This is a genomic window from Fibrobacter sp., from assembly GCF_045601785.1.
Classification (GTDB): domain Bacteria; phylum Fibrobacterota; class Fibrobacteria; order Fibrobacterales; family Fibrobacteraceae; genus Fibrobacter.
The window spans coordinates 1-57,671 of record NZ_JAZSAF010000073.1 but is presented as its reverse complement, the minus strand read 5'-3'; the positions used below and the strand labels follow the sequence as shown (position 1 = coordinate 57,671).

Here is a 57,671-nt window from a genome sequence, read left to right as displayed (position 1 = left end):
AGCACGCTTTGTCCCGCATTCTGGATGTTTTTTGCATAGTCCTTGACATTGTCGTCGCGACATTCCTTAAGGACGATCGAATTCAGCCCAAGAAGTCCCGTCACCACCGTCCTGATTTCGCGGCTCATGCTCGTTAAAAATGCCATCTTGGAACGATTTGCGCGAATCGACCTTGCATGCCTTTTAAAGCCAAAGATCACCAGCAAGACAAATGCGACATAAAGGACGAAGATAACGGCAACATTGGCCCCAACCATCCTGTAGAGCGGCTGCCACAGGATGCTCTCTTCGACAAGGCGCACCACATACCACTTTCCCTGCACCAGCGACGAGAACACGCGATATGTCGTACCTCCAAACTTGAACGAGAACGGCTCCCCACCCGCTATAAAAATTTCGCGGACAAGCTTTTCTTCTTCCTTGCCCCAGTATTCCGACGACAAGTAATTGCGGCCATGCTGCGATATGTTCGTGTGGGCAATCACCAGACCATCCTTATCGATGATGAGCTGGATGTCTGTAGAGTTTCCACGCTTAACGCGTGCCACCAGATCCTTCAGGTAAAGGTCCAACGCAATCACGCTTTTCTTATCGGAAAGGCGTTGGCTGATCGAGACGACCTGTTCACCGCCACGCGGACTTGAATGTGTCGGGACTAGGGCAAGCTTTCCACGGGCCATAAAGGCATTCTGGTACCAGGGGCGCTTTGAAGGAACATAGCCTGCCGCGGGCGTCCACCGGCGACCGTTGAAGAACTCTCCCCTGAATATGCCAAACAGGTTGCAAAGGGCGAAATCGTCCATGCGCTTGTAATATTCGGATTCCGAAACAAGCAAGGACTCGATCTGTTCCTGCGGAGCGCCACGCTCCAAGAGCTTTTCGACCATGCGGGCGGTCACCTGCAATACGGATCCACCCCTGATCAGGAACGTGTTGACCTGCTCGGCATCCTTCTCGTTGGATTCCTTGCCCGAAAGCAGAGTTTCCTTTTTAATGGAGTCGATACAGTTATTTAGGACATAGGCCGTAATGGCGGCAAGGCATACGCCCGCCACTACAAGGACAATTCCACCAATTACCCTTAACTGCCTCTCGTTTTCGATACTTTTTAAAAGCACGCTTTAAATATAAGTTTTCTAAAAAAAAATTTCCTATTTTGGGAATATGAAGCTTAAAAAAGATGCACTGACCGATTTATTGCACAAGGCGGAGTCTCAAAAAGTATTCGATAGGGCAGTCGCAGGGTTCATTTTGCCCGACGGCACCCGCGAAATCCTTACCCTGAACACCCCCGAAGACACCGTTTTCGACATTGCCTCGCTCACCAAGGTGTGCCCCACGTCCACGCTCGCCTTGAGCTACATTCTCGAAGGCAAACTTTCGATCGACACCAAGGTCATCGACTACATTCCCGAACTACAGACAAACTACCGCGAAGACATCCGCGTTTTCCACCTGCTCACCCACAACCTCGACTACCGCGTCCCCATGAAGACTCTCCGGACGCTTTCACCCGAAGGCATCCTGGACGCCCTTTACACCTACCAGTTCGAAAAAAAGCCCGGTGCAGACTTCAACTATGGAAACCCCGCAAGCGTGTTGCTTGGAATTATCTTGCAGCGGCTCACCGGCAAGGACCTGCAACAGCAAGGCCGGGAGCGCTTCTTTATTCCGCTCGGCATGAACCGCTCCGGCTGGGATCCGCTTACCCGCAACTGGAACCCGATTCCAAAAGATGAAATTTCTCCGACCGAAATCTGCAGCTTCAGGGGCCGCGAAATCCAGGGAGAAATCCACGACGAAAGCGCCTGGGTGCTGCGCAAGCTGTTTCCGGTGGGTAGCGCCGGCATGTTCAGCTGCGTGCCCGACCTGCTGAACTTTGTGCAGATGATCCTAAGCGACGGCAAGGCAGGCGATGTCCAAGTCGCCCCGACAGGAATCCTGAAGATGGTCAGCGAGAACGCCTTCGAAGGCGAAGCGGCAAACAAGTATTCCAATGCAAAGGGTGCCTGCACCGCGCTCGGCTGGGAGCTGAACAGCGAAAAGTTCATGGGCACCCAGATTTCGCCACATACATTCGGAAAAACGGGCTTCACCGGCGCAAGCATCGTCGCAGACCCTAAACAGGGAGCCGCCGTGGTGCTGCTCAGCAACTTCACCTACCCGCACCGCGAAGCAAACGCAGACCGCATCCATCAATTCCGTGCCACGCTTTCGGACACTTTCTTCGGCGGCCTGAAAAACGCCTAGCTAGAAGTAGTATTCGTAGTTGATCATCACCGGCAAGAACGGAAACTGCGTAATCTCGGTCTTTTCGGGCGGATTCTTGCGCGTGTCGTAGAAGGTGTAGAACATGTTCTTGTGGTCGGTCAGGTTGATGATTGTCCAGCTAAAGCTCCACTTGCCCTCGCGGCCCACATCGATTGCCTTCACATCGATTCTGAAGTAATCTGTCTGCCTAGCCGCATTGCGGCTTCCCGGCAAAACGACGATGTCATCGGAATAACGCTGCCCCCCGAGTTCCTCGGCCATGTAGTAGCCCTTGTATTCGCTGATCGGCATGCCCGCCGAATACTTCATGATGACCGACGAGCGCATGTACATGTCCTTCTGCGTCGGGTGACGCGACAAGGCGTCATCGGGGCCGCGCCAGTTAAGCCCCAGATCCATCTTCAAGGCGTATGGCTGATGCCAGCTCGGGAAATACGGCTTGGTGCCGTCATCCGTCTTCATGACGCTAATGCTCTGGCTCCAGTTGATACCGCCAAACCACCAACCCTTATCTTTGCGCAGCGAAAGTTCGTAACCGAAAGAATAGCCTTCCGCAGTTCCAAACCCATCGGCCAGCACAAAGTCGTCCGAAGTCGTCTCGTCGTTACTGTCGAGGACTGCCACAAAGGTGTTCAGGTTGCTTTGCGTCTTGTAGTAGACTCCCACCGTGGCATCGTAATCTTCCACAATGCCGCGCTGGCTATATTCCGCAGCAATAAGCCAAGACGAAGCAGGATCGATGTGCTTGCCCTTGGTGGTCGTCGTTGCCGGGTAGTAGAATTCGTTCAGGGTTTCCTGGTCGGTGTAGACAAGGGAATTCAGGTACTGCAGGTAGTAGCCACCATAAAGTTCCACCGTCTTGTCGTCGTCGACATTGATGGTGAGCGATGCGCGGGGTTCTACGCCAAAATGTTCCGCAGCCGTCTGGTAATTGAAGCGCAGGCCATATTGCAGCAGGTAATCGGGCGCGAACTTCCAGGCATCCTGCAGGTAGCCCACATGGTGGAAGGGTTTCTGGATGTCCGTTATGCTGATAGTCGACATCTGTTCGCGGTAACGCTCGTAGTCGTATTCCAATTCATAGCCCACGGTGAGCGTGTGGTTCGGGATACCGCGAAAGTTCACCCATTGCTTGCCCGCGAAGGTATACAGGAACATCTCAATCGACATGAGGTCGCTTATCTTCATCGTCTGGTAGAATTCGCTGAAGGCAAGGGTCGCGTTGTAGTCCCAGTCGCCATTGATGCGGTGGGTAAAGCCGAGCGGAATGGCGACATTTCCCCAATCCATGTAAAGCGGATCAAAGCTCAGACGGTCCTTGCCCACATAGAAGCTAAACTTCATGCGGGTGTCATCGGTAAAGTTGTACATGAAGGTACCCTGCACGTCCGTAAATTCGTAATCTAGCGCAAGGTCGATAATATCGAGGGCATTCATCAAATCCAGCATGAAGCCGATGTAGGTCGTACGACCCGCCACCACCCAGCGGGCAGGGCCCTGGTGACCTTCGGTGTGAAGCTGGGCCGCAAAGGTGCTGATCTTGATGCTCGACTTGCTGAACCATTCGTCAACGGTATCCTGACCACCGGCGCGGCCGTCCATCTTGAGCACCGAACTCAGGCGGTTGCCATACTGCGCCGGGAAACCGCTCTTGTAGAATTGCACGTCATCGATGCCTTCGACCAGGAAGGTACTGAACAGCCCGAAGAAATGCACCGGAGAATAAACGACCGCGTTATCGAACAAGAACAGGTTCTGGTCTGCGGCTCCCCCGCGCACATAAATCTTGGAACTGAAATCGGAGCTGGCAACCACACCCGGGAGCGCCTGGATGCTCTTGATGACATCGGCCTCGGCAAGGCTGGGCATACGCTTGATGGACTTAGCCGACACTACAGATTCGCCGGGTTTGCGCTTGGGGCGACGGCGCAGCTGCACCACGACCTTCTTGAGCTCGGTCACCTTCTCGTTGCCACCCGCAGCAAGGAGAGCATCGACGTCGACGTCTTGCTTCGCGGAATCTTGTGCCAAAGTATCTTTTGCAAGCGAGTCGGGGCGTTGCGGGGCGTCCCCGCCCCCGCTAGAAGGGGTAGCGGATGCCGTGTCAGCGGCAGCAGCGAGGGGAAGGCCTTCCCCTTCTACTATAGAATCGGGTTCTGCAAAAGCCTCGCCCAGCGCCTGCGAAAAGCTGCGGTCTGCACCAATGTACTTGAGCTCGTAGCACTTTTCCTTTTCGGCGCCCGCCGTGTCCGAATTCGTGACGCACACATTCCAAAGGGTATCTTCGGGAAGCACAATGCTAAAGGGCGTGCCCACGGTGGTTTGCAGCGCCTCGCCCGATTCCAGGATTTCGACATTGAGTTTTTCGCCCGGGGCAAAAGAGGAATCCTGTACGATTCCGTTAAAAGTAATTCCTTGGGGTGCAAGCGAATCGGGCACAGGTTCTTGTGCCACGGCGACTACACTCAACATAGCCAGCAACAAAGCAAAAATTTCAATATAGCGTCTCAAAAAAATTCTCGCATTCAAATTAAAAATAGCAAATAGGAATCCCTATTTGCCATTGTAACACTATAAGGAGCAAAAAGTGTCACTTCTTTTTTAGAACCTACCCACGGTAATGCCCGAGTAGAATCCAGGCCAGAAACGACCTTTATGCTTTTCGCTGCCGAAGTCGTCGTGGTAGTTGTTCCAAGGTTTTGGCCAGAGTTTGTCCGCATAGCCCAGGGTTACAAGGTTCAGTGAGCCACCAACCGCAAGGCCAACACCCGGGAACAGCTTGTGCACAAAGCCTAGACGCAGGCGGTGGTGATAATTCCAATCTCTATCGCCACTGAACGAGAAATCATCGTAGGCATTCAGGAGCATGTATTCCAATTCAAAATGGTTACCGTACTTGCCGAACTGCGTACCGATTCCGTAGCCGCTTTCGTAGCGGTCTTCAAAATGCTTGAAGCCATTCCCCTTTTCGAAAGGGCGAGCCCATTCAAAAGCAGTGTAGAAATAGGCCGTCCCCAAGTGGAGCGAAAGACCCAGAGCACCCATTTCGTTAAGGGTGGTCGTTGCCGACCATACGCCGTTACCCACCACGCTAACAAAGCCCACCGGAGTCTTTTCACATTCCCAGCACACATTCACAAAGCCCACCTGACGGCCCTTGGACTTGGGCGCTACATTCACGTATCCCACCTGGGTTCCACCTTCCCAAGCAGCCACATTCACAAAGCCCACGCCTACATTGGAATTAACCGCCACGTTCGTAAAGCCGACTTGAACATCATTGTCTTTTGCCACATTTACAAAGCCCACTTGCACATCGGCGTCCTTGGCGGCATCCACAAAGCCCACCTGCACGCCAGAGCCCACGCTCGCATTCACAAAACCGATGTGAGTTTTACTGTATTCAGAGGCATTCACAAAGCCAAGCTGCAAATAGCGCATGGTATCGAGAGCGGCATTCACAAAACCAATCTGCGCCGCTTCGGAACTTTCCGACGCCCAGTTGATATAGGACAGCTGCAGGCCATCGACACTTTCGGCGTAGTTCACCAAACCTGAAATCTGGGCTCCGTCAATATTTTCGTTTGCGATATTCAAGAGGCCCGTCACCTGGATGCCACGCATATCCTTGTCGGCGCTGTTCACAAACAGGCTCACCTGCGAACCGACCATGTAGTCTTTCGTCTTGGTGGCAAAAAGGCCCAGCTGCACGCCCTTGCGCGGCTCCTTGTCGCGGTCGTAAAAGTCAAAAGTCGTGCGGGAAATGCCGTTGCGGTCCAAGGAATCCAGCGAGCACTTTGCCGCATCTCCATTTTCGCAAGTCCGTTTGCCACTTATTTCGCCGCGAAGAGCCGTCTTTTCGACAGTGACCGTATTGAACTGCTTTTTGGAGAGTCGCGCACGGTTGTTGTCATAAAGCGTAATAGACGCTTCCTTGAACTCGGCAGGGCGCTCCATGCGAACGCTATACTTGCCGGCAGGGAACCCAAGACTCATGGCGCGGCCGGACTTCTTGTAGAGTTCGGCGACCAGTTCGCCCTTTTCGTCGCGAATGAACAGGTGACCGTCCACGTCTTCGTCCAGTTCAAGGCCTGCGCTCGTACTGCGCAAATCCGTCATCACCACGTCGCCGGTACCCGCCAGGTTCATGTCGCGGCTGGGGTGCTGCGCACCACCCATTGTGGCTTCGGTCTTCTGCAAAGTTTCGTTGAAGGCGAACTGGTAGGCTTCGGAAAGCGTCACCTTGCCGTCGCCGCTTGCATCGCCTGCGCCGCGGAGGCCACTCACCAGCGAATGCGTGAAGAACGAACCCTTCAGCTTGTCACTTTCCTGGCTAGATTCATCTTGCGTGCTGCTCGTGATAAAGGCGTAGCCTTTCATGTCGCTGCTCTTGTCCACCATGAACGCAGGGACAGCGACACCGCCCTTCGCACGCGTAATGGCGCCCGAGCCGCACGCATCAATCACCGCAATCTTTACATCGGCATTGAGCGCATCAATGCGCTTGCGGAATTCCTTCCAGCTGTAAATTTCTTCGCCGAGGCGAAGTCCCTTCTCGTCGGCGTGTCCGCTGTAGTACACCAGCACTTCTTCGCGGGAGTTGTCCGCCACATTCGCCGATTTTCTGGATTCCCTAGCCGAAACAAGCTTCTTGTCGAGCATGTCCAGTTGCTTCTGCAGTTCCGAAACGCTCGGCTCCGTCACCCGGTACACATTCTGCTTTGCAACGCCTCCCATCTGCGAAAGCACATTGGCAAATGCACGGGCATCGCTTTCGGCATAGCGCAGTACCGGGCGGCCCTTGCCGCCGTTGTTCGCGCTCACCGCAAACACGTAACGGTTAATCGCGATTTCGCCGGAATTCGTAGCGGCATGCACATTGCTCGCTGCAGCCAAAATCGCCACCAGGCAAACCAGGCAAAGCACCGCCGAACCCGACAAAAAATCGCAGAATAGAATTTTACCCAAAAACTTTTTCATCTTCTCCCCCTTACTTTTCCAACTTGCGAAGCGTCAAGTGCTCCTGGCGCACCCCCTTCCTCTTGAACGCAGCGTCAATATCGCTTGCATCGATTGAAAATTCCTCGTCCGATGTGAGCAAGTAGAATGTTTCAAACTTCGGCGCATTGTCGAGCCTGTAGGCAAACGGAAGCGTCGTCATCTTGCCCGGGGCAAGTTCAATGGCGCGGTTCTCGTCGGCCATGTGCATTGTAACGGTACCGTTGCCGTCCAAGCTGAAAAGCATCCCGAAGCACTTTTCCGGCACCGAGTAGCGCAACTGGATTTCGTCGCCCTCGCGCGCCTCGTCCAAGTTCGACATCTGCACGGCGCTATCGGCAGTCTTCTTCCACACTTCGATGCGGACGCCCAGCCCCTTGATGCGCGTATCGGCAACTTCCGGAGCAGCACCTTCACCCGCCATAGCCACTTCCATCGTAGCATCGGGGCTATCGTAGGTCGAAACATTGCGGTTCAAGGCCACCATCAGGAAAACACCCACCGCAACCACCAAGGCGGCCGCCACCTTGAGCCACAAGGTACCAAATCCGACATGTTCCTCACCGTACGCCCCCGTGCGATCCACGGATTCTTCCAGCTTCGATTCCAGCCCCGCAAACGGATTGTCGCGGAGAATGCGGGCGTTCTCTTCGCGGAGCGCACGCACACGGGCGGCAAAGATTTCATCTTCCGCTTCGCGCTTCTGCAAGGCAGACATTTCTTCTTCGCTCAGTTCCCCGAGCAGGTAGCGCTCCACCTTCAAATCGGAAATTTTATTGACAGCAGTCATCTTTCAACCTCCAGATTTTTGACTTTCGCCTGCAGGGTACGCAAACGCTTACGCACGCCGCTCACCGAAAGTCCAACAGTCTCCGCAGTCTCTTCCAGGGTCATGCCATCCACATAGTGGAGGACCGCTATCGTCCTGGTCGATTCCTGCTCCTTGGAAAAAATCCTTGCCAAAATTCCACCGGCTTCACGTCCGCCGTCTTCTTCGGCACAGGCAATGCTCAAAAGCAAATCGCTCGTGTCGACATCGAGACCGCGGCGCTTCTTGTCGCGGATGCGGTTCAGGCAGAGCCTGGTCGCCGTATTCCACAGCAAGCTGGACGGCTGCGCCAAATCCAGCGAATCGAGACGCTCGTATATGCGCAAAAAAACATTCTGCAACATATCCTTCGCTTCGTCTTCATCCTTAAGCAAAAAGACACAACGGCGGTAAACCATCGGGGCATAAGCCTCGTAGAGTTTCGAAAAAGCCATGTGGTTAAGGAGATTTTTCCCGTTCATACCATTGTAACACCAACGGAAGTTGAAAGTGTCACCGCAAATTTAAAAAAATAGGGTCTACCCTCTTTTTCACAAGCCCCGGCATATTCTTTTTTAGTATTTTTTATGATATGACACAGGAAGACATTCTCAATAATCCGGAAAAGTACAACCTTTCCATTGAATCCGTAGGAACCGGCACCCTCAAATCCCCCATGAAGGGCGTCCCCTTTGTCTCGGAAAGCGACCGCGTGAGCTTAACGACTGACGTGAACCGCATCAAGGAATTTTACGACCGCGGACAGGAGGTTCCCTCCCTCGAAGCCGCCGGCCCCCGCGAAACCATCTTCCACGACCCCGCCTGGACGCGTGCAGGCATCGTGACCTGCGGCGGTCTCTGCCCGGGTCTCAACAACGTGATCAAGGGCCTTGTTCAGGTGCTTTGGTTCGACTACGGCGTCCGTAACATCTTCGGTATTCCCTATGGCTACCGTGGACTGAACCCCGCTTACGGTTATTCGCCGATTGTCCTGAACCCCGACGTGGTTGACGCCATCCAGGAAGACGGCGGCACCATTCTCGGCAGTTCCCGCGGCATGCAGGAACCCTCTGTCATGGTGGACACCCTGATGCGCCTCAACATCAACATGCTCTTCTGCATCGGTGGTGACGGTACGCTCCGCGGCGCCCACGCTATCGCCGAAGAAGTCAAGAAGCGCCACCAGCCCATTTCCATTATCGGCATCCCGAAGACGATCGACAACGACTTGAACCTGATCGATCGCACCTTCGGTTTCGAAACCGCCGTGCTCAGCGCCACCGACGTGATTACCAGCGCCCACAACGAAGCGAACGGCGCCTTCAACGGGCTTGGTCTCGTGAAGCTCATGGGCCGCGACTCCGGCTTTATCGCCGCATACGCAGCTCTTGCGACGACGGTCGTGAACATCTGCCTTGTTCCCGAAGTGCCCTTTACGCTCGACGGACTTTTCAAGGCTCTCGAAAGTCGCTACAACGGCGGCAAGACACACGCCGTGGTGGTCGTCGCTGAAGGCGCTGGTCAGGAACTATTCAAGGGGCAGCCCGAACGTAGGGATGCAAGCGGCAATATCCTGAAGAACGACATCGGCGAATTCCTGACAAGAAAGATCAAGGAACATTTCGACCAGGTCGGCAAGGAAATTAACATCAAGTACTTTGACCCAAGCTACATGGTTCGTAGCATTCCCGCTCAGGGCACCGACGCCATTTTCTGCTTCCAGCTTGCCGAAGCCGCCGTACACGCAGGCATGGCCGGCAAGACGGATATGGTCGTGGGTAGCATGAACAATGCCTTCTCCCACGTGCCTATCGAATACGCCGTCAACGAACGCAAGAAAATCAACCCCAACGGAGTCTTGTGGCACGCCGTGCTCGGAATTACCCGTCAGCAGGATTACTTCTCCGGAAAGGGCAAAGGGAAAAAGTAGATAGGGATGGGAGATGTGGGATGTGTAATGTGAAATGATTAATTACACATTTCATAAGTGTCATCCTGAGCGAAACGAAGTGAAGCCGAAGGATCTAGTTTTTGGATTAATAGAGAGGAAACAAGAAGCAATGTTAAAGCAAGAGGAAAAAGTACTGATTCGCACCGCACTGATGGAATACCGTTACCTGCTGTTCAAGACATACCACGGCCTTGACGACGAAAAGACAAGAATCGCCCAAGTCAACAAGCTTCTGCAAAACTGGAAGGTTTAGGTCCGAAGAGTATCAGGATGAAGTTTCTTCTCGCCTTAGCACTCCTTTTAGCATGGGGAATCGGATTTGCCAACGAAAACCTTCGTGTGGCTGATTCCTGCTATGCGGCCCGCGCAGAGCGAGCCAAGGGAGACAAGGCGGATCCCAAGAACGCAAAGCTCATGATTGACTCGTACCTGAAGGCCATGGCAGACTCTTCCGTCTGGGAGCGCGCCACCGAAGGCTATGTCAAGAGCCTGTTCTTCTCGTTCCGATTTGTCCACTTCGACAAGAAGCACCGCAAGGCAAAACTGGACAGCCTGAAAGCCATCAGCGAAACCGCCTACAAGCAGTTCCCCAAGAACAAGGAAATCGCCCATGTGTATGCGTCGGCCCTTTCGATGTGGGGCAACGAACGCGGGGCGCTCACCTCGGTGAAAGAAGGGGTAGCCACCACCGTGCGCGACGTCGCCACCTCCGTCGATGACTACCAGGTGCTAGGGCGCGCCCACTTTGTGCTGCCCTACGTGCCCATCGTGCTCTCCTGGCCAGACAAGAAACTCGCCGACAAGTACCTAAACCTCGCCCTTGAAAAGGACCCGAAGGACCTTTACAATTACTTCTTCCTCGCCGAGCTTCGCTTCGACCAGAAGCGCTACGCCGACGCCCTTGACATTATTGACCGAGGACTTTCGCGAGGAATCCGCACCAGCTACTTCCTCGAAGACAAGCGTGGCCGCTGGCAGCTCAAGGAGCTGCAGAAAAAAATCAACGCCAAGCTCGACAAGAAATAAAAGAAGCCGGGTCGAAACCCGGCATTGCTATAAAGGCAATGGGCGCGTTAGCGCCCTATTTTATTAACCCGCCTGGACAGCAGTCAAAGCGATCGTGTAGACGATGTCTTCAACGAGGGCACCGCGGCTAAGGTCGTTCACCGGCTTGGCCAAGCCCTGCAACATCGGGCCAATAGCAATCGTGCCATGGGCGCTGCGCTGCACGGCCTTGTAACCGATGTTACCGGCAGAGAGGCTCGGGAACACGAACACTGTTGCCTTGCCGGCGACGGTGCTGCCCGGCGCCTTCAGGGAACCGACGCTCGGCACGGTCGCCGCATCGTACTGAAGCGGGCCATCCACCAGCATTTCGGGGCGGGCTTCCTTCACAATCTTGGTGGCTTCGCGCACGAGGTCTGCATCCGGGCCCTTGCCGCTGTTCATGGTGCTGTAGCTGAGGAGCGCCACGCGACTCGGCAAACCAAAAGCCTTTGCGGTGTCGTCGCACTGCTGGGCAATGCCGGCGAGTTCTTCGGCGGTGGGGTTCAGGTTAATGGCGCAGTCACCGTAGATATAGGTCTTGTCCGGCATGCACATGAAGAACACGGAGCTCACGGACTTCACGCCCGGAGCGCACTTGATTACCTGAAGTGCCGGGCGGAGCGTATCGGCGGTAGAGTGGATAGCGCCAGAAACAAGGCCGTCCACTTCGCCCATCTTAAGCATCATGGTGCCGAGCATCACGTTGTCGGCGAGGGCTGCGCGGGCCTGGTCTTCGGTCATGCCCTTCGACTTGCGCAGTTCCACAAGCGTCGGCACGTACTTTTCGGCAAGTTCTGCAGACGGTTCAATAATTTCGATGCCAGCCGGGAGGGCGACACCCTGCTCCTTGGCGACGGCAAGGATTTCATCCTTCTTGCCGATGAGCACGGGTACTGCGATGCCGCGGTCAATCACGAGCTTTGCTGCCTGCACGGTACGCGGTTCGGAACCTTCGGGGAGCACGATGCGCTTCTTCGCCTTGGATGCCTTCAGGAGGAGGCCCGCACGGAACATGGCCTGGCTGGTCTTGCGTTCGGCAGGTTCGGCAGCCAAGTCCTTGGCGAGGCACTTGGGGCAGAAGAGAATGCGGTTCGGGCAGAACAGGTCGGCATCTTCGCCATCGGAATAAATCTTTGCGTCGAGGGCGGTTGCGAGCGTATCGTTATACTTCTGGGCCATCACGTCGCTCATGCCCTGGGCGCCTTCGACCACCACGGCGTCTACGGAATCAAAGTCCTGCGAAAGGAAGTCGGCTGCAATTTTTTCCATGAGCACGGCGGAATTGTGGGCCTTCAGTTCCTTCACGGCATCGGCCCCGTTCACGCAGGGCTTGTAGGTGACACTCTTCAGGCCAGCAGCGGCCACGGCATCAACGACTTCTTTGACTTTGGCTTCCATATTGGCGGAGGCAACCAGATAGACTCGATTCATAGAAATCTCCTATTTGTTTTTCTAAATCCACCTTAAAATTAGGATTTTGCCACTGGAAAGACCATTTTTTTGCCTGAAAATGGGCGAAAATCGCGCAAGACAACATTGTAAAGTAATATTTTCGTATGTTTTTTTTGAAAAAATCTATTTTTCTTATTGGTTGACATGTGTTTAGGAATTTATGGAGAGAGCGGATGAAGTGCAAAAACTTTTTCCGGGGTCTGTTTTTATGTCTGACCCTTTTTATAGCGAGCGCCTTTGCCCAGGACTATGTCGCCATAGCCCACGTTATTTATGATGGCAACAGCCTCTATTACGCCGACAACGAATCCAACCTGAAGTACAAGTCCCTGAGCAAGGAAGACGACGGCACATTCACCATCAAGTTCACCCAGGAACGCCTGAAGGCATCCGCCATCGACAAGCGCCAGCTGCGCTTCGGCTCATTCTGCGTCGAAGGTGGCGACTCCTGCAAAACCTACCTGAACCAGGGCGACGAACCGTTCCTCAACACCCTCTTCCCAGATTACAAGGAAGGAGAAGAAGACCAGCCCATCTACGAAATCTGGATTCAAATCAATCCCGACGGAACCCTCACGACCACCACGACCAAGCCCGTCATCGTAGAACCCGCCAAGAAGACAATCCGCTTCCTTGCGCCATGGAGCAACACGAGTGCCGCCATCATCCTGAACGAAAAGATGGACTACATGACGCCCGTGGGAAGCCCCTACTGCGGCTGGTTCGAATACCGCACGGCACTCACCCCGAAAGATGTCTACGTCTACTTCAAGCAAACCATCGGCGGACACTATATCGGCGCCGAAGGACTTTCCAAGGAAGAAATCCAGCCCGAGCAGGAAATACTCCTCGACTCCATCCTCGCCCTCTCCGACACCATCTGGATTTCTGCCACCATGTACAGCGAACCGGAACTTCATACCTCTTTCCCCGGCGAACTCGGCGACTGTCCCATCAAGAAGCTCCCCGTCATGATGTTCGACTGGCTGCACGGAGACGGTAACGACACCGAGAACAGGGAATCCCAGGTAGGCACCACCAGCCAGGACTTCGGTACAGGCGGATGCGCGGCCCTTACCAAGGGAATGGTCGAAGAAACCTTGGGCGCAAACGGCGTCCCCGTCCGCGCAGCAAACTTCCCGAGCAACTGCAAATACACCGAACACTTGGACAACTGGTTCCTGCCCGAAGAAATCCAAGGAAGCGACGGCAATACCTACACCAATGCCACCTGCCGCGATCTGGAACTCACCCTTACCGACGACGGCTTCTGGCTCGGCCAGAAGAACACCGAAAGTCCCGAAAGGGGCCTGTTCTTCCTGGACGACTTCCAGTTCCTGGATTCGGCACATAAAGTTCCAAACCCGATGTACGACCAGATTACGGGCGATTTCGGCACGCACAACTACGGCTTTACCATGAAGATCCAAGCCCAGTTCGAATATGTGAAGGGCCAATACTTCGAATTCCTGGGCGACGATGACGTGTGGGTGTTCATCAACAACAAGCTCGTGGTGGACATCGGCGGACAGCACCACGCCTCCGAAGGCCACATCAACCTGGACAAGCTCGGACTCACCGAAGGCGAAACCTACCCCTTCCACATCTTCTACGCCGAACGCCACAAGGTCGAATCGAACTTCAAGATGCGCACCTCGATGGACCTGAAGGCCGAAGGAAGCATGTTGCTGCAGGATATCCCGACTGGCGACCCGAAGCTCATCAAGAAGAACGTCTGGGAAATCGTACGCAGAAGGGCTCTCGCCTGCGACTTCTCGTCTAGCCCCGAGTTGCAGGACACTGTCGAAGGCCCGTCCAACTTCGTGCTGTTCGGCCGCAGCCTGGACAAGAACGGTGTAGCGCTCAAGACGCTCGACTCCGCTTACTACAGCGGCATCACCGTCCTGAACGACTTCACGTCCATCGAAATCGACATCAAGGCCATCAGCAGGGCCCAGGCGCTACCGCCAGGCAACTACTACATCCGCGTTCGCCTAAAAAGCAACCCCGACGAATACAAGGACATCCCCTTCACAATCGACCCCTACGAACTGCCGAACCTCGCCTTTGCAAGCATCAAGGATTCCACCTACTTCATCGTGGATTTCGACACCCAGGACACACTGAACTTCACCGAATTCTGGGCAGCCTTCGGCGATTCGCTCAACAGGAACGTCTCCAGCGACACGCTCCCCATCAACCTGGATAAAAACGAAAAGCTCTGGGCCGGGCGCTCCTACCCGATCAACATCATGTACGCCGAGGAATGGGCATCGATCTACAACGGCATCTCCGTGCATATCTCCACTTCGACGCCGAACCTGATCGCCTGCGATTCCATGGGCAATACAATCACCGAAGTCGTCCTGAAGGAAGGCCGCGCAAGCTTCTTTGTCAAGGCGACCGACGAAGTCGTAAACGGGGTGCTTACCGTAAGCACCGAGGCGGCAAAGAACAAGAAAGTCAGCTGGACGCAGATCAACATCGCCGTGCCTCCCGTACCGCAGATCGAGACCGCCTATATCTTCGACCGCACCGGTGACGGCCGCGCCGACAGCATCTGGATCAAACTCTCCAAGCCGATTGACGGACAAACGGTGATCGATTCTCTCAAGTTCGTATTTGGCGCAAGCTTCGACAACGCCTACCAGGCCGACAAGTACAGCATCGGCGACGCATCCGTATCGCTCACCGCCAAGGGCGACGGTTTCGGAAATGCCATCTTCACCGGAGGCGAGACTAGCGGATATACCGGAAAGATCAACATCTGGTACACCTACACCGACCCCGAAGACGGCAAGACTGCGATATTCCCCGTCGACGGTTCCCTGACCGACAAGGTGGGCCCCGTGATCATTGCCGCCGAAGTCAAGTACCTAAAGGACGGCAACACGCAGCTGCTGCTGAACTTCAGCGAAGGCATCAAGGATGAAAACGCAAGCACGGACCTCTTCCGCTTCCACTGCTGGAAGGACAACCGCCAGGATTCCCTGGTAAAGTTTGCAAGCGACTTTACAACCACGCCCGCAAACCAGTGGAAGCTTATCTTCCCGAAGGGAGCCGAGACAGACATCATTCCTTCCGTGGGCGACTCCGTGCGCTTTATGCCGCCGTCCCAGCTGGGAGCGGCCCTTGACCTGGTCGACGTCGGCCCGCACGAATTCAACCCGTGGGTCCGAATCACCGGCGAACAGAAGGTGACCGTGACAAGCCCGAAGGTCGTAAGCCTCGACCGCAATTCCGAAACATTTAACAACGCAAAGCAGATCATCCAGAGCAAGGACGCCACCGTGCCGAAGCTTGTTTCTGGGGCAACCACGCTTTCTGCCGACCAGGTCGCAGCCATCTACGGCACCCAGGGCCACTACCTGGGCGACCTCGACATGGCCGAACTCGTCGAGAACGAAATCGCCGAAATCGTGAAGGCCGTGCAGGCGACATCAAGCTATGTCGACAAGGACGAAGCCGAAGAGGCTGAAAAGCTCGGCACGACGCCCAGGACCTACACCATCGAAGAAATCATCGCGAAGGTCGACGCGGGCGAAATGACCATCAAGGAAGCAAAGAAGAAGTACGACCTTTCCCCGGTGATTGTCGACGCCTACGAGAACGGACTTTTGAACAGCGAGAACCTCGCCTACTATTCCCGCGGTACCGAAGCTGACATCCAGAAGATCGTAAGCTCTGTCGCCGACCAGACAGAACTTTCCTACAAGGCGATCTACTACTCAAGCCTCGGCCATTTCGTCAACATGCATTCGGGAACCATCACCTGCAACGACGACATCTTCAAGGAAGGCGGTAACAAGAACTGCCTTGAAAACGAAGGTAGGCTTTTCCTTGCATGGAACATGCGTTCCGAAAATGGAAGGCTCGCCGCAACGGGTGTCTACATCGCTCGCCTGCATGTCCGAATCAAGGTAAATACCAAGATCATTATCGACCGCACCCAGGATTTCCTGTGGGGCGTGCGCCGTGGACAGGTAAATGCCATAGATTTGGGAATTTAGGCCCCAGTAACACACAATTTACACATTTGTTAAGCATAATTAACGGCAATTTCACAGTTGCCGTGTTGCATTTTTTTACAAAAAAAGTTATTTCTACTACAGATATATCTAAATGCGCATAGGGTTTTGAACCCTCTAGGAGATTGGATGAGGTGTGGATTTGTAAAGAGAGCAACCTGGTTGCTCGGTTTGCTTGTACCTGCGGCAATGGCTGCCGATTATTACATAAAAGCGACTTATGACAACAATAGGGCGACCTATATCGCTGTAGAAACTACAAGGGGAACTCAGTGCAGGAACATCCAGAATGGACTTGCCTTTTCCACCGATGACATTACCCAGGAAGACTTCGCAATTTATAAAAGCAGCCCCTGCCAAGAAAGAAACCTGATTGCCACTATTTCTGGAGCAGAGCTCTATGCAGAATCCGATTCTGCAATAATCAACATTGACAGAAACGGAAATTGGAATTTCACAAACAAGCCCAAAGACGACCCGGAGGAGGGACCCAAGGACGATCCCAAGGATCCCGAAGATCCAAGAGACCCGGGCCAGGATGACCCCAAGGATCCGGAGGATCCCGGCAAGGACACTCCCAAGAACGGCCTGAAGTTCATCGCGTTCTTTACCCCATGGACCAACACCAATGCGAAAGTTTTCCTCTCCAACGGTGACAGCGCGGCGATGGTCCCTGTCGAAGAGAAGTATTGCGGGTGGTTCATTGCAGGCGTCAAAGCACCAAACGACAACTTCGGCGTCTACTTCAAGCAGACCATCGGCCCGAACTTCGTCGGCGCAGAAGGCCTTACCAAGACAGAGCCCACTTCCGCTACCGAAATCAGCCTCGATTCCGTCGCTGCGCTTTCCGACACCATCTGGGTCAAGGGAAACCAGGAAGGCGCCCCGGGCATCTACTCGGAACACCCCGCAGGCGTTCTGGGCGACTGCCCCATCAAGAAGCTCCCCGTCATGATGTTCGACTGGCTGCACGGCAGCAAGGGTGACGGCACCCGTGGCAACGGAAGTCCCGAATACGGCATCAGCGCGGACTTCGGCTCCGGCGGCTGCAGCGGAAACCCGATGCGTGGCATGGTGGCAACTGAGCTTGGCCCCAACGGAGTTCCCGTGAGTGCAGCGAACTTCCCCACGAACTGCAAGATTACTGAACATCTGGACTACTGGTTCATTCCGGAATCCCTCGCAGTCGATGCCCAGGGCAACACGCTCACCAACATGACCTGCCGCGACCTCTACATTTCTATGGACGACGAAGGCTTCTGGCTTGCCGAAGTCTCGAAGGACGCCATTTCCAAGGGCAACGAGGCGAACCAAGGCGGCATGTTCCTTTTGGACGACTTCCAGTATCTGGATTCCGCACAAAAGGTCCCGAACCCCTACTACGACCAGCTGCGCGGCGGTAGCGACAACAGGAACCACAACTTCGGGTTCACCATGAAGATCCAGGCGACCTTCGAGTATGTTCCCGGCCAGTACTTTGACTTCCTGGGCGACGACGACGTGTGGGTGTTCATCAACAACAAGCTGGTGGTGGACATCGGCGGCCAGCACGCCCAGGTGGCAGGCGCCGTCGATCTTGACACGCTCGGCCTTATTCCGGACAGTACCTACAACTTCCACATCTTCTACGCCGAACGCCATACGAGTTCCTCGAACTTCCGCATGCACACGTCTATCGACCTGAAGACCGAAGCAAGCATCCTGCTTAGGAGCCCATCGAGCAACAGCGACGTGATCGAAAGAGAAATCTACCAGAGGATCCGCAAGAGCAAGCTCGCCTGCGACTTCTCCGAAGCCGGCAAGGAGCTCACGCTTGAACGCGGCGCATCGACCTTCACGCTCTTCGGCGGAAACCTTCCTTCCACAGGTATCGAACTCGACTCCGCAGGGCTCTGGTTCGGCGGTATTGACATCGGCAAGAACTTCGATGCATTCAAGGTCGACAAGGAAGCCATCAAGGACGCCCATGGGCTTGCCCCCGGCGTCTACTACCTGCGTGTCTCCCTTGTCGCCGACAACAGCCAGCACAAGGACGTCTACTTCGTTGTCGGCGCCTACGAACTTCCGAACCTGACCTTCACCGATCCGAAGGGCAACATGCTCGGCGCAGAAATCGTGAGCGACACGCTGCAGCTCAACCTGACGAAGGACGTCACCATGTGGGTGGGACAGTCCTACAAGGTCTACGTGCAATACGCCGACCAATGGGCGATGAATTCCAACGACAAGATCTACCCCTCCACCAACGATCCCGCGCTGATCCCCTGCGACTCCCTCGGAAACCCGATTACCGAAGTCCAGCTCGTCAACGGGAAAGCGACCTTCTACGTGAAGGCAGTCGGCGAACTGTGGGGCGGCACGCTCTATGTCAAGGGCCAGGCATCCGGCAACACGGCCATCTGGAGTGCCATCAACTTCGCTCTCCCGCCGGTTCCGCAAATTCAGACCGCCTACATGTTTGACCGCGACGGCGACGGCCGCGGCGACAGCATCTGGGTTCACTTCAACGGAACGCTCGGCGGCAAGAACTCGCTGGATTCCGTGAAGTTCACCTTCGGTTCCGTATTCGACAAGGCGTACACTGCGAACTACGATGTCGGCGACTCCGTCGCAACGATTGTCGCAGACGGCAACGGCTTTGGAACAAGCATCTTTACCGGAGGCGAAGAGAAAGTTTACACGGGACAGCTCAAGGTATGGTACACTTACAAGGACAACGGAAAGACATCCGTGTTCCCCACCGAAGGACAGCTTGAAGACAGGATCGGTCCCGTCATCATGGCAGCCGAAGTTTCCTACATGAAGGACGGCAACACGCAGCTCACTATTTCGTTCAGCGAAGCGCTCCAGAGCAACAACGCCTCTTCCGACATGTTCAGCTTCCATGTCTGGAAAAACGGAATCATGAGCACCAACGTAAAGCAGGCAAGCGACATTTCGACAAGCAGCGCCACCCAGTGGAAGCTGATCTTCCCGAAGGGCGCGGACACCGACATCATTCCTGCCGTGGGCGACTCCGTGCGCTTCTCGCCGACATCTGCGATTTCTTCCGCACTGGACTTGGTAAACAACAAGCCGCACCAGGACAACCCGTGGGTCCGCATCACGGGCGAGCAGAAGGTGACCATCACAAGCCCGGGCGTGGTGACGCTTGAACCCGGTTCCGCCGTATTCGACAGCGCAAAGGCGATCATCCAGAGCCCCGAAGCAACCGTCACGAAAATCATCCAGGATCCTTCCATCTTGACCGCGGAACAAGCCGCAGCCGCCTACGGCACGCAGGGACACTTCCTGGGCGACCTGAACATGGCCGAACTTGTAGAAAACGAAATCGCAGATATCGTAAGGGCCGTTCAGAGCACACCTTCCTACGTCAACAAGGACGAAGCGAAGGAAGCCGAGAAGAACGGAACGACTCCCAGGAGCTACACCATCGAAGAAATCATCGCCATGGTCGATAACGGCGACATGAGCATCAAGGAAGCGAAGAAGAAATTCGGTATCGACCCGGTCATCGCCGAAGCCTACGAGAACGGAATCCTCGACTCGCGCAACATCGACAAGTTCCAGCGCGGCACCGAAGCCGACATCAAGCAGATTGTCGAAGCCGTCGCCGAGAACACGGAACTGCGCTACAAGGCGACCTACTACTCGAGCCTCGGCGAATTCGTGAACAGCAACTCCGACGTGATCACCTGCAACAGCGACATCTTCAAGGAAAACGGACAGGGCACCTGCCTAGACAACAACGGCAAGCTGTTCCTCGCCTGGAACATGCGCGCGAAGAACGGTCGCCTCGCATCGACCGGCGTCTACATCGCAAGGCTTGAATACCGCATCAAGGTCGGCAGCAAGACCGTGGTGGACCGTACGCAGGACTTCCTGTGGGGCGTGCGCCGCGGCAAGGTAAACGCACTGGACTTCGGGCTGTAACAGAACCGACTAAAACATCTCTCTCGAATCGCCGATTCGGTCATAAAAAAGAAAGCCGCACTCGTGTGCGGCTTCTTTATTTTCTTCGACAATCTCGCATCTCGCGGGTTAGGCCGCGACCGTGCCGAGCGTGGGTTCCCTGAAGGCCCCGGGCAGCACCGTCGCCGGCAAGGCTACCGTGTTCGTGTTCCCGAGCCTCTCTGCCGGTAACATCGGCTACAAGGCCGTGCAGCGCAGTTCCCATGGCACGATTGCCTTGACTGCTGTCCAGGCTAATTAAGACCGCGCGGCTCTATTGCATCTACAAGAATGTGATGTCGCCTCGCTCTCGCAACCACGCCTCGTCTAACGAGGCGCCTTTTCTTTTTCAAACAGTTTTTACTTTACGGAAATGGTTCTTGTGATTCCGCCGATAGATATCAGGTAGCGGCCCTTGTTCGGCAAGCTTATTTCAAAATCGGGCGTATTGATTCGCGAGTTTGCAAATCCTGCGACAGGGATATTTCTGCCCTGAATATCGAATACGTGGAACGGCGCACCTACGGCAGCGCCCGTGATCTGAACCTTTCTACCCTGAGTTGCAATCGTAAAGGAATTGACGCTCGGCTTGAACGCAACCGAGGTACGTCCGCCATCGTAGCCTTCGACACCGGCACCATTCAGGAGCGGATACGGATCGGTGCCGACCTTCTGGCCCCATACATGGCTGTCTACGCCTTCGGCGCTATAATTGTACAACGCCCAGGCAATAGAACCGTCAGCGAATTCTTCGGGCGAATTCTTGCTAACTGAACCTTCGCAAGTCGATTGGTTGCGGAAAAAGACATTAGCCATCACTTTGGGAAGCGCTTGGCAAACGTCGAAAGCATTTTCGCTCATATTGTAAGAATTGATGATGGAAAGACTTTCCGTTTTTGTTGAGAATCCACCACCCTGTATGGTTTTCTTATTGTATGAGTCGTAGATTTCAATCTGGCCTATATTGTACGAATTGATTATCGAAGTATTTTCATTAATACCAATTAAACCACTAGCATTGCACCTAGATGCCATACTGTGTGAATCAGACTGAGTTTGAATTTTTCCATCATTATGAGAAGTCGATATAGTCAGTTTGTAGCCACTTGCTTCAGCAATAAGGCCCGATGCAATGTCGGCGGTAATTGAAGCACGGTTATAAGAACCAGATACTTCCAGTGAATCGACAAAAGAGAGACCTAATAAACCTCCAGCCATATTATTGCAATATCCCCCAGAGCTCAAGTCGATATCTCCCGCGTTGTACGAATTCGATATTACCACATGCCTGGAAGCTATTCGACCAATTAATCCTCCGACCTCTCTTCCGGCGGAATATTCGTTATATTTGTTTCCAGTTATTCTTGCCGCATTGTAGCTTTTGTCTATAGTAAACGCAGTCGTTTTTTCCGCAGTTCCTATCAACCCGCCTGCATCGACCAATATATAATCCGCGATATCTATAGTTCCCTTGTTATTGGAATTGGATATGGCAATGGATGATTCGCTTCCGGCACGTGCCATCAAGCCACCCATAATGGCTTTGTCACGAATTGATGAGTTAGGATACATTTTCCCTGAATGATAAGAATGGTCAATAGAGATTTTCACGGAATCATTATTTCCGCCTACAAGCCCGCCAATTTCGCGTCCAACAATGGTCATGTTAACATACGAGTGAGTTATAGACAAATTCGTCTTTTCTACGACTGCACCAACAAAGCCTCCTACACGTTCCTTTCCTTCAATGTAAGAATCAATAACGCCCACACTGTCAATAGAAACAACCTTATTTTCTGCGCTTTGTACTTTGCCAAACAAACCGACGTCGTTTCCAGCAGAATTCTTCAGGTAAAGTCCGCTAATCGTATGTCCCTTGCCGTTGAACTTTCCCATGAAGGGCTTGGCAGCCGTTCCAATCGGTACCCAGTACAGCAAATGGTCGGCATCCTTACGGAGTGAATCGGTTGCAGTCAACACGTTTTTGTTCACGACAATGTCGGCAGTGAGTTCGCCACAGGCATCCTGTTCTATTTCATAGCCGTCCTTGCCGCTAACAAGGTAGGAGAATCCGTAGAGTTCGTTTGCACTGCCAATCTGATAGCATCCGTTGACCTTTTGGGGAACCTTCGCCTCGAACCATTTTGCATACATCGTGACACTGTCCCATTGTAGTATCGTAAGCGGTTCCGTAAACATGGCAAACGGAATAAAGAAGGTGTCTTGAGCGTCTTTTTCCAACATCCAGCCCTGGAAAATATGGCCGTCCCAATGTGTCGAATCTTTCCAAAGATAACAGAAATCGAAAGTTGAACAGACTCTGTCGAAGTATACGCCGGGGCCACCATTCATGTCTGCAACAACACGGTAAGTGTTATAATCGAATTCCGCTTCCAATGAAAGGTTCATATCGGGCATTTCAAACACGTACACGCTGTCTTCTGTTTTAATTTCAGTTCTTGAAGAACCGCTGCGGTCGTACCATTTTTTCCAATGGTAACGTTCTACCGGCATAGGCGTCATTTTAACGGAATCGCCAACGGCCGCCGCAAGCAGGAACTTGGTCTGCTCCGGATCGGTTACAATGGCATAACCATGAACAATATTCTGAAGTCCGAATCCCGTTTCAAGCCATGAAATCTTGCGGACGTTTTCGGATTTTGCATATTCGGCATTGAATGTTACGTCGCCCTTGATGTCTGCCACGCAACTGTCAGGAACGCAATACCTGATTGAAGAACCTTCACCTTTTAAAGAGGCGCTCGCCCAAGTATATCCGCTAGGCGCAGAACACTTGACGCTAACAGAATCCTTAACTCCAGACGCGGTGCAAGAACCGCCTTCGGCTCCTGTATAATTGTATGTGATGGTATATGCATTGGCTAGCGTTACAAGCGTAGCAATAGTGAAGAATAACCCCTTAAACATCATTTCCTCCTTTTCACTCAAATATAAAATCCCATTTACAAAAAATCAAGGCCGCTCAGTTGAGCGGTCTTGTTGAATTGCTGATTCCGGCTCGGAGGCCGGAATGACGAATGGGTTACACGAACTTGTAGAGGTCGGTAATGTCTTCGTTGTTCTTGTCGTAGAACCAGAACTGGTTAATGTGGGCGTGTTCGTCTTCCACCAGGCTGATGCTCATGCCATGCTTGTATTCCAAGTAGTTGAACATGCGGTTGTGGTCCTTGCAGAGCACGTCGATCACCTGGGCGCTTACCACGAGAGTGACTTCGCGGAGCTTACCCTTGGCCTTGGCGCGAGCCATCCAGCGGTCGATCATGCCGAGGGTGGATTCGAGCGTTGCAATGCGGCCATCGCCGTCGCACACCGGGCAGCGTTCGGTCTTTTCGGTCATCAGGTTCACGCGGACGCGCTTACGGGTGACTTCCATGAGGCCAAACTGGCTGATGGGAGCGGGGCTGATCGGGGCCTTGTCGCGGCGGATTGCCTTGCGGAATTCCTGGTAGACCTTTTCGTTGTCTTCTTCGGATTCCATATCGATAAAGTCGATAATGATAAGGCCGCCCACGTCACGCAGACGCAGCTGCTTTGCGATTTCGTAGCAGGCGTCGATGTTCGTTTCGAGGATGATCTTGCCCTGGTCCTTGCCGTGCACCTTGGGTCCCGTGTTCACGTCGATAGAGACCAACGCTTCGGTCTGTTCGATCACGAGGTTACCACCACGCGGGAGCGGTACCTGGCGCTGCAGGGAACGTGCGTAGTCGTTTTCGATCTTGAAGTATTCGAACAGGCTTTCGTTAGAGCTCCAGAGCTTCACCTTGTCGAGCTTGTCCGGCGAGAGCACCTTGAGGTATTCGCGCAGGGCAAAGTATTCGTCGCGGTTGTCGATATACACGTAGTCGGTGTTATCGCTGAAGTATTCGCGCACAGTCTGTTCAATCGAATCGGATTCTTCGTAGATGCAGGTTTCGGCAGGCTGGTTTTCGAAGTTGTACTTCGTCTGTTCCCACTTGCTTTCGAGTTCGCGCATCTGCTTGTTGATTTCGAATTCGGATTCGTTCAGACCGTTGGTACGAACAATGTAGCCCACGTCGCGACCCTTGAGGCGGCGGACCACCTTCTTGAATTCGCGGCGCTTGGCCGGGTCGCGTTCACGCTTGGACACCCCAATGAAGTTGGTGCCCGGCATGCACACGAGGAAACGACCTGCAAAGCTCAGGTGCGTGGTCAGACGGGCACCCTTGGTGCTAATCGGTTCCTTGACCACCTGAACCATGATTTCCTGGCCTTCTTGCAGAATTTCGTCAATGGAGACTTCCTTGGAAGAACCGCCCTCGTCATCGTCGTCGCCATATTCGCGGCGGAGGAGTTCGTTTCTGTCCATGGCGTCTTCTTGATGCAAAAAGCCTGCCTTTTCAAGGCCAATATCAATGAACGCAGCCTTGAGTGCCGGAAGCACCTTCTGGACTACGCCCTTATAAATATTGCCCAGAACTCGATTAGAAGATACACCCTCGACGACAAGTTCAACGAGTTCGCCGTCTTCCATGATGGCGATACGTTTTTCGTAAGGGGTCTTACTAATCAAAATTCCGCGCTTGCACTTATTTGCCATTAAAACTCCTAAAAGTAGACAAAACTTGATGGATAAATCCCTAAGAAGCATTCCAAAAGTATGGAGCGCTTCCGAACCCGTGGGTTTCTTTTACGGAAAGTACCGCATTTCCACGCCACAAAGTCTAGGGAATCTAAATATAACAACAAGAAACTCCAACCTTGAAAAACTATAGGAAAAAAGACGGAAAAAAAAGCAAAAGCCCGCTTTCGCGGGCCCTGCCGAGTCCTAGAATCCCATGGTCCGGCCGGCATGGGCGTCTTTCGCCTGCAATTCCTTGCGGAGTTCCGCCTCGATGCGGCTTGCGCTGCGCACACTTTCGGGCAGGTAGCGCAGGCGCCCGTTCACCGCGTTGAAGTCGCCAGGGGTAAGCATCGGCAGTTCCGTCACGGAATCGGGGCACTGCACCGACGGGAAGAACACATTCCACAGGTGGCGAACCCCTTCGGGTTTCAGGTAGCCAAAGCCAAGCTTCAGCGCAAAGCGGCGGCGACTCGCCGAATCCAGCGAATCGTTGAAGTTCGTCGCGGCGATGAAGATACCCTTGAAGTTCTCCATACGGGTGAGGATCTCGTTTACCTTCGAAACCTCGTGCCCCTGCATGGCACCGGAGCGGTCACGCAGGAAACTGTCGGCTTCGTCGAAGAAGAGAATCGACTTGGTGCGTTCCGCCTCCTCGAACGCAGCGGCAATCTGCGCTTCTGTCTGACCCACGAACATGCCAAGAAGATCGCTCGCCTTGCGGACAATCAGGTTCCTGCCCAAGGTACGCGCCAAGTGACGCACGAACTCCGTCTTGCCCGTTCCCGGAGGACCATAGAGCAAGATGTTCAGGGAATTCGGGGCAGAATCTTCGTCGAGCCTCTTCCACACCGTATCGTAGGCCTGCACCACCTCCATGATCTCGTCGACAGAGCCTTCGATGTTGAGCCCCGTCAGCGAATACGAAGGCGCATGGCACTCCACATCGCGAAGCGTCCCGTTCTGGATTCCGAGAAGCTTCGTATGAGCCTTCAGAATCCGTGCCATCGTCGGGTACGCCTGGGTCGCAATCCCGCTTGCGAGCAGTTCACGGGTATGCTGGGCCGCAAGCGTAAAGCCGCCCGCCATTGCAGGGTATTCAACCACGAGCTTCAGCTTTTCTTCGGGCGTAAGCATCGTCTCGGCAGATTGCGACTTGAGCACGGAATTGAGCATGTTCAGGCGTTCGTCCTTCGAAAGTCCCTTGAACGCAATCGAGAAATCGAAGCGGCGGCGGGTACTCCCTTCCGTAAAGTGCAAGGAGTTGGTAATCCAGATAATCGGCGTGCGCATCTGTTCAAAGAAATGGTTCAGGCTTCCCTTCTCAAAGCCGTTAAGCACCAGGTCCGCCTCGTCGATCATGATGATACCGGGCTCCTGTTCGCACTGCCAGTTGGCAAGCATCGCAGCGCGGATGCGGTAATACATGAGGCTCTGCGCGCGCGACTCCATGCGGCGACCCGGATCGGCATTGTCGGCATCAATGCTCACTTCCCACAGCGGGAGCCCCGCCTCTTTTGCAATCGCCTTTGCAAGTTCGGTCTTGCCCGAACCTTCGATTCCGTAGAACAGGATGTTCAGCGGATGCTTGCGGTCGTGATTCTTGATCATGTCGAGCGCAAGCAATACGTCTGGATTGTTCCCCTGCAGCTGCGCAAACGGGACCGTTCCCGGCTCGGCAAGGCGGAACGCCTTGAGGCCGGTACTGTCACCATAACCATTCAGGTACGACTGTACTTCCGGAGGAATGTCCAGATCGTCGTCACACAGGTTCAGCATGCGCAGCGTGCCGTTCTGGCCCAAAAGGCTGGAGACATAGTCCTGTTCCAATCCGGTTGCGCGGGCCAGTTCGCGCAACATGCTCTGCGTAATATTTGGCGAACCGAAATGGCGGCGGCGCCTTCCAAAGAATTCGCCATCCGAATCGATCTGCAACTCTTCGCGATTGTGCAGCCACATGTACACGAGCATTTCCGTTTCGGCATCGTTCAGGCGGTAGGTTTCCTTGACCTTCTGCACGCGCTTGTAGACCCGATCCCTTTCCGACACTCCCCGCGAAAGCATTTCCAAGGCATACTTCTCGAAATTCTCGCAGATGACTCCCTGCACGCGCTTGTACAGGAACGGAGCCATCGAAGATGGCTCGACATCGGCAATTGTTTTGAGCAGGTTTTCTGTCACCTGGTCGCTTGCGCCCAGCTTGATTTCCTTTCGGTAACGGCAGATCTGGCGAAGGAACCGACTGTCGCAAAATTCGGTATCCATCTCGACTTCATCCGATTCGTTGAGCGAGCCATCTTCATCGAATATGTCATCGAGGAAATCGTCATCAATGGCATCACAATCCCTGCAATTGTTGAATTCGACCGACTGCTTTTTCTTTTTTACGGCGGGGCGTTTCGGCTTGATATAGCCACCGAGCGTTTCGATAAACCCATCCACGATGGCGCTGCGGTACGGTTCGTTTACCAGGCGAATCGCAATTTCCTTGTTAAGGCTTTCGGGACTCTCACGGATAATGCGCACCCAATACTCCAGGATCTTGAGATCCGCAAAGTCCAGCCTATCCGACCTGCCCGACGTTCTCTTTCCCGAGTTCTTGAGATTCTGAAAAATCTTCTTGAAATATTGGTTCTTCTGCATGCTTGCTTACCTTCCTAATAAATCCAATTTCTACCCTATATTATCGTAAGTAAAAGGGTATCGGTAAAATCGTTTTCGCAAAAAAATTGGACCCCGGTAGAAGCGAGCCCTTGGCAATGATGTAAAAAAAAGCGAATAGTCTCCACATCTACTATATCGCTTCAATCATTCAAACTGTAAATCAAAAAAATAATTTTTTATAGATTGCCCGCAGGCCTATACCCGAGCAGCTTCATGCTGTAAAGGGCCGTTCCCTTGCTAATGCTACGGACCCCCGTGGCATAGCCAAAAATTTTTCTCAGCGGCACATCTGCCTTCAAAAAATGCGTCTTGCCATCGCCACCGATTTCCTTCACCTTGCCGTCGCGGGACTGGATGTCGCCGGTGACAAGCCCGGCGAAGTTCACGGGACATTCCAGCGAAAGTTCCATCACCGGTTCGTAGAGAGTCACGTCGGCGGGCCTGATCAGCTTGACCACCGCATCGACGCAAGCCTTCTTGATCATGGGCGGCAAGGCGCCTTCGGTCCAGGTGAACTCATGGACCTCAAAACGCACACCCACCAGCGGCCCCTTGCCGAGGACGCCGATTTCGGTGGACTCGAGGAGCGCGGAGCGCACCCCCGCCAAAATTTCGCGGGGGGCCGTCTCCAAAAATTCAGCGGAAAGGCGAATGTCGTGGGCATCCCCGTCGAGCGGCGTCGCCGAGACCTTGATCGAAATCTTGTGGGGGCCCAGCTGGAAGGTGTTTTCGACGGGACCCACGGCTCGGCAGAGACGTTCCTGCCAGCGCACCTCGGGAGCCCCCGCACATACATCGCAGCCGAACTCGCGTTTCAGCCTGGAAAGCAGCACGTCCAACTGCACTTCGCCCACCGTATGCAAGTACCAGAAGCCGCCATCGTCCTTTTGAACGCGGAAACTCGGGTCCATGCGGCAAAGCGTATTCAGGCTCTTTTCCACGTGGTGGTAGTCCTCGGAACCCAGGCATTCCACGCGGGTCTGCAACAGCGGCTGGTACCTGTCGCGTACAGAAGACCGTTCCGCGTCATCTTCGCCGGGGACGCTTCCATCCAGGTAGATTGTCTGCCCAAGCTCCGTCTCGAAAGGGCTGCGCATCGCATAAATGTCCCCCGAGCGGATTTCATCCACGGGCTGCAGCAAGTTCGCCTTGAGCCTCGAGAATTCAAAACCGGCGGGCCATTCCTTCCGCTCCATGTCGGTATGGCTACGGAACAGCGAAATTTCGCCCACGCCCTTGAAATGCCTCAGGCGAATCACTTGGCCAAGCTCATTGCGGCCAAACTCGGGGACATCGGGCAAGAAGAACGAAAGCGCCGTCGTAAGGCTACGGACCCCGAAGCCCTCCATGGCGGAACCCGCATAGCAGAGCGCATAGTCGTCATCTTTCGCCAGTTCCTTGAGGCCACGCAGCAGCGCTTTCGGCGGAACCGGCTTACCGTCAAGCGCAAGTTTCAGAACCTCGTCATCAAAGTTGCTCGCAAACTCGACCGCCTCGGCATAATACTTCTTCAGTTTTTCCGTCGACTCGCTCACCTCGCCGTCCTGCGGCCAGGATTCGTCGACCACCTCTTCGCCCGTTTCCGAATGAACAAGGCGACTCCTGCTCAGCACATCGAGAACGCCCTCGAGCTTGCCTCCCCTGTATTCCGGAAGCGACATCAGTACCGGGCGCACCCCTAGAACCTCTTCGACGTTGATCAGTGTCTCGTCGAGCGAATAATCGGGATTGTCCAGCTTGTTGATGAACAGAATGGTGCGGACTCCCGCTTCGCGAAGTTTCCTGAAGGCGGCAACCGTCTGCGTCTCGACGCCACTAGCGGCACTCACCACCAACACGGCACCTTCAACCGCCGTAAGCGCTGTATCCACCTCGGCGCCAAAATCCACATGCCCCGGCGTATCAATAAAATTGAACCAGGTATTCTTCCATTCGAAATGCGCAACACCACTTTCGATGGTGATTCCCCTGTCCTTCTCTTCGGGCAGGTAGTCCATCGTCGCAAGACCTTCTTCGACCTTGCCCGGCCTGCGCACCTCGCCTGCCGCAAAAAGGATACGCTCGGAAAGCGTCGTCTTTCCGGCGTCCACGTGGGCAAGGATTGCGATATTTCGAATGGGCTGCGACATGGTTTCCAATTACTTCTGCAAGTCCTTCAGCTGCGACTCAAGGGCACCGACTCGAAGAGCCAAGTCGGCACAAAGTTTTTCCAACCGCTCCAGGCGGGAATCGTGCTCGTTGTCCTTTACACGCTGACGCTTCAGCTCCGAGTCCTGTTCCACATTCTTGGAATCGACAGAATTCAATCGAAAGTCGTGCTCGGCATCCTTTGCAATCTGCGCCTTCAGCTTGAATTCCTGTTCGCGTTCCCTGCTGTAAAGGGCATCTATGCGGACGTCGTGTTCGTCGTCCTTTTCTTTCTGCATATCTAGGCGAGCATCGTGTTCCTGGTCCTTGCGCTGGAGTTCACGGATGCGTTCTTCATCAAGACTCATAACGACCTCGGGAAGGGGAAACCTAAAAGTCAATGTAGCAAAAAAAGCCCGCCAAGAATTCCCTAGCGTTTCAATTCCGCCAAGACCATGCCCGCGACAATCGCTGACGCCCCCGCGATGGCGACAAACGTGATGCGTTCCCCGAGGGTAACCACCGCCGTGATGATCGTGACGAGAGGAATGGCGTAGAGGTAGTTGCTGGCAAGCACCGTGCCAAGCTGCTTCATCACCTTGTTCCACACAAGGTAGCCAAACAGCGACGAAAAAACCGTAAGGCATAAGAAGTTGAGCGAAACCACGGGTTCCGCAAAATTGCTCCACGGAATATCCGCCACCTTCGAAACGCTGAAGTCCGCCTCGAAGAACAGCGCCGGAATAGAGGTGAGCGTCCCGTAGAAGAACATCCTGCGCGTGATGAACAGCGTAGAATATTCACCGTTCAGCTTTCTCACCACCAACGAATAGATGGTCCACACCAGCGCGGCACTGATGGCGAGAAAGTCTCCGACGGGAGAAAGCTTCAGGATAAACTTGCCATTCATCACCACGAGCACCATGCCAATGAACGTGATGAAGCAGCCAAGAACCTGCCGCTTGCCGAGCCGTTCACTCTTGTAGAACAGTCCCCCGAAAATCATGATGAGCAGCGGGGTAATGCAGACAATGAGAGAGACGTTGCTCGACGGCGCAATCGAAAGCGCCGTATTCTCGGTCCAGAAATACAGCGTGCAACCGGTAACGCCACATACAAACAGAAGCAGCTCATGCTTCCAGCTCTTGCAGTGGAAATGCTTGTGAGATGCCGCGAGCAGAATCAGGTAGGTGACCGCGAACCGCAACGTGAAAATCTGCACGGCGCTAAAACCGTGATTCAAAAGCACCTTGGTACTCACGAAACTCGTGCCCCAGAACGCAATCGTCGCGATGGCGAGGATATGCCAGAGAGCCATGTTGTTGCGCGCGGGTGTCATCGACGCCAAAGATAGAAATAAGGACTACACGAACTGGGCAAAATAGGCACCTGCAAGTAACAAGTCTCGCCTAGTTATAGTTTTAAGTTATTACTGATTATAACCTAAACCTTGTACAGGACGCATTTTGGGACATTTTTTTCTTTTTTAACCTCATTTTTATAGACCTAGTTATAGGAACTAACTATATTAAGGCACATAAAACTTATAGGAAAAGGATAAAGGATGTCCAAGATCGAAACTTTGTGCGTACAAGGCGGGTGGTCTCCGAAAAACGGCGAACCGCGCGTCCTCCCCATCTACCAGAGCACCACTTTCAAGTACGAGTCCAGCAACGCGATGGCCGACCTGTTCGACCTGAAGGCCAGCGGCTACTTCTACACGCGCCTGCAGAACCCGACCAACGATGCCGTGGCATCCAAGATTGCGGCCATGGAAGGCGGTGTCGCTGCGATGCTCACCAGCTCCGGTCAGGCGGCGAACTTCTTTGCCGTGTTCAACATCTGCGAGGCGGGCGACCACTTCATCAGCACCAGCGCCATCTACGGCGGTACGAGCAACCTCTTCAGCGTCACCATGAAGAAGCTCGGTATCGAATGCACGTTCGTGGACCAGGACGCTAGCGACGAGGAAATCGAGAAGGCTTTCCGCCCGAACACCAAGTGCTTCTTCGGCGAAACGGTGGCTAACCCTGCCGGCAAGATCCTGGACCTCAAGCGCTTCGCCGACATTGCCCACAAGCACGGCGTGCCGATGATCGTGGACAACACGTTCCCGACTCCGATTCTCTGCCGCCCGATTGAATTCGGCGTGGACATCGTGACTCACTCCACCACCAAGTACATGGACGGTCACGCCATGGCCGTGGGCGGCTGCATCGTAGATAGCGGAAACTTCGATTGGGAAGCCCATCACGACAAGTTCAAGGGCCTCACCGAACCTGACCCGAGCTACCACGGCCTTGCCTACACGAAGGCTTTCGGCAAGGGCGCCTTCATCACGAAGGCTACGGCCCAGCTCATGCGCGACCTTGGCAGCATCCAGGCACCGCAGAATGCGTTCCTTTTGAACGTGGGTCTTGAAACGCTTCACCTGCGCATGCCGCGCCACTGCGAAAACGCTCTCGCCTGCGCGAAGTTCCTGCAAAACCACCCGAAGGTGGCCTGGGTCGATTACGCGGGCCTCGAGGGCAACAAGTACCACGAACTTGCTAAGAAGCAGTTCAAGGGCGGGCTCCCCTGCGGCGTCTTGACGTTCGGCATCAAGGGTGGCCGCGAAAAGAGCATCCAGTTCATGGACAACCTCAAGATGATTTGCATCGTGACTCACGTGGCCGACGCCCGCAGCTGCGTGCTGCACCCGGCAAGCCACACGCACCGTCAGCTCAGCGACGAACAGCTCATCGAAGCAGGCGTTGCACCGGACCTGATCCGCTTCAGCGTGGGTATCGAGAACGTCGAAGACATCATCGCGGACCTCACGCAGGCCCTCGACAAGGTGTAATAACAAATAGGGAGGGGTCGGCCCTCTCTAAGACCCTCCCGGCACCCAATAACCCGCACACCTGAAGGCTCGGCCTGACGGGGCGGGTTATTTTTGTGCGCATACGCAAGCGTATGCATAATACGAATAAAAAATGTGATTTGCTATTCAATTCCACAACCGCTGTATACAAGAAAATTCTTTTGTTTGCAATTTTCTGTGTATACAAGAATTTATGAAATCGCTTTTTTTTCATTCAAATAACGGACTTGAACAAAGTGTAAGTTTTTTATATAAAATAAATTTGACCCTAGCTCTCGCAAAACGAATCTTTTTTAGTAACTTTGTTCGCAAAGAATGTTTGAGGGTTAGGAGTCCATCAAACACCTCGGGGAGTCCTACTGCGCAAGTGGTGGGGCTCCCTTTTTTACACACAAAGGCCATTACATACAAAAAAACACCGGGCGATTTACCCGGCGTTCCTTTACTACAAAAAATGGTTTCGATTAGACGTGCTTGACCTTATTGTCGCCTTCGTCCCAGTACTGACCGTCGCAAACGAACTTGTATTCGTAATCGCCAGCATCGAGAGTCACCTTGCCAGTCCAGAGACCAGTCTTCTTGTCCTTCTTGAGCATGTCCTTGTCAACAGCCCAGTTGTTGAAGGAGCCTGCGACAGACACGGTGGTGGCCAGCGGGCAGTTAGCTTCGAACACAACGGTCACCTTCTTCGTAGCCTTGGCAGCAGATTTCTTTGCAGCAGGAGCCTTTGCGGCTGCCTTCGGAGCTGCGGCCTTCTTAGCAGCCGGCTTTGCGGCAGTCTTCTTTTCGGCGACCGGCTTTGCAGCCTTCTTTTCTGCCACCTTCTTTTCGGCGGCCGGTTTTGCAGCCTTGGCGGCGGCCTTCGGGGCAGCCTTGGGAGCGCTCTTCTTGGCAGTGCTCTTGCCCACTACAGTTTTTGTACCTTTAGACATTATCTATCTCCTTTCATTGTTTGGCGCCAAAGATAGCAAAAAAAACAGATTCCGTCTAGTATGTCCATCGCACCAAAACAACCGTTTGTCGGTGCCATACATCTTTTCTATATTTGGGCCATGCTCAAGCAAATCATCGCCCCAAGCGTTTTAAACGCAAACTTCCTCGAACTCGGAAAAGGCCTCCAAGCCGTCGAAAACGGTGGTGCAGGCCTTGTTCACCTCGACATCATGGATGGACACTTTGTCCCAAATATCAGCTTCGGCCCGGGAATCTCGGCCTGCGTCAAGAAAGGCACTAAACTCCCGCTTGACTGTCACCTGATGATTGAACATCCAGAAAACTACGTGGGTGAATTTGCAAAGGCGGGTGCCGCCATCATCAGCGTGCACGCCGAAACCACGAACCACCTGGACCGCTTGCTGCACCAGATTGCAGAACTCGGCGTAAAGCCCGCCGTGGCCATCAACCCGGCGACCCCGCTTGAAAGCATCAAGTACGTGCTCGACATCGTGGACATGGTGCTCATCATGTCGGTGAACCCGGGATTCGGCGGCCAGAGCCTCATCCCCTACTGCCTCGACAAGATTCGTGAACTTCGCCAGATGAAGCCGGAACTCGATATCCAGATCGACGGCGGCGTCAAGCTCGACAACATCCTCGCCTGCAAGGAAGCCGGTGCAAATATCTTTGTGGTCGGTTCCGCCATCTTCGGCAAGCCCGATCCCGAAGCCGTGTGTCACGAGTTCGTAGTCAAAGTAGGAGCCTACCAAGTAGACGAACGCCGTTAAGCGCCATCGAAAAAAATCTACCTAAGCGTAGCTCCATTTGCTTTATAACGCTTTTCGCTGTCACGGATAACCACGCTATTGCGCTCCCTCTGAACAAAGGGGGCGTTTTTCTTTAGTGAATTGCGTATCGGCAAAGCTCGCAAGAAAGCAGACGTTTCTACACGGCTATCCATGACAAATTTTCCGATATGGATTTTTTCGAGTCCATTCGCGGAATCCTCAGACGACATGTTATTTGCGAAGCGAATGCAGTCATCCGTTTTCTTTTCGCTACAAACCTTCAAGTAGGCATCCAGCAGTTTTCCATCCCAGTCCTTATGCATCCCTAGATTTATTTCGAACGCAATTTCGTTGTTGCCGTCAAAGGTCATCACCGTATCGGCGCCCCTGATTTCAATTTTACGGCTATGCACCTTCATGAAATCGACGGAATCTAGCGACTTATTGATATTGAGTGCAGCGATTGTATCTAGCGGTCCGAAATCAGCCATTCCATGAACATAAAGCGAAGTCTTCATCTTTCGCGTCAGGTTTCCAAAGCCCACGTTCTGGATACGCAGTTTCGCACGCAAAATGCCGTCGTTCCCCACCGTATCGCTCAGCCACGATTCGCGCAGCACAAAGCGGTAGCCCAGGTGGTCGTTGATGTACTTGAAACCCGAAAGCGAATCGACACGCGCCGGGTCGTAGTCGAAATCCTTCTGCTTAAAGGGCGTCTTTTTCCAGCTGTCAATCAGGTTGTTGTTCCACTGGATGTTCAGATAACTCGTATGCGTGCGGAAACCCTCGTAAGAGAGAAATTCCGGCGTGTTGATGACCTGGTAGCCGCTCGCCGTCGTGAGGGCCTCGCCACCATAGGGCGTGTTGACGCTGTACTTCTCGAGCCAGGCCACCCCCTCTTCGCGGCAGATAGAAGTCTTGCAGTCCGCGCCCCAGGTGCCGTAATCGTACTGCGTTCCCAAATAGCCGTCGTTGAACATTCCCACGCGGTACATGGTGTCGCCCTTCGCCTTCGCAATCTCCGCAAACTTCTCGCCATCGATGCGGAAGTCTACGCCCCAGTTGTCAAAGCCCAGCACCTTCGCCGAATAGTTTCCCGTGCGCGTAAGGATTTTCAATTCGGGTGGAGTGTTGCGCAACATCAGATTTACCGCTTCGGCCACGCGATCGTAAGTGATGCTCGTATCGGAATGCATCTCGCCGTAGGCGCCATGCATGCCCATCTCGAGCGCCACAATCACGTCGGTGTTTTTCGAAAGCACAGGCGCCAACTGTTTCACATGCTTTAGCACCCACTCGTGGGCCGGAGTCACGTTGCTACGGCCATTGTACCACGGGTCGTAACAGATTCGCACAATCACGTGCCCGCCAAAGTCGCGAATGTTGTCGAAGGTCTGCTGCAAAACATTCAGGGCGTCTTCGGTCAGGTCCCGGCTCACGCCGCGCACCGTATCGCGTATCCCTCCCGTCGTGTCAATCGAAAGCCAGGCGTTACTGCTGAATTCCGAAATTTCCGCGCGCAGGTGTAACAACTTGCCATACGGCTTTTCAATCGGCTTGCCTCCCGAAGGTTTCAAATGCAACACCTGCGGCGTATAGAACCCGCGGTCGAAATTTTCGAGTGTCGCCATCGCGTCGGTCGTGTCGATTGACTGCTTCACAAGCCCCGCCGCAAAGAGCGGTGCCGTCGCAAACAAGAAAATGCCGAGCACGGCAATCTGCACAACATTCCGCGTCATCTCAGAAATCTTCTTCATCGACACCCCCAACAAAAAAACGGACACAGCATCAAGCCATATCCGTAATATATATTTTTGTAGGAAGTTTGAAGCCGGAAGTTAGAAGTAGAATGCTGTTCTTACAACAAATCCTTCCTACTTCCTACCGTCTACTGTCTACTTATTATAAATCGCTTCGAGGGCAGCGGCCAGGTACGCAAGCGGCGCGTTCCAGTTGATGGCCACTTCGTTTGTGGCATAGCTGCAGCGGTTGTCGATATAGGCAAGGGCCGGCTTGTCGGCGGCGGCATAGTTCGGGCACTTCCAATGTTCCTTGCCGTCCAGGTTAATATCCTGCTTGCCCAGGTGCGGGCCGCCCACGAGCATTCCCGGCACCGGGTCGTCGACCATGTCCGATTCGCTCGGGCGGTGGTGCGGATTGCGCGGGCTCCTGTAGCCGAATCCCGTCACGTAGGTAATGTCCATCGGGTTCTTGCCAAGCAAGTAGTCCAGGCACTGCTGCGCTCCATCCACGTAGCTCTTGTCGCCGGTGAGCAAATAGGCATGCACCAGCACCATGCCGTTGTTTGCCATAGCACTGTTAGAGCCCCAGTTCCAGCTCCACGGGAAAGCGGGCAAGCGATAGGCACTCGTATCACCCACGGCACGCAGGTTGTTGGCTTCATTCAGCACGACCTTCTTCGCTTCGGCAACAAGGTCCTTGTCAAAGTCAGCGGAATCGAGCGCCACGCGAATGGCGGCGAGCATGTTCAGGTCGCCCCACCAGGCACCATTGGCGGTGAATGCGTTGCCCTTGAGGTCGTCCTGGTAGTTCTTCTTCTTGGTCGCACGGAAAAGCTCCGCGGCCGCCCAGCGGAACTCGTCCTTGCCGTCCTCGTTACCGGGGGCATAGCTTCCCGTCTGCACGTCGGCCGGCTGCTTGTAGAATGCCGTCGGGTTCTTCTTCGCCCAAGCGTAGGCCTTCTCGGCAGCCTTGAGCATCTTGTCGGCGTAAGCCTTGTCTATGTTCCTGTAGACCACGCTCGCCTGCGCCATGACGCCCGCAAAGTCGAGCGTCGCAGTCAGATTCTTGATAATTGCGTAGCGCGCGTCCTTGTCATTTTCAGGCAGCACACTTCCGCTGAAACGCAGCGTGGACACCTTGTGGTAAACGCCTCCATCCTTGTCCTGCATGGTAAGCATCCAGTCCAGGTTGTAGCGCACTTCTTCGAGAAGTTCGGGGTACTTCGGGAATTCGCGCGGAATGTTCCAGGTGAGCGAATCGGCATACTTCGGGAAGTTCTCGTAAATTTCGAGCAGGGTCCATACGGTAATGCCGGAGTTCACGATGTACTTGCCGTAGTCGCCCGCATCGTACCAGCCGCGAGCCGACTTGATCGTCTTGCCTGCGCCCTTGCCGCCCGTTACTTTGTCTGTACCATAGATAATGACATGATCGTCCATGTGGCCCGCAGCGCGGGCCCACTTGCCCGCATACTGCGGTTCAAGCGCCATGCTCGAACGCTGGTAATAGAACCACTTGAGGGAAGCCTTCACCAAGTCTGCATAGACATTCTTCCCCACGACGATCGGGGTACCCACGTACTCGCCGCCACGGAACAGGCGGTAGGTTCCCGGAGTCTTGACGGCAGAAATGTCGAAGGTCTGCACTTCCTCGCCGCTGTAATCCCATTCGTAGACCATCGGGGCATCCAGCTTAAGCACCGTCTTGCCGTTCATATCGCGAACCTCGAGCCCGTTCGCGTCGCTGCCGGGGTAAACCACCTGCTTCTCGGCCTCGGGCACATAACCCAGCTGGTTCATAAGGGGACCCGCAAATGCGGCAGAAGTCAACAAGAGCGTCGCGGCAGATGCCGTCACGCCCATCCTAGAGAAAGCACATTTACAGAAATTCATGGCTAGAATATACCTAAATAATTCATTTGTAGGCACAAAAGCCACTTTTTTTTCGTTTTCAGGTGAAACCAGCGGCAAAAAAACATTATCGGCACAATCGACAATTTTTGAGAAAAACTGGTGCACTTTTCTTAACATTTTATTAAATTTCTATCATAAACCCTAACAAGAGGAAACAAAATGAAAAAACTTTACCTTGTACTCGCCGCCGTGCTTCTCGCGACCGGCCTCTCCTTTGCACAGGTCAACGTCGGTGGCCACGCTGCCGTGAACTTCAGCACCCTTTGGGGTGACGCCGCTGACGACGCTCCCTGGGGCCTCGGCTTTGCAGCCGGTGTTGCCGCCAAGGTTTCTGTGAACCCGATGATTAGCGTTGTTCCCGAAGTCGACATCGATCTGCGCCGCCAGTCCGACGATGATGTCACCTGGAGCACCTGGGCTCTTGAAATTCCTATTCTCGCCCGCATCAATGCAGCTCCGCAGCTCTTCATTGAAGTCGGTCCGCAGCTCGGCTTCCTCCTGAGCTCCGAAGTTGAACGCGAATTCGGCGCACACTCCACCACGACCGATCTCGGCGATGCCGAGATGCTGAACACCTTCGAATTCGGTATCGACGTCGGCGCTGGCTATGCCGTCATGCCGAACCTCGACGTGAACTTCCGCTTCGCTCTCGGTCTCACCTCCATCGTCGACGGCAAGAAGTTCATTGGCTCCGACGATCCGGCAAAGAACATGCAGCTCCAGCTGGGCGCCACCTACTGGTTCATGTAATCGAGCCTAAAGTTCTACGAACTTAAACGGGTCCTGCAATCGCAGGGCCCTTCTTTTATACCTAACTAACGCACCACCAACAAGAAGAGCCGCAGCGGGTCTCGCTGCGGTTCTTCAATTGTGGATTGCTTCGTCGCCTTACGGCGCCTCGCAATGACGTGGAAGGCGAATGATGTTAGCCTTTCTTGCTACGATGGCTGTTCTTGATCCATTCGGTCTTGTGGACTTCCGGGATATCGTCAAGCAGCTTGAGCGTGTGCGGTTCGGTCGTGTTGTCGAGCACTTCTGCCGGAGTACCCTGGTTCACAATCTTACCGTCGTGCATAATGAAGATACGGTCAGAAACATAGTTTGCAAGACCGATATCGTGAGTCACGAACACCACGGTCATCTTCAGCTCGTCTTTCAACTTGCGGAGGTAATCGAGGATGTTTGCACGCACACAGGCGTCCACCATGGAGGTAGCTTCGTCAGCAATCAAGACCTTCGGACGGAGAGCGAAGATACGGGCCAAAAGCATACGCTGCATCTGACCGCCGGAAAGCTCGAACGGGTACTTGCCTTCGATATCTTCGGGCTTCACGTTCACAGCCATCAGGCCTTCGTCCACGCGGCGGCGGACTTCTTCCTTGGAGGGCTTGTCCTTCAGGATATTCAGGGCGTCTTCCAGCTGGCTACGAATCGTAAAGAACTGGTTGAAGCAGCCGAACGGGTCCTGGAACACGGACTGCACTTCGTTCCAGTGAGCCTTCAGGTTCTTGATGGGCTTGTCGCGATACAGGAACTGGCCGCGAGTCGGCTTGTAAAGACCGAGCATGATCTTTGCGAGCACGGACTTGCCGCAACCCGAACCACCCACGATGGAGATGAATTCTTCGTCGTAGATGTCGAAGGACACATCCTTCACGGCGGTCTTCAGGGACTTGCCGGCACCAAAATCCTTGCTGATGCGCTTAGCGGAAAATACAACGGGTTTATCAGACAGCATAATCGCACCTCACTTGACGGTCGCCTACAATGCGGATGTTCTGGGTATTCTTCTTGCAGTCGGGGCATGCCTTCTTGCAGCGGGGAGCAAAGCGGCAACCCACGATCTTGTTCTTCAGGCTCGGAGGAGCGCCTTCGATAGCCACCGGATGACGGGTACGCTGGGAAGCTTCGGTAGAAAGCATGGCGCCCATCAGAGCCTGCGTATACGGGTGACGCGGATCCTTCACCACCTGGTCGGCGGTGCCGTATTCCACGATTTCGCCGGCGTACATGATGGCGATGTTGTCTGCCACGTGGTACAGGAGCGGAAGTTCGTGGGTGATGAAGATCATGGTGCTAAAGATGCCCTTGTCAAGAAGGTCGAAGATCATCTTGATCACTTCCTTCTGGGTAGAAACGTCCAGAGCGGAAGTCGGTTCGTCGGCGATCACCATCTGCGGGTTAAGCAGGGTGGAAATACCGATCACGGAACGCTGGCGTTCACCGGCGGTGAGCTGAATCGGGTAGGAGTTCAGCACGCGCTTGGTATCCATTCCGAACAGGTCGAAACGTTCGCAAAGGCGGTCGTAGATTTCCTTGTGGTCGAGCTTCTTGCCCGGCTGCTGGTGAGCAGCGATCACGTCAGCGGCGATATCCTTGATCTTGCGAACCGGGTTCAAAGCGTTGAACGCACCCTGCGGAATCATGGAGACCTGCTGGGCGAGCACGTTGGCACGCACGTCTTCGATCTTGCGGTGCATCAGGGATTCCATATGGTCACCCACGCGAACGCGCACGTCACCCTTTTCGGGGTAAAGCGGCGGGATGCACATGCCCATAAGGCCGGACACCAGTGTGGACTTACCGCAACCGGATTCACCTGCGATACCGAGGATTTCGCCCTGCTTCATGGAGAAGGACACATCCGTCACGGCATGAGTCTTGTCGCCGAAACGGCCAAGGTAATAGAGGCCGAGATTTTCTACTTCAAATACATTTTCAGACATTTCGTTACCTCTTATTTGCGCAGACGCGGGTTGAAGACGCCTTCCATAGACGTGTTGATGAGGTAAAGGGCAAACACCGTAAGGGTCACCACCAGGGTCGCCGGAATGAAGGCAATCCAGATGGAGTCGGCAAGAGCGCCGTTGTCCTTCGCCTGGTTCAGGATGATGCCGAGGCTAGTCGTGTCGACAGGGCCAAGGCCAATCATGGAAATGGAAGCTTCGGAAAGAATACCCGAACCCACCTGCATGATGAACACCATGAACACGTAAGAAAGAAGGTAAGGAAGCACATGCTTGATCACGATCGTGAGCGTGGATGCACCGTTGATGCGAGCGAGAGCGATGTGGTCGCGGCTACGCAGCGAAGATGCCTGGGCACGCACGGCACGGGCAGACCAGCTCCATGCGGTAAGACCGATGATGAGGCCGATCAAGGTGAGGGAACGACCGTCCTTCACGGCAGAGCTGATGAGCACGAGAATCACGAACTGCGGAATCACGATGAAGAGGTTCGTGAACATGTTCAGGACTTCGTCGATCCAGCCGCCACGGAAACCGCCGAACAGACCGATAAGCACACCGATCGTCGTCGCGATGATACCGGCAACGAAGCCCACATAGAGGGAGCTGCGCAGCCCTGCGATCAGAAGCGACACGTAGTCACGACCGAGGTGGTCAGTGCCAAGCAGGTGTTCAGAAGAAGAACCTGCATAGGGGCCAGCGAGGATGTCACGAGCGTGAGTATCGACGCTGTAGAAGAGAGGTCCAAAGAGCGCGATCAGGAGCGTAAGCACGAAGATCGAGATACCGATGACAAACATCGGGGACTTGAGAAGGTTTCTTAAGAGTTTCAACATAATTACTTACCTCCCATTTGGAGACCGGCCTTAACACGCGGGTCGAACACGGCGATAAGCACGTCGACGGCGAAGTTTGCAACGAGCACGCAGGTAGAGATCATCAAGGTGCAACCCTGGATTGTTGCGTAGTCGTTCTTCTGGATGGCGTTGAGCATCGCCATACCGAGGCCCGGATAAGAGAAGATCATTTCGGTAATGAGCGCGCCACCCACCATGGCACCGAGAGACTGGGCAAGACCGGTGAGCTGCGGAAGCATGGCGTTACGGAACACGTAGCTAATGATCTTGCCTTCGCGAAGACCAAGCCACTTGGCGTACTTCATGTAGTCGGTACCGAGTTCATAAATCGACATGGAGCGCATACCCGTTGCCTGACCCGAAAGAAGAATCGGGAAGCAGCTGAAGAACGGGAGGATGTAGTACCAAGCGACGCTCTTGATGCAGGTCCAGGAGAAGGTGAGTTCCGGAATGTCGGAGCTGTAAGCACCCATAGCCGGGAACCAGCCGAGCGTGATGGAGAACATTGCCACGAGGAGCATACCGAACACGAAGTAGGGCACACCGTTCAGGAACATGGCGCAGGGGAAGAACACCTTGTCGAAGATGCCGCGCTTGTAGGCAGCGAAGGCGCCGAGCAGGTTACCAATGATCCAGCCGAGCAAAATCGTCGGAGCCTGGATAAGGAGCGTCCACGGGAGGGACTTCTTGATCACGTTGGTCACCGGTTCGTTGTTCTGGTAAGAGAGACCGAGATCGCCCTTGAACACGTTGCCGATGTAGCGGAAGAACTGGGAGAGAGCTGAAGAGAGCTTCGGGTCAGTCTTGAAAACAGGTTCTTCAACCATGAGAGTGTCCTGGTGTTCAGCCTGGACGGACTCCATCACGGCAACCTTTTCAACCTTCTCGACCTTCTTCTTGGTCTTCGGATCCTTGACCATCACGGGCTTGCCCTTGGCATCGAGCACCGGCTTTTCTTCGAATACCGGATTGCCTTCGGCATCAACCTTCTGGCGTTCCACCATCTTCGGGGTACCGTCTTCGTTGACTTCCTTGACAGTCGTCATCACCGGGGCGCCGTTCTCGTCAAGCTTGGCGACCCTACGGGTAACCATCTGACCATTTTCGTCGACTTCCGGTTCGTAAATCACGTTACCCTGGTCGTCGAGTTCGGCCATGCCGAAAGACACCAGGAGTTCGGCCTTCTTCTTCTGAGCTTCAGTCGGAGAAAGACCCTTACCGGCCTGACCCATAATGATGTCGACCGGGTTGTTGTCGCCAAGACGCGGCAACGCGAAGTTAAGTGCCACTGCAAAAACGAAGGTCAGGAGATACCAGAACCCCTTCTGCAGGACATAGCGTAGCATAGGATATTGTTTAAGCATTTGTATTCCTTTAACCTTTATTTAGCAAGCTTTAAGTTCCAGAGGATCTTGGTACCCGAAGCCACCCACGGCAACTGTGCCGGAGCGTACGGATTTTCGGCGGTGGGCCAGTTCGTCCACACGCGGTCGCTGAATTCGTAGAACTGTTCGGGCAGGTAGACCAGCGGAATAGAGGGCTGGTCTTCCATAAAGATCTTGTTGAGTTCGCGGTAGGCCTTCGCAATTTCCACGGAGTCCGTCATCAGAGGAATAGCGGAAAGGAGCTGGTCAACTTCGGGGCGGAAGCCTTCGGAACCCGGCTGGTTGTAACGGCCGATGTTCACGCCGGCCCAGGCACCGAGCGGCTGCCAGTCGCGGCTCGCCATAATTTCGTTGAAGCGGCTCCACGGAAGAGACGGAGTCACGTCGGCGACAGGCTTGTGCATCACGAGGTCGAAGTTACCAAGACCCATGGCCGGCCAGTAGGAACCACCATCCACGAAGCCTTCGCGGATATCGATACCGGCCTTGCGCATGCCTTCGACAGCGATAGTCACCATGGCTTCCCAGTCGGTCCAGCCGTTCGGGCTAGTGATGTAGAGGGTCGGGAGACGTTCGCCCTTGGCATTTTCCATGTGGTCCAAGGTACCGTCATCGTTGAACACGGACTTGAAGCCCGCTTCGGAAAGAATCTGCTTCACGGCAGCGAGGCGTTCGGCTTCATCGCTGATGCCAAGGTTCACACCGTACTTCTCGAGGTCTTCGTCAACAATGTACTTGCCTTCGAGGTCCGTCGGCATGATGAGGCCGGCCTTGAGGGTAGAGGTGTAGTTAGAAACGGCGAACTGGCGCAGAGCGTTGTAGTCAATTGCCGTAGCAAGAGCACGGCGGAAACGCTTGTCGTTCAGGGGTTCCTTAAGGGTGTTGATCACGAGCATGGGCATTGCACCCGGACGGAAGTAAGGCGGCTCGTTCCACCAGGTGTGGACGCCTGCAGAAGCCTTACGCTGAATGCGGGGAATAAAGCTCTGGGAGGCATCAAGGTTGCCTTCGCGCATGGCGATGGTATTATGTTCGTTGTTCTTGTAAATCGGGTGAACAATGAACTTCGGAGCCGGAAGCTGTCCGTTATGGAGGGCGGCGTTGCCCCAGTAGTCGTCGCGGCGTTCAAGAATAATCTTGTTCGGGTCAGCGCTACGCAGGTTGTACGGACCCGAAATCACCGGATTCTGGTCCATGGGGAGCTTCTTCGTCTCGTCGAGACCCTTTTCCTTGATCAGCGGTTCAAACACATGCGACGGAGCGATACGGGTCGACTGCAACATGTCGCGCACGGTCAGCGGGTTGTTGCGCTTGTCCTTAGCGACCATGAAGGAAAGACGTTCAGCAACGGTACCGTCTTCGTTCTTCTTCAAGGTGTCGATATGAATAGCGGAAATCTGTTCGGTAGAGTTGATGGAACCGCGCAGGAACATGAAGGTCACGTCGGTAGAAGTCACCGGCTTACCGTCGCTCCACTTGGCGGCGGGGTTCAGGTCCACAACGATGGAGTCGTTATTGGAAAGCTCTTCGACCAAGGTGCCCAGAAGGGGTTCGATCTTACCATTCAGGGAGTTGTAGGTGATGAGCGGTTCGTACATCAGGTTGAAGCGTCCGCCCACCGGCCAGGAAGCCATCCAGCTTTCAGCTAGCGGGTTAAACGAACCCGGAGCGTCGTTCTGCTGGCCCGACAAGTACAGCGTCTGTTGACGGGGAAGCGCGCCACCCAGCGAACCTTCGGAAGATGCGTCGCCGCAACCCGAAAGGAGCGCACCGGATGCCGAGAGCGCAAGCGCCGTCTTGGCAATCGATTTCAATCCAATCATTTGTGTCCTCTTTTATAAGCTATAATAAGCTTCAGTGAAAAATTTTCTCTCGTAATATAGATTTAAATGAAAAAATTGTTCTGCGCTTTTTAAAAAATAGTGTTTACAAAGGGATTTTTTGCAATCCCCGTAACTCGTTGACCATCAATATGTTTACGGAATTTTACAGACCGCAGGAAGCTATCGGATTACCAGTTCCGATCTCTTGGCCACTCCGCCATTCACCTGCAGGACCCCGATATAGCGGCCAGGCGGCACCGCCCCAGTCGACACCGTCTCAAAATAGGCGCCAGGCGCACGGTTTCCGAAATCGGCGAACTTTACCAGGCGGCCCTGCATATCCAGGAGTGCGAACTTAACCGCCCCCGGGGCGGACACCTCAAAGCGGAGCGCGACCGCATTCTCCTGAACCGAGACGGCAAAGGACTTTCCATGCACGGCGGCCGTCTCGATACGCTGTTCCTCCTGATAATTGATCCGAAGCTCAACATGGCCGCTGTTGCCCCACAGGGTGTCGTTTCCGACCTTGATTCCCACACGGTATATCAAATCGAACTTTCCAGAGACAGACTTTGCCTTGGCAAGCGAATCGAGAAGCTTTTTGCTCGCTGGTTCCATGACCAAAACCTTGTCCGAGCCATTGTCCATATCGATAACGGCATCGTCCATTTCCTGCTGCACCAATTTCGTCAGGGACTTGTTGTCCTTCAAGTCAAGCACTGCGTTTCCTGCAACTGGCACATTCGTCACACCACGGAGCTTCGGATAGGACTTCCCTTCCTTGATGGTCCATACGGAATCGAAGTCAAACAGGGCAAAGCTCTCCTGCTTACGCATGTCTTCTTCCTTCAAGCCGACACCGATGTAGTTATAGCAGCCTTCGTTAATGAAATAGAATCCTTCGTCGTTGCTCCCACGGGTATTCTGCTGCACACAATATGAAGTTCCATCGGCTCGGTAGGCCTTCCCGGTTGCATATCCGCGGACCAGTGCATTTGTCCCGCTCGCATTGGCAAAGGCGGCAGAACCTTTCCACCCGGCGCTTTCATACACATTGCTAGTCGAATAGCAGTCCTCGATACTGCGCGAGTTGCTTGCGGCAAAGGCGATTCCATTGTAGACATCGCCCGTAGAGTAGGACTGCCTGATAAATCCTTCATTTTCCGCGACAAATCCTGCTACCGCCCACGGCATTTCGAGCAATCCCCTAACTGTTCCAGTGGCAAATGAATGGACAACTTCGCCATGCCACTTGTTCACCCCAACAAGGCCGCCGACGTTCCTTTCTCCCGAGAGGTTCACAAAGGAGCCTACACCATCTACATGGCCGCTAGAATAGTTCCAGCCGATTGCCCCGCCCACTGCGGTTGCCTTTGTCGTCTTTGCATCGATGGTTCCCAACGCAGTCGACTTAGAGACCGTTCCTGCATTGACAGCGACAATGCCACCGGCAATGCTGTCCGCTTCGATATTCACCTTGGCACGGCAATCAGAAACCACCGCATCGACCTCGTTGAAAGCGACAACGCCTCCGGCAATGGCGTTGCTCGGTTCCGTCCCGTGCTTCACGACGATATCGACGACGCTCCCGGCAATGGTTCCTTCATTGACAACGGCGATTCCTGCGGCATCGTCTCCATCCACGGCCGCAGTTAAGTACAAACTATCGACCAGGCCTTCGGCACCAATCCGCGTGATGAAAGCAGCCTGTCTACGCACGCTATCGGCCACCGCTTCTACATACAAATTCTTGATTGCGTGTCCACCGCCATGGAACTTGCCCGTGAACACCCCAGCCGTATCCCTGTCGCCGTAACTGCTGAAGAACATGGCCGAAGAATCCACCAGTCGGTTCCCGATAGGCTCAAATCCCCTGTAGGCCGGATGGCTTTCGTTTTCCGACTTAGATGCAGAAGCATCGATATCATTTGCAAGGCGGTAAACAGCAGAAAGTGCGTACTTGCCCTTGCCTATAGACTTCAGGTCAGCGTAGGTCTTCACAAGGAACGGATCGTCTTCCGTTCCAAAGCCATCCATGCGGAGCAGGCTCGTGTCGCCGCCTGCATTCACACCGGGAGTAACACGCTCCCACCAAATCCAAATCAGATAAGGATATGTCGAATCTTTCTCTATATCCCATAAATCATCCGGATCGCCCCAGGGTACATAAGAAATCAATTCCTCTGTCGAAAGGGCTCCATCACCGAAGGTCGAGTCAAGATGCCAAAGCGAGCTGTCATAGTAAGCCACGCCAAAGGGAATCGTGTCGGACTTGCCACCTGCAACACCACCCCGATCGGACTCCGCATCCACGCGTCCCGCCGCAAAGGCACCACCTATCTTCGAGTCCCTGGAATAGCCCACGAGGCCGCCCACATACCTGTCGCCCTGGATATGGTCAATCGAATAGCTATCCACTATTTTGGCAGAATCCAGATACCCTACGAGGCCGCCGACAAATTTGTTACCCGTGACGGTTCCCTTCGATGCATTCTGGTTGAGCGTTCCCGATTTCTTGTACCCGGCGATAGAACCTACATAGTTTTCCCCGTAGACGTTTCCACGCACATAGATGCAATCAAGCGTCGTTCCGAAATCGACGCCCGCAAGGCCGCCCACATCATTCTTGCCGCGAATGTTTGCCGACAGCAGCAACACCTCGGAAACCTTCGCCGAAGGATCCAGCGACCGGAACAGCCCCACGGAATCTTCGTCGGGGCGACGAATCGTCAAGTTCGAAATTTCCTTTCTATTACCCATAAACACGCCGGTAAAATGGCCGATGGGTTCAAATCCCTTGCAATTCTTGCCAGAGGCATCGCAGTTATCCTTCACCGATTCCGAAGCATCGATATCCGCGGTAACCTTGTAGTACAAGTTAGTCGCGTATTCGTACTTGCCCACATACTTGAGATCTTCGTAGCTCGAAATCAGGTAGGGATATGCCTCGGTACCGAATCCCGACAGCATGTTCACCGTTCCGTCATCCTTCAGATCCCCCGAATACACGGGATCCATGCCGAAGAAATAAGGATAGGACTTTCCTTCTCGAATCGTCCAAACTGACTCGAAATCAAACCCTTCATAAGTCGACTTCTTCAGCATCTCCGATGTGCGGCGACCTTCGTCTTCATGGATATTCTCGGCAACGGTGCTATCGAAGTAAACATCCGACATATTGAGTTCGCGATAACCATAACTTGAACTTGCGCGGCCTATAATTCCGGACGGTTCGGGAGCCTTAATTATACTGGCAGAATACGCATGGACAATCTCTTCACTATCTCCACAGCCATTCCATCCAGTACCAATTTCGCCAGCAATTCCACCAACATTCTCATAGCCCTTGATAACGCTTACCGAGAAAGTATTTGTCATGCAGGCAGACAAGTGTCCGACCACGCCTCCAACGTTTTCTTGACCCCAGACACTTCCGGTACCGGCAACAATGTTCAGTTCCGTTGTTCCGGACCGTCCCAAATATCCAGCCGCCCCCACCAGACCACCAACAAATTTGACTCCCCGAACATCACAGTTCAACGCAAAAACATTGTCTATGCGGGAATCGTCTATATCTCCCGCCAAAGCACCAACATAATTTTTTCCCGTGACCTTTACATTTTTCAAAGTCAGGTTCTTGATGGTCGCATATTTTACATAGCTGAATAGTCCCACAGCATTTTCATCCGGCTTGTCTATAGTCAAGTTGCTGATGGTATGCTTCTGGCCATCAAACACTCCTCTGAAAGCGCAGTCGATAGGCTCGAAGTCAGCGGAAGAACCGTCGATATCTTCAACAAGAACATAGTTCGAAGAATCGGAATAGTCCCCCGTACCAATAGCCCGCAAGTCCTTAATGTCTTCGATCTGGAAAGGGCTTTCGGCTGTCCCTTCGCCACTCATGGTTCCACCCGCGGCAAGCGCACCGGAAACGGCAAACAGCAGCGCGCCGCCCATGCGCAGTGCAAATGTCTTGCAGAACATTTTCATTTGTTCCTCCTTACTTACAATCTACTCCGGATAAATATAGTACCTAAAAAAAATTCCGTGTACAAGGACAAGAAAAGCGTTCCCTTAAAAGGAACGCTTCTCTTAGTAAGTTCTATTGGTTTAAGAAATTACTTTTTGCAAGCCTTCTTGCATGCGCACTTCTTGGCAGGAGCGGCCTTGCAAGCCTTGCGCGGGTCACCGGCGTACACGGCAGCCTTGCCGAGTTCTTCTTCGATGCGGAGGAGGCGGTTGTACTTGCAAACGCGGTCCGTACGGGAGAGAGAACCAGTCTTGATCTGGCCAGCGGCAGTACCGACGGCGAGGTCAGCGATGAAGGTGTCTTCGGTTTCGCCAGAGCGGTGAGAAACGATCGGAGCATAGCCTTCGTTCTGAGCACGCTTGATAGCAGCGAGAGTTTCGGACACGGAGCCAACCTGGTTCACCTTGATGAGGATGGCGTTAGCGATACCGGCCTTGATGCCTTCGTCGAAGATGGTCGGGTTGGTAACGAACAGGTCGTCACCCACGAGGTTGATCTTGGACCCAAGCTTGTCGGTCATGACCTTCCAGCCAGCCCAGTCAGCTTCATCGAGACCGTCTTCAATGGAGAAGATGGAGTACTTGTCGATGAGCTTTTCGTAGAGCTTCACCATGTCGGCAGACTTGACAGTCTTCTTGGTGCTCTTCTTGAAGGTGTAGGTTTCCGGCTTGCCAGCCTTGGTGTTCTTGTCGCAGAATTCAGAAGAAGCAACGTCAAGAGCAATCTTGATGTCAGTGCCGAACTTGTAACCGGCATTGGTGGTTGCAGCCTTCAAAGCGTCGAGAGCCTTTTCGAGGGTCATCACGCCAGTGATTTCGTAACCGAACTTGTTCTTAGCCGGCTTGATAGAAACGCCAGGAGCGAAGCCACCTTCGTCACCAACGGTGGTGTCGAAGCCGGCCTTCTTCAGCACAGCCTTGAGGGCGTGGAAGATTTCGGTGACCATCTGGAGGCCCTTGGAGAAAGTCTTTGCGCCAACCGGAGCGATCATGAATTCCTGGAAGTCGATCGGGGCGGAGGAGTGAGCACCGCCGTTGATCACGTTGCACATCGGGCACGGGAGCGTGAGCTTCTTGGTGCCATGGAGCTTGGCGATGTACTGGTAAAGTGGAAGGCCAGCGTCCTTAGCGGCAGCAACGCAAACAGCCATGGAAACGCCGAGGATTGCGTTTGCACCGAGCTTGTTCTTGAGCATGCGGTTGCCGTCGAGAGCGATCATGGCGTCGTCGACTTCGGTCTGCTTGGACGGATCCATGCCGATGATCTTCTTAGCAATCTTGGTGTTCACGTTCTTCACGGCAGTGAGCGTGCCCTTGCCGCAGTAAGTCTTCTTGTCGCCGTCGCGGAGTTCGCAAGCTTCGCGTTCGCCGGTGGAAGCACCGCTCGGAACAGCTGCGTGACCAACGATACCGTTGTCAAGAGTAACATCGACTTCGAGAGACGGATTGCCACGGGAATCCAGGATCTGACGAGCCCAAACTTTAGCGATTTTAGCCATTTTATTAACCTTCTGTTAAAGTGAAAATTTTTGTGCCTTAAATATAAAAAAGTAAAAAGTAGGAAGTAGACAGTAGGAAGAAAAAATGTGAAGATTTGGTGATTAATGGTTAGCAGAAAAAACGTCATTTTTCCACGACATGCCCCGAAAGCTCGCGGAAATCGTCTTTTTTATACAAAGTAACTCCAGGGGATACCAAGTGAAACACGGACTGCTCGGCAAGGGCATCGAGGCTGAACTCAAAGGAATCCAGGCGGTTACGGTAGCTGTCGTTAGAATTGTCGAACGACACCATGTAAGGCGGGCGCTTGAGCTTGCCCTGCTCCACAAGCGACAAAATTTCCACCCCTACCCTATCGTTAGACACGACCCACGCATCTACAGGCGGAATCTCTTTCACCAGCTTAAGCAAAATACGGCTGAAAAGTTCGTACGCCCCCTTCTCCTGCATAAAATCAAAATGGCTCGCATGGCTCGCATCGGTCGCTTCGATTACCTCGAGCCCCACCTTCTTGAGTCCTTTCAGGCGGTCCCTCGACCACATGCTCATGTGGTAAGGCGAAATAAAGGCGACGCGTTCCATTCCCTTTTCTTTCAAGAAATGCCCCACCGCGCGCCCCGGGAAATCACCAAAGGCCAAATTGAAGAACGCGTAGCGCTTTTCTTTTTTCAACGCGCGGGGAATGTCGTATAGCGGGTGTTCCCACCACACCGAAATAGGGAACCGCGTGCAGGCAAGCAGGGCAAAGAGTTTGCTTATATTGAACACCAGCATGGTCGAAACGACGGCACCGAAGTATTCGCCGCAGTCCTCCAGCCTGACCCGGTTTCCGGCGGCATCTAGAAAAAGCCCCTCATTTTCATAGTACCCAAGCGCCTTGACTTTAAGCTTGTTGCGGCGCGCCTCGGCGTACACCTTCTGCATGAACGTGAGTTCGCGTTCGCCAAGCCCGTTAAAATCCCCGTTCGGATTGCAACGCATAATCAAGAGGATTTCTTTCAAATTGACCGCAGACGATCTTGTATTCTTGAAGTAGTAACGCCCACGACCCTTGCGGTCAAGCACTCCCCTTTCACGCAGCATTTCAAGGGTTCGGCTCATGGAACCCGACGTGGTCCTGTAAACTAAGCACAAGTCCTTAATCGACGGCAGCGTACTGTCTACCGAAATCTTGCCGGATTTCCAATCTTCTAAAAGCAGGCGTTCCAAGCGTTCAGTCTCGTGCTCGCTTGCATCTACCACAATTTCGGGCTTCTTGCCCCAAAAGTAACCATTACCGTGCTCTCCGTAGATTTTGCCTTGTTCTACCAGGCGCTTATACGCCTGGAAAACGGTAAAGGTCGAAGCCCCCTGCGACGCAGCCACCTTGCGCACAGATGGAAGCCTTGCGCCGTCCTTGAATCCGGACGATTCTATCCACTTGCAAAATTCATCGACAGTCATCGGGCCTCCGTCATAACACTAGATACACTTTAACATAAATATAAACAATTAAAACGTCTTTCGCAAAATCCCGAACATATCTTTAAAAACGTAAAACAACATCACCGGCGTTTAACGCCAATCGGGGGTTATATGAACAAGAAACTATTCTTCTCTATGTGTGTCGCACCAGTCGCGGCCATGGCATTCCAGGTCGGCGCCTGGGTCGGTGGCCCGGGTCAGTATCCGCAGCCCACGCAGCAGAACGTGCAGGCGTTCCAGGATTTGCAGGGCACGCACCTCGACCTGATCAGCTACTTTGCACTTTTCGACATCAACGACTGGAACGCAACCGAAGAATACGCGAACGTCGCCAAAGACAACGGCTCCACACTGGTGGTCACTTGGATGGCTAACGGATACGGTGCCCAAGACTTGGTCGACGGCAAGGCCGACGAATACATCCGCGATTACGCCAAGGGCGTCAAGAACTACGGCGAAGAAATCTGGCTCAGGCCGCTCCACGAGGCAAACGGCGACTGGTACGACTGGGGCGTAGGGAAATCGGGCGCCGGCAACACCGACGCAAATGTGGCCGAGGCATTCCGCCACATCGTGAAAATTTTCCGCGAAGAAAATGTCGAGAACGTAAAATGGGTATGGACCACCAACGCCTCGAACCAAGGCAGCGGAACCACGCTCACCGGCAACTACCCCGGCGACGACTACGTGGACTACATCTCCATCGACGGCTACAACTGGGGCAAATGCCAGAGCTGGTCCAGCTGGCAGACGTTCTCGCAGGTTTTCAAGAAGGCGTACAACGCGCTCGCGAACATCGACAAGCCGCTCTTCATCGCCGAAATTTCCAGCTCCGAACTGGGCGGGAACAAGGCCGAATGGATCACCGACATGTTCGAGCACTTCGCCACGGACTTCTCACGCGTATTCGCGGTGATGTGGTTCAGCCAGAGCAAGGAAGCCAACGAAGGCGACTGGGCACTCAACACTTCGCAGGCCGCCGTTGACGCATGGAAGGCCGGCATCGCGAAGATGAAGGCAAGTGAGCCCACCTCATCCAGCAGCCAAGACATAAACTCAAGCTCTTCGGACAACAACACTGGTATCAAGCCTACCGGGAGGGCCGCCGGCAACTCCTTTCGCCTGCAAGACGGCAAACTCTACATGCAAACAAGCAAGACCATAAAGGCAAGTGTCGTGCAGTTCGACTACCAGGGCCGTTTTTTGTGGCAGAGCGCCGTACAGCACTTTACCCCGGGCGTACACGCCATCGAAGTTCCCGACACCCATGCGCGGAGCATGTACAGACTAAACGTGGTACGATAAATGACGACAAGGGAGAACTCCCCTCCTTAATACCCTCCCGGCACGTCGAACCACCGTTCGACCGTGGGCGCCTTACGGCGCTAATTTTGTATACTTCCTCTAGGATAATTCTGTGCTAAAACTTTGATTTCTTGCACATGTCGATGGCTTCCTTCATCGACTTGAACTGATTCTGCTTGAACCTTTTGTAGCGTACCCTTTTCTTTCCTTTATAGAATGCCATCCCCGCCGTCTTCCGTGCGGCATCGTCACCTAGTTCCTGGACCGTATTCTCGGAGAAATTTGCGGGTAACAAAATTTCCTTGAACAGTATGTTGTTGCCAAGGGCATCATAAAATGCCTTGATATCATTTGCCTCTTTCAGCTCCAAATAGAGCCAAAGCGCCTTGCGATCCCATCCGATAAAATTCCCATTTGCATCCATGACAAAGTCTAGCCCGTGTTCCACAGCCTTGCACCCACCCGAGGTCGACTCGTCTCTATTGCAAGAATAAAATGATTTTTCCCACAATTTCTTCTTTTTGAAATCACTGAAATTTGCGTAGCAATCTCCACCCAACGGGTCTTTAACTTCATTATAGGTCTGGTCCGGCACATTCGACCCAAAAACCACAAGACGTTCCCCGTTCACGTCAAAGCATTCCAGGTTTTCGTCGAGCCCTTCGGGCTTACCCACCATATTCATCCGCTTGGTGCTGACATAATAAAGAGGCTCAGCCCATTTTTTTTCTCTATAACTAAAAAAACAAGGCATCATTCCATCGGGCAATGCGACTTCTTGCGATAATCCCGAAGATTTGTCTTTCGCTGTGCATCTCCAATCCGATTCGTCCTGTTTCAATTCCCATGTTGTCGAATCCATCGTCGGGGAGCAGGGACCGTCAATAATGACATCCAGTTCCGTCTTGAACAATGCGGGACTGTAATACGGGCATACACAAAAAAGACCGCTTTCCCATTCCGCCTTGATTTTCTTACCGTAAAGTTCTCGGATAAAGGCGCTATCCACCTGCTTAAACTTTTCGTCAGCATCAATATCCTGGAAAACCTTTGCTCTCCCTATAGACGGATTTGCCACGACCCTTTTGCGTAAGCGTTCCATATCCGAACACAAATTGCAGCTGAACTTACTTGGCTCGGCATCGTAATTTCCATCCAGCTGGATTTGAGCCCCTTTATAATTCAGTACAAGGTTATTCGTCCAGACCGTGCGTCCGCACATCAGTGAATCCGGCCAGTTCCATTCCGTATCAGGAACAGCCTTTTGAACAGCCCTGATTTCCAGCGAAAAAAAGCCTTCATAATGTAAATCAAAAGACGAAACACAAAAATGCGCCGTCGAAGGGCTATGCGCAAAAATGGAGCCTGCAAGCAGGGCAACAACCAAAAGCAATTTCCTATTCAGCCACATCATCGCAAAAGGTCCTTCATCTTGATGCATTTTCCGAAAGCTTTGCAATCTTCACCGCATTCTTTCCAGTACACTTCGGATCCGTCACGGACACGTACATCTGCAGTCTGTCCCGTTTCATCGAGATTTATTCTTTTCTTTTCCTGAAGCTCGTCCTTATTGCACTTACCTCCAATGCGAGCATAGAACACAACATCTTTCTCAAATGTCTTGAAATTGCAGGTCAGCGTATTTTTTGAAATAACCGGAACGCTCGTTCCGTATAGCTTCTTCGCGGGAATTCCCTTGAGAGCCTTCGCGCTGATATACTTTGGAACAGGCAAATGGATTTCGTTTGCAACGACAGTCTTCGCATGGCAGGTATCCTGTTCTATAGAATGCACCAATTTCCGTTTGCCGTATTTTGCAAAATCCATTTCGTACGTTTTTTCGACGCGCATTTCCCCGGAGCATCCTATCGTTTCACCATCGGTAAAGGAAATCTGCGGTAACACGTCGTAATAGTTCGTCAGGTGGAGTTCCGCATTCTTACTCCCATTCACGCAATATTCCAAGGCAGGGATTGTGTCGTTACATTCACCTACCAGTCGCGCATAAAAATCAACTTCCATCGGATTTACTTGAGTTTCGTGGTAAGGATCCCAAGCTGCTGTCCAATACCCCCTAAATAGCTGTCCATAAAAATTCTTCAATGTTTCCCGGGCATTTCGCAACTTGAGTGGAACCTTTTCATCGGAATTCCACTTACTATTATTTCCATCCCTGCTGCCATACAATTTCACTTTCTTGATTCGTTTCAACTCAACCGGCATATCAAAAAAGCCGCAATCGAAACAGACCCTTGTTATTCCGCCAACTCCACTATGGCGGCGTGGAGAAGTGAGAGAATAAACATCTTCAGGGCAATTTATATCATAGGGGAAAAAGACTTTACTTTCTGTCGCCCAACGTGTTTCGCATGGGTATTCTCTACAAGAAACCGAATCCGGGTAATTCCATTCCCGAATCGGTTCATCTATATCCTTTATCAGCATCGGACGATAAGTGTTGTCATCTAAAATATCGGCACAGTATTCCGCAATGCGCTCAGAATCCGCAGCGGCACCCCAGACAAGGCAAAGACAGGCAAGACAAATGCTACGGAGCCTCATGCATTTTCCCCCAATCCTTACAAGTCTTCATCACATCAGCAAACGAAGAGAATTTTCCCCGTTTATAGTTCCTGCTTTCAATCTTTTCCGACCACAGATAGAAATCGATACCCGTGAGGTTGGGCGCCGCAATATTCCCCGCCTTAATAATGTCCTCGCTTTCCAGCTCATTCGGAAAAGTCTGATAAAATTCTTCCGACTTGGGATTCTTCAAAACCCAGGTCATCAGGGAATCCATACTTTTCCTCTTGTTCGCCTCGAAATAATAGAACAGGGCTTCCCGCGAAAATCTTTCTACTTTCAATTTCCCGTTCACGAGAAATTCCATTCCCTTCTCCACGGGCTTGCAGCCATTGGGGGTTGCTTCCGTATCCTTGCAGGAATGGTACCAGATTCCCGCCTGCTCGGTATAAAACGGGACCTCGACATCCTTGCCCAGGTTTCCACAGTTCTTGCCGTTGTCGCGGCAGCGTGATTTGCTATTCCATAAAAGACTGTCGTAGAACTGCTCCGGAGCATTGGTCTGGAGCATGATATACGCGTTACCCTTGGCAATAAAGCACTCCACCTTGTCCCCGACAAGCGCAAAGTCTCCGTCCATCGGCATTGTCCTAGCCCCTGCATAATCCATAATTACACAGGAATCCCCTACCGGTTTGTAGCATGGGAAAATGTACCAGACACCTTCTTCTGTAGAGTCTGCAAAAATAAGGCACGCAAATACGATTGCCGCCCAAAGTGCCTTTTTATATACCCCCAACTGGCTCAAAATATCACCTCATCTATCCGACCCAATTTTCTATAAACTTCTTTGTTCCCTCAACCAATACTATAGAATATAAAAAAACATATTCTCAAAGATGGCAAATAAAACACCCATAACAGAAAAGCTCCGCTTTTAAAGCGGAGCCTTCCTCTAGGATAATTCTGTGCTTATGCAAGAATTAGAAACGGAAGTGGGCGAAAGCCTTGTTGGCTTCGGCCATCTTGTGCGTGTCGTTCTTCTTGCGGACAGCGTTGCCTTCACCGTTCTTGGCAGCAACGAGTTCGGCAGCAAGGCGGTCAGCCATGTTGGCTTCGTTGCGGCTACGGGCGGCATCAAGGAGCCAGCGGAGAGCGAGAGCCTTGGCGCGGTCCGGTGCAACTTCCATCGGAACCTGGTAGTTGGCACCACCGATACGGCGGGACTTCACTTCGAGACGCGGCTTGATGTTTTCGAGGCAGAGTTCGAACTTTTCAAGCGGAGTTTCCGGACCTTCGAGCTTCTGACCGAGCATTTCGAGAGCGGTATAGACGATCTGTTCAGCAATGGTCTTCTTGCCCTGCTTCAACACGACACCGACGAGTTCGGTAACGAGCGTGGACTTGTAACGCGGATCCGGGAGGATGGAGCGATGGAGAGCCTTTCTTCTTCTAGACATATTCTACCTTCCTTACTTCTTGGCCGGAGCGGCACCCTTCTTCTTAACACCGTACTTGGAGCGGCCGTTCTGGCGACCGTTCACAGCCTGGGTATCCAGGGTACCACGGATAATGTGGTAACGAACACCGGGGACGTCCTTCACACGACCACCGCGGATGAGCACGATGGAGTGTTCCTGGAGGTTGTGACCTTCACCCGGAATGTAGGCGGTCACTTCCATCTTGTTGGAAAGACGCACACGGGCGATCTTACGAAGAGCGGAGTTCGGCTTCTTCGGGGTGCTGGTGTACACGCGGGTGCAAACGCCGCGCTTCTGGGGGCAGGACTTCAAGGCCACGGAAGCGGTCTTGTTGCTGATCTGTTCGCGTCCGTTGCGGACGAGCTGTTGAATAGTTGGCACTGTTAATCTCCTAGATTTTGGAGTGCAAATATAGTT

At 53.5% G+C, this 57,671-nt stretch carries 38 protein-coding genes and 1 pseudogene (1 of these 39 running past the window's edge); 11 read left to right on the top strand and 28 right to left on the bottom strand.

The genetic code is table 11. The features are described from left to right. Positions 1–1,118: the beginning of a response regulator gene (locus ACKI61_RS11560; protein WP_407457848.1), read on the bottom strand. It extends 1,528 nt beyond the left edge of the window; the window shows 1,118 of its 2,646 coding nt (coding positions 1–1,118); it begins with the start codon at positions 1,116–1,118; its stop codon lies off the left edge, out of view. Positions 1,119–1,164: 46 nt separating this feature from the next. On the opposite strand from ACKI61_RS11560, the gene ACKI61_RS11555 reads away from it, so the two are divergent. Continuing rightward, positions 1,165–2,250: a serine hydrolase domain-containing protein gene (locus ACKI61_RS11555; protein WP_407457847.1), complete on the top strand. Its 1,086-nt coding sequence runs from the start codon at positions 1,165–1,167 to the stop codon at positions 2,248–2,250. Here the strand turns inward: ACKI61_RS11555 and ACKI61_RS11550 are convergent, their stop codons facing one another. The 4 genes from ACKI61_RS11550 to ACKI61_RS11535 all read right to left on the bottom strand — a co-directional run bounded on the left by ACKI61_RS11550 (position 2,251) and on the right by ACKI61_RS11535 (position 8,532). Then, on the bottom strand, positions 2,251–4,725 hold the full coding sequence (locus tag ACKI61_RS11550; protein ID WP_407457846.1) for a TonB-dependent receptor plug domain-containing protein: 2,475 nt from the start codon (positions 4,723–4,725) through the stop codon (positions 2,251–2,253). A gap of 147 nt (positions 4,726–4,872) precedes the next feature. Continuing rightward, positions 4,873–7,251: a caspase domain-containing protein gene (locus ACKI61_RS11545; protein WP_407457845.1), complete on the bottom strand. Its 2,379-nt coding sequence runs from the start codon at positions 7,249–7,251 to the stop codon at positions 4,873–4,875. 10 nt (positions 7,252–7,261) lie between these two features. Then, the gene (locus ACKI61_RS11540; protein WP_407457844.1) at positions 7,262–8,059 is read right to left on the bottom strand and encodes a hypothetical protein; all 798 of its coding nucleotides are present in this window, start codon (positions 8,057–8,059) and stop codon (positions 7,262–7,264) included. Then, positions 8,056–8,532 (bottom strand): RNA polymerase sigma factor, encoded by a 477-nt coding sequence (locus tag ACKI61_RS11535; RefSeq protein WP_298767694.1) that lies wholly within the window; start codon positions 8,530–8,532, stop codon positions 8,056–8,058. The genes ACKI61_RS11540 and ACKI61_RS11535 overlap by 4 nt, the downstream gene beginning before the upstream one ends. 137 nt (positions 8,533–8,669) lie before the next feature. On the opposite strand from ACKI61_RS11535, the gene ACKI61_RS11530 reads away from it, so the two are divergent. The 3 genes from ACKI61_RS11530 to ACKI61_RS11520 all read left to right on the top strand — a co-directional run bounded on the left by ACKI61_RS11530 (position 8,670) and on the right by ACKI61_RS11520 (position 11,054). Further along, positions 8,670–10,007, top strand: coding sequence for an ATP-dependent 6-phosphofructokinase (locus tag ACKI61_RS11530; RefSeq protein ID WP_407457843.1), 1,338 nt, complete (start codon positions 8,670–8,672; stop codon positions 10,005–10,007). Positions 10,008–10,137: 130 nt separating this feature from the next. Next, complete coding sequence (locus ACKI61_RS11525; protein ID WP_407457842.1) at positions 10,138–10,281, top strand: hypothetical protein; 144 nt, start codon at positions 10,138–10,140, stop codon at positions 10,279–10,281. A gap of 17 nt (positions 10,282–10,298) precedes the next feature. Continuing rightward, positions 10,299–11,054, top strand: a complete 756-nt coding sequence (locus ACKI61_RS11520; protein WP_407457841.1) for a hypothetical protein — start codon at positions 10,299–10,301, stop codon at positions 11,052–11,054. Between the two features lie 63 nt (positions 11,055–11,117). Here ACKI61_RS11520 and pta read toward each other — a convergent pair whose 3' ends face one another. Beyond that, positions 11,118–12,506: a phosphate acetyltransferase gene (pta, locus tag ACKI61_RS11515; protein WP_407457840.1), complete on the bottom strand. Its 1,389-nt coding sequence runs from the start codon at positions 12,504–12,506 to the stop codon at positions 11,118–11,120. Between the two features lie 194 nt (positions 12,507–12,700). Between pta and ACKI61_RS11510 the strand changes: the two genes are divergently transcribed. The 3 genes and pseudogenes from ACKI61_RS11510 to ACKI61_RS11500 form a co-directional block, all read left to right on the top strand. After that, positions 12,701–16,537, top strand: a complete 3,837-nt coding sequence (locus ACKI61_RS11510) for a fibro-slime domain-containing protein (RefSeq protein ID WP_407457839.1) — start codon at positions 12,701–12,703, stop codon at positions 16,535–16,537. Between the two features lie 147 nt (positions 16,538–16,684). After that, positions 16,685–20,488: a fibro-slime domain-containing protein gene (locus ACKI61_RS11505; protein WP_407457838.1), complete on the top strand. Its 3,804-nt coding sequence runs from the start codon at positions 16,685–16,687 to the stop codon at positions 20,486–20,488. Between the two features lie 112 nt (positions 20,489–20,600). Continuing rightward, positions 20,601–20,747: pseudogene (locus tag ACKI61_RS11500) on the top strand (phosphate acyltransferase); the annotation flags it as partial. Between the two features lie 119 nt (positions 20,748–20,866). On the opposite strand, the gene ACKI61_RS11495 reads toward ACKI61_RS11500, so the two are convergent. The 6 genes from ACKI61_RS11495 to ACKI61_RS11470 all read right to left on the bottom strand — a co-directional run bounded on the left by ACKI61_RS11495 (position 20,867) and on the right by ACKI61_RS11470 (position 31,236). After that, positions 20,867–23,434, bottom strand: coding sequence for a hypothetical protein (locus tag ACKI61_RS11495; RefSeq protein WP_407457837.1), 2,568 nt, complete (start codon positions 23,432–23,434; stop codon positions 20,867–20,869). Positions 23,435–23,549: 115 nt separating this feature from the next. Continuing rightward, a complete protein-coding gene (locus ACKI61_RS11490; RefSeq protein ID WP_088629009.1) occupies positions 23,550–25,085 on the bottom strand; it encodes an Rne/Rng family ribonuclease in 1,536 nt (511 codons plus the stop codon). A 228-nt stretch (positions 25,086–25,313) separates the two neighbouring features. After that, complete coding sequence (locus ACKI61_RS11485) at positions 25,314–27,749, bottom strand: AAA family ATPase (RefSeq protein ID WP_407457836.1); 2,436 nt, start codon at positions 27,747–27,749, stop codon at positions 25,314–25,316. Between the two features lie 197 nt (positions 27,750–27,946). Then, the gene (locus tag ACKI61_RS11480; protein ID WP_407457835.1) at positions 27,947–29,899 is read right to left on the bottom strand and encodes a GTP-binding protein; all 1,953 of its coding nucleotides are present in this window, start codon (positions 29,897–29,899) and stop codon (positions 27,947–27,949) included. Positions 29,900–29,908: 9 nt separating this feature from the next. Continuing rightward, positions 29,909–30,265, bottom strand: coding sequence for a hypothetical protein (locus ACKI61_RS11475; RefSeq protein ID WP_407457834.1), 357 nt, complete (start codon positions 30,263–30,265; stop codon positions 29,909–29,911). A 62-nt stretch (positions 30,266–30,327) separates the two neighbouring features. Beyond that, entirely contained in the window at positions 30,328–31,236 is a 909-nt protein-coding gene (locus ACKI61_RS11470; RefSeq protein WP_407457833.1) for a DMT family transporter, read from the bottom strand. A gap of 225 nt (positions 31,237–31,461) precedes the next feature. Between ACKI61_RS11470 and ACKI61_RS11465 the strand changes: the two genes are divergently transcribed. Continuing rightward, positions 31,462–32,739 carry an O-acetylhomoserine aminocarboxypropyltransferase/cysteine synthase family protein gene (locus ACKI61_RS11465; RefSeq protein ID WP_407457832.1) on the top strand — a complete coding sequence of 426 codons (1,278 nt, stop codon included), beginning with the start codon at positions 31,462–31,464 and terminating at the stop codon, positions 32,737–32,739. A 485-nt stretch (positions 32,740–33,224) separates the two neighbouring features. Here ACKI61_RS11465 and ACKI61_RS11460 read toward each other — a convergent pair whose 3' ends face one another. Further along, positions 33,225–33,692, bottom strand: coding sequence for a glycogen-binding domain-containing protein (locus ACKI61_RS11460; protein WP_407457831.1), 468 nt, complete (start codon positions 33,690–33,692; stop codon positions 33,225–33,227). A gap of 120 nt (positions 33,693–33,812) precedes the next feature. On the opposite strand from ACKI61_RS11460, the gene rpe reads away from it, so the two are divergent. Continuing rightward, positions 33,813–34,484: a ribulose-phosphate 3-epimerase gene (gene rpe, locus ACKI61_RS11455; protein WP_407457830.1), complete on the top strand. Its 672-nt coding sequence runs from the start codon at positions 33,813–33,815 to the stop codon at positions 34,482–34,484. A gap of 17 nt (positions 34,485–34,501) precedes the next feature. Here the strand turns inward: rpe and ACKI61_RS11450 are convergent, their stop codons facing one another. Together ACKI61_RS11450 and ACKI61_RS11445 are read right to left on the bottom strand one after the other, a co-directional pair. Beyond that, entirely contained in the window at positions 34,502–36,241 is a 1,740-nt protein-coding gene (locus ACKI61_RS11450) for a DUF4832 domain-containing protein (RefSeq protein ID WP_407457829.1), read from the bottom strand. A 138-nt stretch (positions 36,242–36,379) separates the two neighbouring features. Next, a complete protein-coding gene (locus ACKI61_RS11445) occupies positions 36,380–38,119 on the bottom strand; it encodes a glycoside hydrolase family 9 protein (protein ID WP_407457828.1) in 1,740 nt (579 codons plus the stop codon). Between the two features lie 180 nt (positions 38,120–38,299). Here ACKI61_RS11445 and ACKI61_RS11440 point away from each other — a divergent pair, with 180 nt between their 5' ends. After that, a complete protein-coding gene (locus ACKI61_RS11440; RefSeq protein WP_407457827.1) occupies positions 38,300–38,890 on the top strand; it encodes a porin family protein in 591 nt (196 codons plus the stop codon). 175 nt (positions 38,891–39,065) lie between these two features. Here the strand turns inward: ACKI61_RS11440 and ACKI61_RS11435 are convergent, their stop codons facing one another. The 8 genes from ACKI61_RS11435 to ACKI61_RS11400 form a co-directional block, all read right to left on the bottom strand. Continuing rightward, positions 39,066–39,878, bottom strand: a complete 813-nt coding sequence (locus ACKI61_RS11435) for an ABC transporter ATP-binding protein (protein WP_405341598.1) — start codon at positions 39,876–39,878, stop codon at positions 39,066–39,068. Next, positions 39,868–40,866 carry an ABC transporter ATP-binding protein gene (locus ACKI61_RS11430; protein WP_407457826.1) on the bottom strand — a complete coding sequence of 333 codons (999 nt, stop codon included), beginning with the start codon at positions 40,864–40,866 and terminating at the stop codon, positions 39,868–39,870. Before ACKI61_RS11430 ends, ACKI61_RS11435 begins: the two co-directional genes overlap by 11 nt. Positions 40,867–40,877: 11 nt before the next feature. Continuing rightward, a complete protein-coding gene (locus ACKI61_RS11425; protein ID WP_072800040.1) occupies positions 40,878–41,723 on the bottom strand; it encodes an ABC transporter permease in 846 nt (281 codons plus the stop codon). 2 nt (positions 41,724–41,725) lie between these two features. Next, positions 41,726–43,108, bottom strand: coding sequence for an ABC transporter permease (locus ACKI61_RS11420; RefSeq protein ID WP_407457825.1), 1,383 nt, complete (start codon positions 43,106–43,108; stop codon positions 41,726–41,728). 17 nt (positions 43,109–43,125) lie between these two features. Next, the gene (locus ACKI61_RS11415; protein ID WP_407457824.1) at positions 43,126–44,952 is read right to left on the bottom strand and encodes an ABC transporter substrate-binding protein; all 1,827 of its coding nucleotides are present in this window, start codon (positions 44,950–44,952) and stop codon (positions 43,126–43,128) included. A 180-nt stretch (positions 44,953–45,132) separates the two neighbouring features. Then, positions 45,133–48,942, bottom strand: a complete 3,810-nt coding sequence (locus ACKI61_RS11410) for a ZmpA/ZmpB/ZmpC family metallo-endopeptidase-related protein (protein WP_407457823.1) — start codon at positions 48,940–48,942, stop codon at positions 45,133–45,135. A 128-nt stretch (positions 48,943–49,070) separates the two neighbouring features. Continuing rightward, positions 49,071–50,480 carry a phosphopyruvate hydratase gene (gene eno / locus ACKI61_RS11405; protein WP_407457822.1) on the bottom strand — a complete coding sequence of 470 codons (1,410 nt, stop codon included), beginning with the start codon at positions 50,478–50,480 and terminating at the stop codon, positions 49,071–49,073. Between the two features lie 124 nt (positions 50,481–50,604). Continuing rightward, positions 50,605–51,924, bottom strand: a complete 1,320-nt coding sequence (locus tag ACKI61_RS11400; protein WP_407457821.1) for a GntR family transcriptional regulator — start codon at positions 51,922–51,924, stop codon at positions 50,605–50,607. 132 nt (positions 51,925–52,056) lie between these two features. Between ACKI61_RS11400 and ACKI61_RS11395 the strand changes: the two genes are divergently transcribed. Further along, a complete protein-coding gene (locus tag ACKI61_RS11395) occupies positions 52,057–53,250 on the top strand; it encodes a glycoside hydrolase family 26 protein (RefSeq protein WP_407457820.1) in 1,194 nt (397 codons plus the stop codon). A 115-nt stretch (positions 53,251–53,365) separates the two neighbouring features. Here the strand turns inward: ACKI61_RS11395 and ACKI61_RS11390 are convergent, their stop codons facing one another. From ACKI61_RS11390 to rpsL, 5 genes are all read right to left on the bottom strand, one after another. Then, entirely contained in the window at positions 53,366–54,691 is a 1,326-nt protein-coding gene (locus tag ACKI61_RS11390) for a hypothetical protein (RefSeq protein WP_407457819.1), read from the bottom strand. Continuing rightward, on the bottom strand, positions 54,661–55,272 hold the full coding sequence (locus ACKI61_RS11385; RefSeq protein ID WP_407457818.1) for a hypothetical protein: 612 nt from the start codon (positions 55,270–55,272) through the stop codon (positions 54,661–54,663). The genes ACKI61_RS11390 and ACKI61_RS11385 overlap by 31 nt, the downstream gene beginning before the upstream one ends. A gap of 526 nt (positions 55,273–55,798) precedes the next feature. Then, complete coding sequence (locus tag ACKI61_RS11380) at positions 55,799–56,419, bottom strand: hypothetical protein (RefSeq protein ID WP_407457817.1); 621 nt, start codon at positions 56,417–56,419, stop codon at positions 55,799–55,801. Positions 56,420–56,756: 337 nt separating this feature from the next. Next, positions 56,757–57,233 carry a 30S ribosomal protein S7 gene (gene rpsG / locus ACKI61_RS11375; RefSeq protein ID WP_407457816.1) on the bottom strand — a complete coding sequence of 159 codons (477 nt, stop codon included), beginning with the start codon at positions 57,231–57,233 and terminating at the stop codon, positions 56,757–56,759. 12 nt (positions 57,234–57,245) lie between these two features. Beyond that, positions 57,246–57,635, bottom strand: a complete 390-nt coding sequence (gene rpsL, locus ACKI61_RS11370) for a 30S ribosomal protein S12 (RefSeq protein WP_072980597.1) — start codon at positions 57,633–57,635, stop codon at positions 57,246–57,248. Positions 57,636–57,671: the final 36 nt, after the last annotated feature.

Bases quoted from the DNA above. Each gene is read 5' to 3' on its own strand.
- ACKI61_RS11555 (WP_407457847.1), top strand. From the start codon at position 1,165: ATGAAGCTTAAAAAAGATGCACTGACCGATTTATTGCACAAGGCGGAG.
- ACKI61_RS11545 (WP_407457845.1), bottom strand. From the start codon at position 7,251: ATGAAAAAGTTTTTGGGTAAAATTCTATTCTGCGATTTTTTGTCGGGT.
- ACKI61_RS11540 (WP_407457844.1), bottom strand. From the start codon at position 8,059: ATGACTGCTGTCAATAAAATTTCCGATTTGAAGGTGGAGCGCTACCTG.
- ACKI61_RS11535 (WP_298767694.1), bottom strand. From the start codon at position 8,532: ATGGCTTTTTCGAAACTCTACGAGGCTTATGCCCCGATGGTTTACCGC.
- ACKI61_RS11530 (WP_407457843.1), top strand. From the start codon at position 8,670: ATGACACAGGAAGACATTCTCAATAATCCGGAAAAGTACAACCTTTCC.
- ACKI61_RS11525 (WP_407457842.1), top strand. From the start codon at position 10,138: ATGTTAAAGCAAGAGGAAAAAGTACTGATTCGCACCGCACTGATGGAA.
- ACKI61_RS11520 (WP_407457841.1), top strand. From the start codon at position 10,299: ATGAAGTTTCTTCTCGCCTTAGCACTCCTTTTAGCATGGGGAATCGGA.
- pta (WP_407457840.1), bottom strand. From the start codon at position 12,506: ATGAATCGAGTCTATCTGGTTGCCTCCGCCAATATGGAAGCCAAAGTC.
- ACKI61_RS11510 (WP_407457839.1), top strand. From the start codon at position 12,701: ATGAAGTGCAAAAACTTTTTCCGGGGTCTGTTTTTATGTCTGACCCTT.
- ACKI61_RS11505 (WP_407457838.1), top strand. From the start codon at position 16,685: ATGAGGTGTGGATTTGTAAAGAGAGCAACCTGGTTGCTCGGTTTGCTT.
- ACKI61_RS11495 (WP_407457837.1), bottom strand. From the start codon at position 23,434: ATGTTTAAGGGGTTATTCTTCACTATTGCTACGCTTGTAACGCTAGCC.
- ACKI61_RS11490 (WP_088629009.1), bottom strand. From the start codon at position 25,085: ATGGCAAATAAGTGCAAGCGCGGAATTTTGATTAGTAAGACCCCTTAC.
- ACKI61_RS11485 (WP_407457836.1), bottom strand. From the start codon at position 27,749: ATGCAGAAGAACCAATATTTCAAGAAGATTTTTCAGAATCTCAAGAAC.
- ACKI61_RS11480 (WP_407457835.1), bottom strand. From the start codon at position 29,899: ATGTCGCAGCCCATTCGAAATATCGCAATCCTTGCCCACGTGGACGCC.
- ACKI61_RS11475 (WP_407457834.1), bottom strand. From the start codon at position 30,265: ATGAGTCTTGATGAAGAACGCATCCGTGAACTCCAGCGCAAGGACCAG.
- ACKI61_RS11470 (WP_407457833.1), bottom strand. From the start codon at position 31,236: ATGACACCCGCGCGCAACAACATGGCTCTCTGGCATATCCTCGCCATC.
- ACKI61_RS11465 (WP_407457832.1), top strand. From the start codon at position 31,462: ATGTCCAAGATCGAAACTTTGTGCGTACAAGGCGGGTGGTCTCCGAAA.
- ACKI61_RS11460 (WP_407457831.1), bottom strand. From the start codon at position 33,692: ATGTCTAAAGGTACAAAAACTGTAGTGGGCAAGAGCACTGCCAAGAAG.
- rpe (WP_407457830.1), top strand. From the start codon at position 33,813: ATGCTCAAGCAAATCATCGCCCCAAGCGTTTTAAACGCAAACTTCCTC.
- ACKI61_RS11450 (WP_407457829.1), bottom strand. From the start codon at position 36,241: ATGAAGAAGATTTCTGAGATGACGCGGAATGTTGTGCAGATTGCCGTG.
- ACKI61_RS11445 (WP_407457828.1), bottom strand. From the start codon at position 38,119: ATGAATTTCTGTAAATGTGCTTTCTCTAGGATGGGCGTGACGGCATCT.
- ACKI61_RS11440 (WP_407457827.1), top strand. From the start codon at position 38,300: ATGAAAAAACTTTACCTTGTACTCGCCGCCGTGCTTCTCGCGACCGGC.
- ACKI61_RS11435 (WP_405341598.1), bottom strand. From the start codon at position 39,878: ATGCTGTCTGATAAACCCGTTGTATTTTCCGCTAAGCGCATCAGCAAG.
- ACKI61_RS11430 (WP_407457826.1), bottom strand. From the start codon at position 40,866: ATGTCTGAAAATGTATTTGAAGTAGAAAATCTCGGCCTCTATTACCTT.
- ACKI61_RS11425 (WP_072800040.1), bottom strand. From the start codon at position 41,723: ATGTTGAAACTCTTAAGAAACCTTCTCAAGTCCCCGATGTTTGTCATC.
- ACKI61_RS11420 (WP_407457825.1), bottom strand. From the start codon at position 43,108: ATGCTTAAACAATATCCTATGCTACGCTATGTCCTGCAGAAGGGGTTC.
- ACKI61_RS11415 (WP_407457824.1), bottom strand. From the start codon at position 44,952: ATGATTGGATTGAAATCGATTGCCAAGACGGCGCTTGCGCTCTCGGCA.
- ACKI61_RS11410 (WP_407457823.1), bottom strand. From the start codon at position 48,942: ATGAAAATGTTCTGCAAGACATTTGCACTGCGCATGGGCGGCGCGCTG.
- eno (WP_407457822.1), bottom strand. From the start codon at position 50,480: ATGGCTAAAATCGCTAAAGTTTGGGCTCGTCAGATCCTGGATTCCCGT.
- ACKI61_RS11400 (WP_407457821.1), bottom strand. From the start codon at position 51,924: ATGACTGTCGATGAATTTTGCAAGTGGATAGAATCGTCCGGATTCAAG.
- ACKI61_RS11395 (WP_407457820.1), top strand. From the start codon at position 52,057: ATGAACAAGAAACTATTCTTCTCTATGTGTGTCGCACCAGTCGCGGCC.
- ACKI61_RS11390 (WP_407457819.1), bottom strand. From the start codon at position 54,691: ATGCATCAAGATGAAGGACCTTTTGCGATGATGTGGCTGAATAGGAAA.
- ACKI61_RS11385 (WP_407457818.1), bottom strand. From the start codon at position 55,272: ATGGAAGTTGATTTTTATGCGCGACTGGTAGGTGAATGTAACGACACA.
- ACKI61_RS11380 (WP_407457817.1), bottom strand. From the start codon at position 56,419: ATGCCGATGGACGGAGACTTTGCGCTTGTCGGGGACAAGGTGGAGTGC.
- rpsG (WP_407457816.1), bottom strand. From the start codon at position 57,233: ATGTCTAGAAGAAGAAAGGCTCTCCATCGCTCCATCCTCCCGGATCCG.